This is a genomic window from Rubellimicrobium roseum, assembly GCF_006152145.1.
Classification (GTDB): domain Bacteria; phylum Pseudomonadota; class Alphaproteobacteria; order Rhodobacterales; family Rhodobacteraceae; genus Rubellimicrobium; species Rubellimicrobium roseum.
This window is the reverse complement of the sequence record NZ_VDFV01000008.1, coordinates 54,990-108,926: the sequence shown is the minus strand read 5'-3', so window position 1 is coordinate 108,926 and position 53,937 is coordinate 54,990. Positions and strand designations below refer to the sequence as shown.

Here is a 53,937-nt window from a genome sequence, read left to right as displayed (position 1 = left end):
ACGAGGAACGGTCCGGTCGCCACCGTGGCCGCAAGCATGGCCAGAACGGTGGTCAGCGGGTTCATCGCGTACAATCCCAACGTCGGCGGCCGTGCCGCGTCAGTGTCGGTTATCGCGGCGAACGCCATTGCGGTCCTCGCGGCTGATCGGGATCGGAACCAGATCGGGCCGGGTCCCGGACGGGGAGAGGAGATCGGCCAAGCGGGCAAAAAGGAACGAAAGGAGAGCGGGCACGGAAACCTCCGGCGGCTGAGGGGAAAGACGGTCCATGACGGATTGACGTCGAAACGCGCGGGCAGAGGCCAAGTTCCGCAGGCGAGGGGTCACGGCGTGGTGTCACATGCAACCCCTGCCGCGCCCGGGGCGGAACCCGTTAGGCCGAGGGACGTTTGACGCCGCCGAGGCACGCCCTCGGCACGCCCCCACGACGAGGACAGCATGCGACGCTTTGCCTGCCCCACCTGCCAGGCCGACCTGTTCTTCGGCAACCTGTCCTGCCTTCGCTGCGGGACGGAGGTCGCCTACGATCCCCAGGCCCTCGCGCTTGTGACCGTCCGGGGACGCACGCCCTGCGCCAACCGCGAGTCGATCGACTGCAACTGGCTCGCGGCGGCCGAGGGCGCGCTCTGCGCCTCCTGCGCCATGACCACGGTGATCCCGGACCTGTCGGTGCCGGGCAACCTCCTTCGCTGGCGCCGGATCGAGGAGGCCAAGCGGCGCCTGGCCTACATGCTCCTGCGGCTCGACCTGCCACTGGTGTCGCGGGCGGGGAACCGGCTGACCTTCCGTCTCCTCGCCGACGAGACCCGCTCCGACGGAACGGTGGAGCAGGTGCTGACGGGCCACGACAACGGGCAGGTCACGCTCAACGTGGCCGAGGCGGACGACGACCGGCGCGAGGCCATGCGGTTGGGGATGGGCGAGCGCTACCGCACACTTTTGGGCCACTGCCGCCACGAGGTGGGTCATTTCTACTTCGACGTGCTGGTGGAGGAGGGCGGGCGCCGCGCCGCCTTCGATGCGCTCTTCGGCAACCCGGACCAGGACTACGGGGAGGCCCTGAAGCGTCATTATGCCGAGGGCGCGCCGGAGCGATGGGAGGACACGCATGTATCGGCCTACGCCACCGCGCATCCCTGGGAGGACTTCGCCGAGACCTTCGCGCACTGGCTCCATATGACGGACGGGCTGGAGACGGCGCAGGCCCATGAACTGTCCGGCGGCCCCGATCCCTTTGCGCCGGGCCCTGTCGAGCCGCTCGTCGAGGCTTGGGGTCGGCTGTCGGTGGCCATGAATGCGATGAGCCGGGCGCTGGGCCAGCCCGATCTTTATCCCTTCGTGATCGCGCCGGGCGTGGTGAGGAAGCTGGGCTTCGTCCATGGCCTCCTCGCGGAGCGCCTGCGCGCGGCGGCCTGAGCCGTCAGCCCGCCCGCGCCTGCACCTCGCGCGCTTCCTGCACGGCAAGGTCGTGCTGGAGCCGTTCCGCGCCGCCCGCTTCGATAGCGGCGTTCAGGCAGCCGCCCATCAGCACCACATAGGCCGACAGGTAGAACCACATCAGCAGCGCCACGGCCGCCCCGAGCGAGCCGTAGACCTCGTTGTAATGAGCGAAGTTGCGCAGGTAGACGCCAAAGGCGACCGACATCACCATCCAGAGCACGGTGGCCACGACGGCGCCGGGCGTGATCCATTTCGGCCGATGCCCGCGCCGGTTCGGACCATAGCGGTAGACGATTCCCAGCGTGACCATGATGACGCCGATGGCCACGATCCAGCGCGTGATCTCGGCCGCGATGCTGACCCAAGGGCCGAGCGGCAGGATGGTGATGACGATGGGGGCGATCACCACCAGGGCGATGGCCACGAAGGTGAGCCCGCACAGCGCCAGCGTCACGCCGATATCGGCCATGTAGCGGCGCAGGATGCTCTGCCGGTGGCCGATGTCGTAGGCGGCGTTAAGCCCCCGGATCAGCGCCGACACCCCGGCCCTCGCCGACCAGAGCGCCACCAGAAGCGAGACGAAGGTCGCCGTTCCGATTCCGCCGCTGCTGCCGGCGTTGATGACGCCGGCCAGCCGGTTCATGATGGCGCCATGCACCTCCGGGGGCACGACCTCGGCCGCGATGTCCAGGAGCGCGTTGATCTGCGCGGGATCGGCGATCCAGCTCCAGATCAGCACGATCGCGGCCAAGGCGGGAAAGAGCGACAGCATGGCGAAGAAGCCGACGCCCGCCGCGATCAGGCTGAGGTTCAGCCGGTCCATCACGTCCCAGATGTACCAGAAGGCGGCAAGGGCGCGTCCCACCGGCGTCGCTCCTCCGTCACACAGGGCACGTCGTGGTTCGGGCGACCTGAACCGCGATGGGACTCATGCTGCGCCTTTTCGCGGGGCGGGTCGACCCGTCAAGCGAGCAACTCCCGCTCTCCGTGACGGTTCCGCCAGAGTGAGCCGCAGGACAAGGGGGCCCGCGCAAGGCGCGGACCCCCTCGGTCAGGCTCGACGAAGTCACTGGGCCTCGTAGTTCGGCAGCGCTTCAAGCTCCTCCTGGGTCTGCGACACGTAGACCCGGATCTCCTCGCCGCCGTCCTGGCGGAGGATGTCGACCGAGTTCATGCCCAGCGCCACCGGCTTCTCGCCGATGCCGAGGAAGCCGCCGATATCCACGACGAGATCCTGGACCTGACCATCCGCGCTCAGGACGATGTCGCCCACTTCGCCGATGCGTTCGTCGTTGACGTCATAGACCGCGGCACCCTGGAGCCGATCGGCGGTCAGGTCCTCGGCGGGAGCGACGACGAAGCCTTCGCGCTCGACGGGGGTGCGGGCTTCGGCCGAGGTCTGCTCGGTGTTGGTCACCTCCTCGGTCGTGCCTTCCGCGGTGGCGGTCTGCTCGGGCGTGACCTCGGTGATCGTCGTGGTCCCGCCCTCGACGGTTGTGACGTCACCTTCGGTAGTGGCCATCTGCTCGCCGGTCGCCGTGGTCTCGTCGGTCGTGGCGGTGCCGCCGGCCGCTTCGTCGGTCGCGGCCTGGGCCGTCTGCTCGACCTCCATCTCGGTTTCGGTCATGGCCTCGCCCGTCTGCTCGACGGTCTCGCCGGCCGCCGTGGCGGCGTCACCCGTGGTGTCGGCGATCTGCTCGCCGGCGTTCTCGGCTCCTTCGACGGCCGTGCCGACCGCCGCGCCGGCGGCGGCTCCGGCCGCGGCACCCGCCGCCGCCATGCTGGAAGCGCCTTCGTCGATGGTCTCGCCGGTCTGTTGGGCCAGTTCCTCACTCGTGGCCTGCGCGTTCTGCACCCCCGGATACTCGGGCGCGTTCTCGAACTGCTCGCGCGTGGCGTTCACGACGAGGAAGAAGTCGTCGACCTCCTCGGCCGTTGCGCTGTCGGACACCATGCGGATGTCAGCCATCCGGATCGCGACCTCGCGGGCGCCGATCCCGAGGAAGCCGCCCACGTCGACGATGACCGCCTGGACCTGCCCGTCGCGGGACAGGATCAGGTCGCCGACGTCCCCGACGCTTTCCCAATCCTGCTGCAGGCCGGCATATTCGTCGGCCTCGATCGGCGTCTCTGTGGCATAGATGTTCATCCCCATGAAGCTGGAGGCGCGCATCTCGAGCGCCTCGGGGGCCTCACGGAACACCTGCTGCGTCTGGGCCATGGCCGGATCCTGCATCGTCGCGGGATCCTGGGCGGTTTCGGGGGCCGTGGTCGTCTGGTCCTGGGCGAGAGCGGGGAGGCCCACCACGCCGAAGAGGGCGGTAGACAGCAAGAGCTTTTTCACGAGCGTTCTCCCTAGATTCTGGATTCGTTGATGGTCCGGCTCGCATCGAGCCTGGGCGCGCTTGTCGCGCTCGGCGCCCCAACGCCAGAAGGATCGCTCGGTTCCGGAGGCCGTCCGGCCCGCGCCCGACCGCAGGAGGGCCGGGTTCGTTCCATCGCCAAGCTCCAACGCCGCCCGGCCCCGACGGGCGCGCGCGAAGGCGCGTCGCGGGGCAGGGGACCCGATCGGCCGTCCGGACGGCGCCGCCCTGACGGGCGGGGCCTCCTCGTGACGGAACCGCCGGGGTCCGTGGTGGTTCCGAGGGGGCATGGGCGGCCGGGCCGCTCGGGGGGATCAGGGAGTTGCGGGATGCCCGATGGACAGCCGACCGACATGCGGTGCGAAAGTCCCGTGGCGCCTCATGCGTTCCACCATCCCAAGCTCTGGGGGGCCGAGCCGCTCGACGGTGGCTCCTGGCGCTTCGCGCTCTGGGCGCCCGAGGCGCGGGAGGTCCAACTCGATCTCGGTGGCACGCGAGAGCCCATGGTCCGGGACGCCGACGGGTTCTGGCACCTGACGCGGAGGGAACGGGCCGCCGCCTCCTATGAGTTCGTCGTCGACGGCCATGCGACGCCCGATCCCGTCGCGCGGGCCCAGGCGGGGATGGACCCCCTCGGTCCCTCGCGCCTCGTCGACCCGCGCCGCCACGCCTGGACCTCTGAATGGCGCGGCCGGCCCTGGGACGAAGCCGTGCTCTACGAACTGCACCTCGGCACCTTCACCTCCGAGGGCACGTTCGCCGGGGCGATGCGCCGCCTCCCGGAACTGGCCGGACTCGGCATCACGGCGCTGGAGATCATGCCGGTCGCCCACGGTCCCGGAACCCGTGGCTGGGGTTACGACGGCGCGCTCCTGGCCGCGCCGCATCCGGCCTACGGCACGCCCGATGAGATGAAGCGCTTCGTCGAGGCCGCGCAGGCCCATGGGATCATGGTGATCCTCGACATCGTCCTGAACCATTTCTCGCCCGAAGGATCGGATCTGGAGCGGGTCGCGCCCCGGTTCTTCGACCCGGACAACGCCACGCCTTGGGGCACCGGCATCGCCTTCCACGAACCGGCGGTGCGAAGCTTCTTCACCGACCTCGTCCTGGGCTGGATCACCGAGTACCGCCTCGACGGCTTGCGCTTCGACGCCATCCACGAGATCCGCGACCCCCGCTCGAACCCCGAGCTGCTGGTGGAGATCGCCCGCGCCGTCCGCGCCCGGGATTTCGGCCGGCCTATCCACCTGATTGCCGAGGACCCCCGCAACGACCCCTGGCTGATCCGGGACGGCCTGCTCACCGCCGTCTGGGACGACGACTTCCACCACGCGATCCACACGCTCCTGACCGGCGAGACGGGCGACTATCTCGCCGACTTCGCGAACGATCCGATGGGCCGGCTCGAGCGACTGCTCGGCCACGGCTTCGCCTGGGAGGCCTCCGAGGTCCCGCCGCCCGAGCCGGGCCTGCCCGCATATGGCCTTTCCTGGACCGCCTTCGTCGTCCACAAGCAGAACCACGACCAGACCGGCAACCGCCCCGACGGCGCGCGGCTCCTCACGCTGGTCGAGGACCCGCGCGCGATCGAGATCGTCCACGCGCTCCAGCTTGCGGCACCCTTCGTCCCGATGCTCTGGATGGGCGAGGAGGAAGGCGAGCGCGGGCCCTTCCACTACTTCTGCGACGTGTCCGACGATCTGGCGCGCAAGGTCACGGAAGGACGCGAGAAGCAGTTCGGCCGGATGTTCGGCCGGACGGACTTTCCCGACGCCAACGATCCCGCCACGATGGAGGCCTCGCGGCCCTTCACGGCCAGCGGCAGCGAGCACGCCCGCCACTGGCGCGAGCTGACCCGCCGCCTCCTCGCGCTGCGGCACGAGCGGATAGTGCCGCTGTTCCGGTCCGGTCGCGCCGGCCCGGCGCAGGTCGTGCGGCAGGGCCGGTTCTCGCTCTCGGCCGCTTGGCCGTTCGAGGCGGGCACGCTGACCGCGCATGTCAATCTTGGCGCTCCGCCCGACGACCCGCCCGCGCTTCTCCCGGCCAACGACTTCGCCTTGGGGGACATCGCCCGCGACCCCTATGCCTTCCTCCTGACGGTGAGCCATCCATGACCCTGCCGCGCGCCACCTACCGCCTGCAACTGCGCGAAGGGATGACCTTCGAAAGGGCCATCGACCGGCTGGGCCCGATCCGCGACCTGGGGACCACGCACCTCTACCTGTCTCCCATCTTCACGGCGACGGCCGGCTCGACCCACGGCTATGACGTGACGGACCCGAGCGAGATCGATCCAGCCCTGGGCGGACGCGAAGGCTTCGAGGCGCTGGCCCGCGCCGCCCGCGATCACGGGCTGGGGATCATCATCGACATCGTTCCCAACCACACCGCCTTCAATCTCCGGAACCCTTGGCTGCTCGACGTCCTGCGCCACGGCGAGAGATCGCGCTGGGCGCGGCACTTCGACATCGACTGGGATGCGGGCCGCCTTGTGCTCCCGTTCCTGCCCGAACCCTTCGAGGCGATGCTGGAGTCGGGCCGCATCGCGGCCAAGGAGGGGGAGACCGGCCCGGTCCTCTGCGCCGGCGACCTGGAGATCCCGCTCACCCCGCATCCCCTGACCGAGGAGGAACGGGCCGGCGACCCCGAGGCGCTTCGCGCGCTCCACGCCCGACAGGCCTGGCGGCTCGCGCATTGGGAGCTGGAGCGCGACGGCGTCACGCACCGGCGCTTCTTCAACGTCACCGGCCTCATCGGCATGCGCGTGGAGGACCCCCAGGTCTTCGACGACACCCATGCCCTCGCGCTGGAGCTGCTGCACGAGGGCTGGGTGCAGGGCCTCCGCGTCGACCACGTGGACGGCCTGGCCGATCCCGGCGCCTATCTCCGGCGCCTGCGCGAGGCGGCGGGGCCGTGCCCGATCTGGATCGAGAAGATCCTCGTGGGTGACGAGCGCCTGCCCGACTGGCCCATCGAGGGCACCACCGGCTACGAGGCTTGCGCCGCCATGGCGCGCGTGCTGACTGACCCCGAGGGGTTGGCAAAGATCGATGCCCTGTGGCGGCAGGAGACCGGCGAGACGCGGGACTGGCCCCAGGTCCTGGCCGAGGCCAAGGCGCAAGTAATCCGTCAGGACCTCGCGGCCGAGCTCGCGCAATTGAAGAACCTCGCCATGGCTGCCGCCGGGGCCTCGGGCGAGATCGAGGCCGGCGAAGAGGCCCTGCGCGAGGCGGTCCTGGCGCTGCTCGTGCAGATGCCGCGCTACCGCACCTATCTCGAGACAGACGACCCGGCGCGACGCCAGGAGGACGTGGCGCTCCTGGAGGCCTGCGCCGACCGCGCAGCCCAGGGTCTCGTCAGCGACATGGCGCTGCGCTTCGTGGCTTCGGCCATCCGTGACGGCGGAACCGCCGAGGCCATCCGTCTGCGCACCCGGTTCCAGCAGGTCACGGGCGCGCTGATGGCCAAGTCGCAGGAGGACACCGCCTTCTTCCGCTTCATCCGCTGCCTTGCCCATTGCGAGGTGGGCGGAGAGCCGGGCGATCCGGTCTGGACACCCGACCGCTTCGCCGCGTGGTGCAGGGAGCGCACGGGTCGCGACCTGACACTGACCTCCTCGCACGACACCAAGCGCGCCGAGGACGCGCGGATGCGGCTCGTCGCCATGACGCATCTCCCCGACGCTTTCGCCCGGGTCTGGGACGCGTCCAAGACCGTGGACGGCGCGGAAAAGGTGCCCGCCGGCACCCGGTGGTACATCGTCCAGAGCCTTCTGGCGCTCTGGGAGGACGGGCGCGAGGGATTGGAGGACCGGCTGGCCAACCACCTTGAGAAAGCCATGCGCGAGGCTCGCGAGGTCACCAACTGGACCCACCCGCGCGAGGAGGCCGAGCAGCGACCCGAGGATTATGCCCGGGCGCTGGTCCGTGCCTGGAGTCGGGGCCTGCCCCCTGGCGCGCCCGAGCTGATCGCCCGTGCCGACGAACTGTCGCTCGCGCAGCTTGCGCTCAAGGGCGTGATGCCCGGCATCCCCGACTTCTATCAGGGGGCCGAAGGGCCCCTGCATCATCTCACCGATCCCGACAACCGCCTCGCAGTGGATTGGGATCGCCTGGGCTGCCCCGAGCCCGGCGACTTCGCCCATCGCAAGGACCGCCTGACCCGCGACCTCCTCCGGCTCCGGGCCGAGCGGAATGCTTTCCTGAACAAGGCCAGCACCCGAGCCGAGCCCGGCGAGACTGGCTGGGATCTCATCCGCGAAGGGCCCGAAGGTCGGCTCACCCTGCGCTTCGCCTTCGGCGTGGAGGATGAGGCCGTCCGGCTCGACTGGACTTCGAACGGGGCCGCCCGTGCGGCCGAATGACGGACGGTCCGCAGGGGGAGCAATTGCCCTTGACTGGGGCAAATGTCGAAAAGGTTTCACGTCGGACAGGGAACCGGGCTGAAATCGTGCGGTTGAGGCAGGATAGCCTTCCTGGCCGGAGCCCCCTGCGTGTCCCGAACCGACCTGCCTGACCTGTCGCGGACATGGGCCGTCTTGCTGGCCGGGGGCGAGGCCACGCGCCTGCACGAGCTCTCGGCCATCGAGGCCAAGCCGGCCCTGCCCATCGCAGGCCGGCGGCTCGCGGATTTCGCCGTGGCCAGCGCCGTCGAGGCAGGGCTGCCACGGTTGCTCGGACTGCTCGGCCCACGTCCGGGACTCCTGTCCCGGCATCTCGCGGACCTCTGGGGCGATCGGATTTCGCTCGTCCTGCGCATGCAGGACGCTCCCGATACCCTGACCGCGCTGGCGCGGGCTCGGCCCGACCTGGACGAGGCCGACGTGGACCGGCTGGTCATCCTTCCCGCCGATCAGGTCCAGGCCATCGACCTCCGGGCGCTGCTGGCTTCGCATATGGCGCAGGGGGCACCGGCGACGCTGGCCAGCACGGGTCCCGTGGTCCTGGAGCGGCGGCTCCTGAGCGAGGTGGCGGATGCCGCGCAAGGGGACATCTGGAACGACGTCCTGCCCCGCTTGGCCAACAGGGATCTCCTGGCCCGCTGGAGCCCGCCTCAGGGCACCCACCTGCGCGACATCGACACGCTCGACGACCTGCGGGAGGCTTCTCTCGGCCTGCAGCGCGGCGCCTTGGGCGCGCTGCTCCCCGGCAACGAGGTCATACCCCTTGACGACAGCTGCGACCTCGCCTTCGAGACGGGCGGCATCGCGCTCTCCGTCCCGCGCTTCGGGGCGCGTCAGCCGGGCCGCTGGACCGTGCTCGAGGACACGCTGGTCATGCCCGGCGCGCGGGTCGCTCCGGGCGCCCGCCTCACGCGCGCTATCGTCGCCCCCGGCGCCATCGTCCCGGCGGGCCTCGTGGTGGGCGAGGACCCGTCCGAAGACGCCCGCTGGTTTCGCGTGACCCCTGGCGGCACGACGCTCCTCACCCCGCCCATGCTCGCGGCCCGCGCGGCCGAACGCATGCGCGCCCGCCTTCGACCCCGGCCCCCGGCCGGTCTCGCCCATTCCGGATCCTGATGATGCTCAAGACACCTTCGCCGGCTCTCGCCTTCGACCGCGAGTCCGCCCATGCCGACGCACTGGGCGCGACCTTCGACGGGCAGGGCACTAATTTCGCGCTCTTCTCGGACAACGCCACCGGGGTCGAGCTCTGTCTTTTTGACGACAAGGGCGCGACCGAGACGCACCGCCTCGATCTTCCGGCGATGGAGGGCGGCGTCTGGCACGGCTACCTGCCCGGCATCGGGCCGGGGCAGGTCTACGGATACCGCGTCCACGGGCCCTACGACCCGGCCAACGGGCACCGCTTCAACGCGAGGAAGCTCCTCCTCGACCCCTACGCCCGGCAGCTCCGGGGCCGCATCCGCTGGGACAACGCGCTCCATGGCTACGACCTGGAGAACGGGGACGACGACACGCCCGACCCGCGCGACTCCGCCCCCTTCCTGCCCAAGGCCGTCGTGGTGGACCCCGACTTCGACTGGGAGGCCGACCGCGCGCTGCGCCATCGCTGGCAGGACAGCCTGGTCTACGAGGCCCACGTGAAGGGCCTCACCATGCGCCATCCCGGCGTGCCCGAGGCTGACCGCGGCACTTTCCAGGGCCTCGCCTCGCCCGCCGTGATCGACCACCTCAAGGCGCTGGGCGTCACCGCGATCGAGCTCCTCCCCGTCCACGCTTTTCCCAACGATCGCTTCCTCGAGGAGAAGAGCTTGTCGAATTACTGGGGCTACAACACGCTCTCGTTCTTCGCGCCCCACGCGCCCTATCTGAAATCGGGCGCGATCCGCGAGGTGAAGGAGGCCGTGCGCCGGTTCCACGCCGCCGGGATCGAGGTGATCCTCGACGTGGTCTATAACCACACCTGCGAAGGCAACGAGAAGGGCACGACCCTCAGCTACCGCGGCATCGACAACGCGAGCTACTATCTTCTCTCGCCCGAGAACCCGCGCCACAGCTACGACACGACCGGCACCGGCAACACGCTCAACGTGGCGCATCCGATGGTGCTGCGCATGGTGCTCGACAGCCTGCGCTACTGGGTGCAGGTCATGCACGTGGATGGATTCCGCTTCGACCTCGCCTCCACGCTGGGGCGCGAGTCCACCGGATTCGAGCGCGAGGGCGCCTTCTTCGCCGCGATCCGGCAGGACCCGGTGCTGTCCACCGTCAAGCTCATCGCCGAGCCCTGGGACGTGGGTGAGGGCGGTTATCAGGTCGGCGGCTTCCCCTGGCCCTTCCGCGAGTGGAATGACAAGTTCCGCGACGACGTGCGCGGCTTCTGGCGCAAGGACGCGGGCCTCATTCCTGCGATGTCCGAGCGGCTCCTGGGCAGCCCGGTGCAGTTCCGGCACTCGCATCGCCCGGCGACGTCGTCGGTCAACTTCCTGGCGGCCCACGACGGCTTCACGCTCTGGGACGCGGTCAGCTACAACGACAAGCACAACGAGGCCAACGGCGAGGACAACCGCGACGGCCACAACAACAACATGTCCGACAACATGGGGATCGAGGGCCCGACCGACGACCTCACCGTCGACGCCGCGCGCGAGCGGCGCGCGCGGGCGATGCTGGCCACGCTGCTTCTGAGCCAGGGCGTGCCCATGCTCCTGGCCGGGGACGAACTCGGTCAGACGCAGGGCGGCAACAACAATGCCTATGCCCAGGACAACGAGATCGCCTGGATCGACTGGTCTGCCCCGCGCGAGGCTTTGCGGACGGCGGTGGAGGACATCGTGGCCTTCCGGCGCGAGGCGCGGCTCGCGCGGCTGCGCTTCGCCACGGCGCCCGGCGACCAGCCGGACGATGGCCCCGTGGTGACCTGGGTCCATCCCGCCGGCCGCGAGATGACGCCCGAGGACTGGCAGGACGGGGGCCTTCGCGTCTTCGGCGTGGACATGACCCTGCCCGAGGGGACACGTCTCCTGATCCTGCTCAACGCCGGCGACGAAGCCGAGTTCGCGCTGCCCGAAGGTGCGTGGCGGCTGCGCCTCGACACCGCGCGCGACCGCGTGGCCTGCGACGATCCCGCCGGGCCCATCGTCACGCTGGACTGGCAGAGCGTGCAGGCCTTCCGATACGACGGGCCTGCGTCGTCCCCTCAGCCGGCTCCCTGACGCCCGGCCAGCAGGTCGTCCACGTGGAGAAAGGCCACGCCCGCCCGCCGCGCGGCCTCGCGGTCCACGTCGGCGTCACCCACGAACAGGGTGGCGCCGGGGTCCATGCCTTGGAACTCCATCGCCTCGTGCAGCAGGCCTGGCTCGGGCTTGCGGCAGCCGCAGCCCGCGTCCATCGCATGGATGCAGAAACGCACGGCACCGTCCGGGGGCCGATGCCCGGTGGCCGCCTCCGCCGCATCCAGCAGCAACCGCCTCGCCATATCGGCCGTCAGATGCCCGTAGAAGACCTGGTCCTGGTTCGACGCCATCCCCAGGAGCAGCCCCCCGGCTCCCCAGCGGAGCCCGCAAAGGGCCGCGCGGATGCCGGGCAAGGGCTCCCATTCCTCGGGCCCCCAGGGGCAGACGCGGCCGGGCACCGTGACCCGCCGCAGCGTGTTGTCCGCGTCGAAGATGACAAGGCGGATGTGCGGGGGAAACGGGCTCACGCGCCCCGCTCCAGCGCCGCCCGCAGGAGCCCCGCATAGCGGTCCCTGTCGCGCGCCATTCGGCACCCGTCCTCGCCGCTGCCCAGCGTCTCGGCCGCAAGCGTGGTGTAGCCCAGCCGGTACGCCAGATAGGTGGCTTCGTAGAAGTGCAGCACCTCGCGGGCGCCATCATCCCGTGCGCCCGGACGGATCTCGCTGCACGACTCGTAGTGCTGCAGGAGGGCTTCCCGGGCCTCCGGCTCCATGCCCCATTCCACCATCGCCCCGGCCAGATCCCAGGCAATGTCCTGCGCGCCGGGCCAGAAATGGTCATCATGGTGGTCGAGACCGTCGCACTTGAGCCGCTCCCCCGCCTCGCTCCGCAGCCATTCCTGAGGGAGCATCCGACCGTCCACCGCCACGGCGGGCCGCGCCTCGACCGCTGCGCGCATCCGCTCCAACCATGCCACGTGCCCCAAGGCCTCCCCGCCCAGGCCCTCGCCGACATTGAGCCGGACCATGGCCAGGATGTCGTCGAAGCGCGCCGCTCCCTTCGTCTGCGTCGCGAGGTGGCCGAGATACCTTCCCATCGTGGCCGACCAGTTGCTCCCGGTGTCCTCTGCTGTCCGGGCGTGCAGAGCACTCCCGGCCGGATGCCCCTTGACCCATTCCTGAGCCAGGAACCCGTCCCGCAGGCCCGCCACGGGAGACGCGAACCCGTCCGCCGCCTGGATCTCGGCCCGCGCGAGCGCCCGGTGGCCACGATCCCCCAGCCCCACGAACTTGAGCAGGAGTGGCGTCCCGTCCCCCCGCTCCAGAAGATACTTCCGGCGCTCGTGCTGGGGCTGTACGGCGACGTCCCGGCACGACGGGACCACCTCTCGCCACAGCCCTCCCGAGATGTCCCGCAGGCCGCCTCCGCCCCAGGCCGCCGCAAGCCGGCCCGTGTCGAGGAACGTCTCCTCGAAGGACACGACCCAACGCTTCACCCGTGGCCAGACCGCCCGCGCCCGCTCGGAACGCAGGCCCGACCCGTCGCTGTCCCAGCTCGGGAACAGGTGGATGCGGTCGTCCGGCACCCCGGCCTCCGACGCCGCCTCTGCCACACTGGCGAAGGAGCTGCCGCTGATCCCTGGCCCTTCGTCCACGATCAGGACAGGCCCGCCCTGGCCCAGGCCCGCGCGCAGCTCCGGGGAAAGCCGCAGCTTCCGGTCCCAGGGATGGCCGCGCGGACGGACGGTGAAGCTCGTCACCTCCACGCCCTGCGCCTCCAACTCCGCCGCCACCACGGCCGAGAGCGTCGTGCCGATGCTCCGCAGGCCCACGACCATCGCCCGCTCGGGCTGCTCCGCCCGCAGGAAGCGCCGCGCCGCCTCGGCATAGGTTTCGGGATAGAGCGCGTAAAAGGCGAAGCCCTCGGGCTCGGAGACCTCGACCGGCTCGGGGGAAAGCCGGGCCGCGATTCCCGCCAGGCGTTTGCGGGCCGAGACCAGGCGGTCGGCATCCCCGCGCAGAGCCCGCGCGAGATCCAGCATCGCCGCGCGAAGCTCCGCAAGACCTTCCCCCTGGTGGTCCTCCTCGGGGCAGAGCGCGTCCGCGACCCCTGCCTCCAGCACCCCCGTCTCGACGAGGAGTGCAAGCGTATCGTGCCTCGGCGCTCCGAAGCTCCGAATCAGCCGCTCCAGAAACTCGCGCGGCGCCACGCGGCGCCGGCGGTCGGAATAGACGATCATGGGTGCCCGGCCGCCCCTCCGCAGCCGCCGGGCTCCGCGGACCTCACTGCGAAGGCGCCTCCGCTTCGGCCGGCGCCTCGCCTTCCGCCGGAGCGGCGGCGGCGTCGGACGAGAAGGTCGCCATATAGGCATAGAGGTCGTGCGCCTCCTGCTCGTCCCGCACCTGATACGCCATCTTGCTGCGCCCCGATTCGCCGGTGGCCTCGCGCAGATAGCCGGTCGGGTCCTGGATGTAGGCCGTGAAGTTCGCCTCTTCCCAGACCGCGCCCGTGGCGCCGTAGGTCATCATCAGGTCGCTGTAGGCGAAATCGGGATACGAGCCTGCCACCCGGCCCACGACGCCGTAGAGGTTCGGCCCCACCTTGGCGTTGCGACCCGCCAGCACCTCGCCCGCTTCGTTCTGCACGACGTGGCACGAGATGCACTGCCGGTTGAAGTGCTCCTCGCCCGCAGCCGCATCGCCCGTGCCGTCCTGCGCCCAGGACGCGCCGGGGGCCAGCAGCGCCACGGCTGCGATCATGCCGAATCTCATTCCCGTTCTCCCTCGCCTCGGCCGCTCCCCGCGGTCCGCCATTGTCCAGAGTAGGTTAGCGCATCGCCGGGGCGGGTCCAGATACATTGGCCCGGCCGCGACCAAAGGCGCAATCCGGCCGAGTCCAGGTTTTCATGCAAAAAGCGAACGACAGACTGGAACCCGCTCAGAGGCTCGACGTTCATCTTTCACAACGGCGCCGATACCCGATGCCTGTCCCAAGCGAGGCGCCGTGTTTCTCGACCGCGAAATCCCTGTCGCGGTCCGTTCCCGCCGGAGAGTGCTCCCCTCGCTCTCCGGCGGATGCCGTTGCTGGCATAGGTAGCGCAAACGTATCCGGAACTCGTCCTGGCGGTCCTTGAGAGCCGCTTCGTGTTCAGGCCTGAAGTCAGCCCGCTCAAGAGCGACGGTGGCGGGCCAGCGCCTGCCGATCAGCTCTTGGAGCCGTCGTTCCCCGAAGCGGACCTCTTCTGTTCACCCGCGCGCGTCGGTTTCGCTTCGAATGCCCGATGGGGCTGCCTCTCCCAGGTGCCGCGCACCCAAGGGTGACCTAGGGCCCGACCCGCGACGTCGTGCCGGAATGCTCCGGGAACACCCCGTCGTGACCGCTGGGAAGCTGCCGCGCCGGACTTGTGCAGACCCTCGTCCGATGGCATGTACACGGGCCTTTCTTGCTCAACCTCCCGGAGGCCCCGCGCGCCCTCCGGCGGATGCCGTTCCGGGACGATCTTCCCATGAAACGTGGCCTCCTACGGCTCTTGGCCCGGACCGGGCGCCGTCTCGAATCCGCCTTCGGCCCGTTCGAGCCGGTCCGGGCCGGCCCGCCGGTGATCGAGGTCTACCTTGGTTACGCCACCCCCGACCACTGGATCGCCCGCGGCCGGGTCCTGTCCCGGCTGAAGCGGCCCCAGGCCCGCCACGGTCAGGGCCCCTGGCGCAACCTGCTCCAGATGCTCTCGCTCTTCCTGACCGACGAAGTGGCCGAGGTCACGGTCACGGCGCCCGCCCATGGCGTCTCGGCCATCACCGACGAGGAGGGCTACTTCAACCTCCTGATCCCCCAGTCCGACGCCCGGGGCTGGGCCGAGGTCGCCGTCGAGGCCGAGGGGGCCCATGCGCGCCTCCCCGTGCAGATCCCGAACCCCCGGGCGCGAATGGCCGTGGTCTCGGACATCGACGACACGGTGATCGCCACCGGAGCCTGGAACCTGCCGCGCAATCTCTGGACCACCCTGACCGGCAACATCCAGAGCCGCCACGTCTTCCCCGATGCGGTCGAACTCCTCGCCCGCCTGTCCGAGGCCGGGCGCAACCCGGTCTTCTTCGTCTCCTCCTCACCCTGGAACCTCCACGCCTTCCTCGAGGGTCTCTTCGCCCGCGCGGGCCTCGTGCGGGCGCCGCTCTTCCTGCGAGACCTCGGGATCGGCGAGTTGCAGGAAGGACCGACCTCGCATGGCGAGCACAAGGGCGGCGTCATCGACCGCCTCATGGCCGCCAATCCCGGCCTGCCGTTCTGGCTCGTGGGCGACACCGGCCAGCACGACGCCGCGATCTACGCCGCCGTTGCCGCCCGTCATCCGGGCCGCGTCCGGCGCGTGACGCTGCGCCGCGCCGGCCGCGCGGCCGAGGCCGGCGCGGTGGCCGAGCTGCGCGCCCAGGGCATTCCCGTGGACCTCCTGGACGACTACGGGCCGCTCCTGAGCGAGCTGGCCGAGAAAAAACGTGAACTTCGGGCCACGGCGCCCTAGATTCGGGGCACGTGACCGGAGGATCCCATGACCCGCCACATCGATCCCACCACCCGCCACATCGTCGACCACCCCGCCCCCGAGAACGCCGGCCTGCGCCTAAGGCACTTCCTGCGGCTCGCGCGCGAAGACGGGCGCCACCCCGCCGCGCAGGCGCTCGACCGCCGCCGCCGCGAGGTTCCGGCCGAGGAGACGCTCCAGCCCGTCCTGCGGATGCTGCGCGATCGCGATCACTGACGGGTTGCGCCCGCCGACCGGGCGCGCAAGGCTAGGAGGCCCGTTCCGGAGCCTTCCATGCCGCCTCAGATCTTTCGGCAACCCCTGCGGGGGATCTCCTTCAAGCTGGCCTCGGTTGCCGTCTTCGCGGCCATGGCCGCTCTCATCAAGGCCACGGCGGATCACGTCCCTCCGGGGCAGGCGGTGTTCTTCCGCTCGCTCTTTGCCTGTCCCGTGATCCTGGCCTGGCTCGCCTGGCAGGGAAACCTGCGCGATGGCCTGCGCACGAGCGATCCGCTGGGCCATGTCTGGCGCGGGCTCGTGGGCACCATGGGCATGGGCCTGGGCTTCGCCGGTCTGGGGCTCCTTCCCTTGCCCGAGGTCACCGCCATCGGCTACGCCGCGCCGCTCCTCGTCGTGGTCTTCGGCGCGATGTTCCTGGGCGAGCGGGTGCGCCTCGTGCGATTCCTGGCCGTGGCGCTGGGCCTCGTGGGCGTGCTCGTGGTGCTCTCGCCGCGGCTGACGCTCGGCGCCGATGCTACGGCGCGCGAGACGTTGGGCGCCATGCTGACGCTCGGCGGAGCCGTCTTTGCGGCGCTCGCCCAGGTCTTCATTCGCCGCCTCACCATGACCGAGGGCACGGCGGCCATCGTCTTCTGGTTCTCCGTCACCGCGACCCTCCTGTCGCTGACGACGATTCCCTTTGGCTGGGTGCTGCCCGCCCCGCACGAGGCCCTGCTCCTCATCTTGGCGGGCATCTTCGGCGGCTTCGGCCAGATCTTCCTGACCTCCGCCTACCGCCACGCCGAGGCGGGGCTTGTCGCGCCTTTCGACTACGCCTCGATGCTCCTGGCCATCGGGATCGGCTATCTCGCCTTTGCCGAGGTGCCGCGCGGCACCACGCTCGGTGGCGCCGCGATCATCATCGCCGCCGGCATCCTGATCGTCTGGCGCGAGCAGCAGCTCGGGCTCCGGCGCCCGCCCCCGGAAGGCTGACCCGAGGCGCCCGGCACGCCAGAAGGAACAGGCGCGCCGGAACGCCGGCACCGCCACGAGACCCTTTCCGGGCCCTCATCGGGGACAAGGACCCGTGTGCCGGTGCTCAGGCGCGGACCAGCTTCTCGTAGGCGCTGGCCACGTCGCGGACCATCTGGCCCACCTCGAAGCTGTAGTCGCCGATCTGCCCCACGGGGGTCACCTCGGCCGCCGTCCCCGTGAGCCAGCACTGCTCGAAGCTTTCAAGCTCGGAAGGCTCGATGTGGCGCTCATGGACCTTCACCTGCCGGTCGCGCAGCATCCCGATCACGGTCTGGCGGGTGATGCCGTTCAGGAAGCAGTCGGGCTTGGGCGTGTGCACCTCGCCGTCCTTGACGAAGAAGATGTTGGCGCCCGTCGCCTCGGCCACGTAGCCGCGGTAGTCCATCATCATCGCGTCCGAGCAGCCCTTGGCCTCGGCCGCGTGCTTGGACATGGTGCAGATCATGTAGAGGCCCGCCGCCTTGGCTTCGGACGGGATGGTCTCGGGCGAGGGCCGCTTCCACTTCGCGATGTCGAGCTTGGCGCCCTTCATCTTGGCGTCGCCGTAGTAGTTGCCCCATTCCCAGCCGGCGACGGCCAGCCGAACGGGATTGCGCCGCGCCGAGACGCCCATGTCCTCGCCCGAGCCGCGCCAGGCGACCGCGCGCACATAGGCGTCCGTCCAGCCGTTGGCCTTCAGCATGGCGTCCTTGGCGGCGTCGATCTCCTCGGCCGAGAAGGGGATATCCATGTCGAGAAGCTCGGCCGACCGTCGCAGGCGCAGCGAATGCTCGTGCCCCTTGAAGATCTTGCCCGAATAGCAGCGCTCGCCCTCGAAGACCGACGAGGCGTAGTGGAGGGCGTGCGTCAGGATGTGGACGTTGGCGTCGCGCCACGGCACGAGCTTGCCGTCCATCCAGATCCATCCGTCGCGGTCGTCATAGGCTGCGGCCATGCTCCACTCTCCTTGCCATTCCTGTCGCGATTTGGTCCATATCGGACATAAAGTTGCGCATTCCGCCCGAGGAGCTATCAGCGGGGGCTTGGAATGTCAACATGGCTGACGTATCTTAGGCCGAGCCGAAGGAGATCGCATGGCCGAGCGACCGGGACCGCAGGGGGGGCATGGGCTCCTCTACCTGACGGACGAGCAGCTGCGAAAAGGCATCGAGGCGATGTTCTTCGCCTATCGCGGCTTCACGGCCGCGCCCGACCGCATCCTGGCCGAGCAGGACTACGGCCGGGCGCATCACCGGGCGCTGCACTTCATCGGGCGCAGCCCGGGCACGACCGTCGGCAACCTCCTCGACATCCTGGGCGTCACCAAGCAGTCCCTGAACCGCGTCCTGCGCCGGCTCATGGACGACGGCCTGGTCGAGGCCCGCGTCGGCCGCGAGGACCGGCGCGAGCGGCACCTCCACCTGACCGAGACGGGCCGCACCCTGGAGCGCGCGCTCTCCGAGGCCCAGCGCGACCGGATGCGGGCCGCCTACCGCGCCGCGGGACCTCAGGCCGTCCAGGGCTTCCGGCAGGTGCTGGAAGCCATGATGGACCCCGAGATGCGCCGCCACTTCGAAGGCGGCGATGCCCCGGGCAAGGCCGGGAGCCGCTGACGTGGAGCTGCCGCATCTCCTCATCGTCGACGATGACGAGCGCATCCGCACGCTCCTCGCGCGGTTCCTCCTCAAGCACGGATTCCTCGTCACCACCGCCGCGGGCGCCGCGCAGGCGCGCCGGCTGCTCGCGGGGCTGTCCTTCGATCTCGTGGTGCTCGACGTGATGATGCCGGGCGAGGACGGTCTCTCGCTGTGCCGCGACCTCGTGGGGCGCTGGGGGATGCCCGTCATCCTGCTCACCGCCCGCGGCGAGACCGGGGACCGCATCCGGGGGCTGGAGGCCGGGGCGGACGACTATCTTCCCAAGCCCTTCGACCCCAAGGAACTGCTCCTGCGCATCAACGTCGTCCTCCGCCGCGCCGCGCCCGAGCCCTTGCCCTCGCCGACCGCGCCCCAGCGGCTGCGGCTGGGCGACATGATCTACGACGTGGAGCGGGGCGAGCTTCAGCGCGACGCGGGCGAGCCCCTGCGCCTGACCGCCACCGAGGCGGGCCTCATGCGCATCCTCGCGGCCGAGCCCGGCGCCACCGTCACTCGCCTGCGCCTGATCGAGGAGGCCGGCCCCCGCGGCGTGCCCTCGGCCGCGCAGGAGCGGGCGGTGGACGTGCAGATCACCCGCCTGCGCCGCAAGATCGAGCCCGACCCCCGGCAGCCGCGCTACCTCCAGACCGTGCGCGGCGCGGGCTACCGCCTGGCGACCGACTGACGGGTCAGCCGCCGAAGCACTCGGCCGGCAGCACGTCAGGCAGGTCCGTGTCCTGCCAGTCCCACAGCACGGGTGCGGGAGAAGGGGCCACGATCGCCCGCTCGCCCTCCGGGCTCGTTGCCGTCCCACGCCCCGTCAGCAGGTTCAGGTCGCAGCCGCCCCAGCGCGCCGCCGGGTCCAGCGTGTCGCGCCAGTCATAGGTGATCCCCGCCACGCGCCAGTCGCCGCCCCGGTGGGCCAGGGTCAGCACGAGCCGCCAGCGGTCCCGCCCCACCGCGTCGTTCATCGAGACGACCTGCACCGAGCCCGCCGGGCTCAGGGCCAGTTCCGGCTCGGTGCCCGGCGTGCGGCCCGTCCAGGCGATGCCCGGAACCATGCGCGTGCCGTCGGTCGTCCGCACCTCCAGGTCCACCGTCGTCTCGCCGCCGTCCCGCAGGACGTAGGTCTCGGCCGCGCCGTTCCCGTCGAGGTCGGCCTCGACCTCCCGGACCGGCGGCCCTTCGTCCTGGGCCAGGGCAGGCCCGGCGAGAAGGGCAAGAAGGCAAAAGGCGCGCATGGAACCTCCGGGATCGCTTGTCTCGCCCGAGAAAAGGCCGTTTCCTGCCTCTCATGTCCATGCCGGTTTGCCTGACCCACCCCGACTGCGCCCGCCACGCCCCGCCGCGCGGCCACCCTGAGAGGCCCGAACGTCATGCTGCCGCGCTCGAAGGCTGCGCGGGCCTGCCCCGGGAAGAGGCACGCGAGGCCACGGACGACGAGCTCGCGGTCCTGCACCCCCGCTCCTACCTCGACGCGCTCGTCCGCGGGGAGCCCGCCGAAGGTCAGGTCCCGCTCGACCCCGACACCTATCTCTCGCCCGGCTCCGTCCGGGCGGCGCGTCTGGGCGCCGGGGCGGCGCTCCGGGCCGTTGACCTTGCGATGTCCGGCACCCGCGCCTTCGCCGCCACCCGCCCGCCGGGCCATCATGCGCTGGCCCGCACGCCCATGGGCTTTTGCCTCTTCGGCAACGTGGCGCTCGCCGCCCGCCGCGCCATCGACCTCCATGGGGCCGAGCGTGTCGCCATCGTCGACTTCGACGTCCACCACGGCAACGGCACCCAGGCGCTGGTGGAGGAGGACCCCCGCATCCTCTTCGTTTCCACGCACCAGAGCCCCTTCTGGCCCGGCACCGGCGAGGCTTCGGACGAGGCCCACGGCACCGTCCTGAACCTCCCCCTGCTGGCCGGGACCGGCGGCGCGGCCTACAGGCGGCTCCTGACCGACACGATCCTGCCCCGCCTCGACGCCCACCGCCCCGACCTGCTCCTCATCTCCGCCGGCTTCGACGCCCACGAGGACGACCCCCTGGGCGGCCTGCGCCTGACGACCGGGGATTTCGGCTGGATCACCGCGCGGCTCTGCGAGGCGGCCGACCGGCTCTGCGCGGGCCGCGTGGCATCCGTCCTCGAAGGCGGCTATGACCTCGCGGCGCTGCGCGACTCCGTGGCGGCGCATGTCCGGGCCATGGGAGGGCAGGAATGACCGACAGACCCGTCGAGGAGTTGACCTTCGAGGAAGCGCTGGCCGAGCTCGAAGGCGTGGTGACGCGGCTGGAGCGCGGCGACGTGGCGCTCGATGATTCCATCGCGCTCTATGAACGAGGCGCCAAGCTGCGCAAGCGGTGCCAGGACAAGCTGGCCGAGGCCGAGGAGAAGGTGTCCAAGATCACCGTGGGCGACGGCGGCCAGCCTGCGGGCACGACCCCCTTCGACGCGGGCTGAGGCGCATGACCGCGCTAGGGCCGCTGCCCTCGGGCTTCGAAGCCGCGCTCGCCCGCGCCCGCAGCGCCGTCGAAGCCGAGCTTTGCCGCGCGCTCGCCGCCGAGCCCGGCCCCGTCGCCGAAGCGATGCTCTACGCCTGCGAGGGCGGCAAGGGCCTGCGCGGCTTCCTCGTCTTGGAAGGCGCGCGGCTCCACGGACTGTCCGAAGCGCAGGCCATTCCGGCGGCAGCGGCCATCGAAGCGCTGCACGCCTATTCCCTCATCCATGACGACCTGCCCTGCATGGATGACGACGACCTCCGCCGGGGCCGTCCGACCGTCCACCGCGCCTGGGACGAGGCGACGGCGGTGCTCGCCGGCGACGCGCTCCAGTCCCTGGCCTTCGAACTGGTCTGTCAGGCTGGTGGCTCGCCCGAGGCGCGCCTGACGCTGACGCTCACGCTCGCGCGCGCCGCCGGGGTGGCGGGCATGGTCGGCGGGCAGGCGCTCGACATCGCCGCCGAGACCGCCGTCGAGCCGCTGACGCTGGAGCAGATCACGGCGCTCCAGGCCCGCAAGACCGGCGCGCTCATCACCTGGTCGGCGGCGGCGGGCGCGCGGCTCGCGGGGGCCGACCCCGCGCCGCTGGTGCGCTACGGCGACGCGCTGGGCCTGGCCTTCCAGATCGCCGATGACCTCCTCGACGTGGAAGGCAGCGCGGAGGAGGTGGGAAAGGCCGTGGCCAAGGACGCGGCCCGCGGCAAGGCGACGTTCGTCTCGCTCCTGGGCCTTGCCGGGGCCAAGGCCCGCGCGCAGGCGCTGGTCGAGAACGCCTGCGCCGCGCTCGATGTGTACGGCGCCGAGGCCAGCACGCTGCGCGAGGCCGCACGGTTCGTCACGGCGCGACGGAAGTGAGGAGGGGGCCGCTCCGCAATCTCTCCTCACTGACCGGAACTCATCTGCTTCGGGGGCGACTCAGCCCTTGAACACGTTCTGGCGATGCCAAGCCAGGTAAGCTGGATGAGGCCAGTCCATCTGATCGGCTGGCAAAGCCAGCCTGCTGTCGGGCGTGAGCAGCCTTGCGCGATCCTCATCCCGGATGGCTCCTTGCGCCACGAGGATGGAGTGATCCTCCGCCACGGACACGAGGCCTCGGTCGAACATCCAATGCAGCGTTCCTGAGAGAGCCAAGCCGTTCTGGACGGTATCCGGCCCTTGGCTCGCCACCGGACGGATATGGGCGGCGTTCACCTCGGGACGTCCCCCGCCGTTCCGGAGAGCCAGGCCCGACATCGCACAACGGGCACCATAGGCGACCTTGACCTGCCGTGCGAAGGACTCGTCCCGCAGCGCCCGGCTGGTCAGGATGCGCGCCCAATCCGCCAGGCCCGGCGCCCGCGCGAACGGGACGGCTGGATCGTGCAACCCAATTGGCCAAGGGCCAGGAGGAGCCGGCGCAGCCTGATCCCGAGGCAGCGCATCCGGCGTGGCCCGAGGTGCCAGGCCCAGATCCACGATCCGCGCGAAATCCCTCTCCGGAATGACCCGGATCGCCGCCGTATTCAGTCCGCCCGGCTGAACCCGTCCGTCCGGACCGGCGAGGCGGCTTTCGTAGGGAGCGCCCTGCGGGTCGGCATATGGCACGTGCTGCTCGAAGCCGAGCAGCGTGGACGGATTGAGTATCGCGAAATGATGCGTCGGATCGGTCGGGTCGGGCACGATCCGCTCGACCTTCTGCACGGCGTAGTAGCCGCGCCCGCCGCCACGACGCCCTTCGTAGAAGAGAACCCAGTCCCCCACGGTCTGCGCCGCAACCGAAAGATAGGAGCGGCTCGGGAAGTGGTACCGCTCGCCCGGGGCATCTTGGTAGATCGCGTGACGCGACTGGATGAACACCGCCTTGACCATGCCAAGTGCCTAGCCAGTGCCGAGTCCCCGCGCAACGTGCCCGGCAGGCAGGCTTGTCACGCGGGACCTCGAAACGGAAACGCCCGGCCGTAGGGACCGGGCGTCAGGAGGTCTCGGGAGGTCGTCACTCCGCCAGCACGGCCTTGCCGTCGTGGCCGTCGTGGTTGCCGCCACGCGTCTTCCACAGCGAGAAGACCACGCCCGCGCCCAGGATGGCAAAGGTGATGCCCAGCGACCAGCTCGCGGGGAACTTCTCCCAGCCCATCAGGTCGGCCACGAAGATCTTGGAGCCGATGAAGACCAGCAGCACCGACAGCGCGTACTTGAGGTAGTGGAAGCGGTGGATGATCGCCGCCAGCGCGAAGTAGAGCGCCCGCAGGCCCAGGATGGCGAAGATGTTCGACGTGTAGACGATGAACGGGTCCGAGGTGATGGCGAAGACGGCGGGCACCGAGTCCACGGCGAAGATCACGTCCGCGATCTCGATCAGCACCAGCGCCAGAAAGAGCGGCGTGGCGAAGCGCACGAGCTTGCCGGTCTTGGGGTCGGGCTTCTTCACGAAGAAGTCGTGGCCGTGCAGCTCCTCGGTCACGTTCATCCGGCGCTTCATGAACAGCAGCACCGGGTTCTTGGAGATGTCCATCTCCTTGTCGTCCGTCAGCATCATCTTGACGCCGGTGAAGATCAGGAAGACCGCGAAGATATAGAGGACCCAGGAGTACTGCGCGACCAGCGTGGCACCCAGGCCGATCATGATCGCCCGCAGCGCGATCACGCCCAGGATGCCCCAGAACAGGACCCGGTGCTGGTATTGCCGGGGGATGGCAAAATAGGTGAAGATCATGGCGATGACAAAGACGTTGTCCATCGCCAGCGTCTTCTCGACCACGAAGGCGGTCAGGTAGAGCTTGGCGTCCTCGGCGCCGATCTGCCAGGCGACGAAGCCCGAGAAGAGCACGCCCATGGCGATGTACATCGCCGACAGCTTGAGCGACTCGGCCACGCCGATCTCGTGATCGTCCTTGTGCAGCACGCCCAGGTCGAAGACCAGGAGCGCGATCACGATGCCGATGAACAGCAGCCACATCCATACGGGCTTGCCGAGCCAGAGCAGTAGAAGAAATTCCATAAGCAACCTCGCGTTTGCATCATATGCACGCCGGAAGCCGGGCGAAGAGGGCCAAGACACCGAGCGCGCTCGATGCGGTCCGACATCACGACGCGAGGTCGTCAGAGGGGCCCGGTCCGCAGCCGCGATATCGGACGGGTGACCGTCGTGTTCAAGTCCGGTATGCGAAAAATTGTCACGTCCCTGTGATCTCGGCGTCACTCCCCCGCAGAGAGCAGGCCCCGAAGCCCGGTTCGGTAGTCGGGGTAGAGCAGCCGTACGCCCAGCTCCGCCTTGATCCGGTCGTTCCGCACGCGCTTGCTTTCGGCATAGAAGCTGCGCGCCATGGGCGTCATCTCGGCGGTGGCGAAGTCCTCGGCCGGCGGCACGGGCAGGCCCAGAAGCTCGGCCGCGTGCGCGATCACGTCCTCGGGCGGGGCCGGGTCGTCGTCGCAGACGTTGTAGACCGCGCCGGGGTTCGGCCGCTCGATTGAGGCCAGGACAACCTGCGCGATGTCCTCGACATGGATGCGCGAGAACATCTGCCCCGGCTTGATGATTCGCCGCGCCGTGCCGTTCCGCACCTTCTCGAAGGGCCCGCGCCCCGGCCCGTAGATCCCCGCGAGCCGGAAGATGTGCAGCGGCAGTCCCGGGATCGCGCCCCAGGCTGCCTCCGCCTCGACCCGCAGCCGTCCGCGCCGCGTAGCGGGGGTGAGGGGGCTCGCCTCGTCCACCCGGCCGCCCCCGTGGTCGCCATAGACCCCCGTGGTCGAAAGATACCCGGCCCACGCGAACTGCCCGGCCCGTGCCGCGATCTCGGGGCCCAGCGCCCGCAGCACCGCGTCGCCCCCCTCGTCAGGGGCCACCGAGGTCAGCAGGTGCGTGGTCTCGTCGAGGAGCGGCACCACGTCGGTGCCCGGCCAGACCACCCCCTCGACGCCTTCGGCGACGATCTCGGCCCGCCGCTCCTCGCTGCGCACCGTGCCGATCACCCGCCAGCCACGCGGGAGGAGGAGACGCGCCAGCGCGCGGGCGGAGTAGCCATGGCCGAAGGAAAGAAGCGTGGGCATGGCGCGCAGGATGAAGCCGAGGGCGCGCCGCCGCAAGGGTGGCGCAGGCGTATCCGGGACAGGGTGAGGGGGCGGGCCGGACGAGGAAAGGGGCCGGCGGACCGTCGCCCCGCCCAGCGCGGCGCCCGGCTCAATGGCTGGGCGGGCTCAGCCGCGCGCCAGCTCGGCGGTGGTCAGAGGGTCCGGCTCGCCCCCGTGAAAGGCGTCGAGCAGCGCCTGGAACTCGGGCGGCGCATCCGGCACGGCCGCGAAGAGCGTCGCGCAGGAGCGCAGCTTCATCGCGTCGACGCCCCCCAGAACCTCGGCCGCGTCGCGGCCCCGATGGGCCAGCATCGCCCGCGCCGCGTCCACCAGCCGCGGCCCCAGCACCGGGTGGGCGAGGTAGGCCCGCGCCTCCTCCAGATCGGCCAAGCCATAGGCCTTGGCCGTGCCCGTACGGCCCAGCGCCCGGAGCTGCGGAAAGACCCACCACATCCAGTGGCTCTCCTTCCGCCCGCGCCGGAGTTCCGCGAGCGCGCCGGCATAGGTCGCGTCCTGCGGGACGAGGAATCGGTCGAGGTCGGGCATGTCGGGTCCTTTCCGGGGTGTTGCGCGAATCGGCCCCCCACCGTTCGGTGGTGCTACGTTTCGTTTACCGTTCTCGGGCAGAACAGGAGGAACAGGCAAGGAAAGGACCATCATGGGCAGGGCACAAGGCAGGCGGGCGTCGCGCGGGGCTTGCGCCCCGGCGGAGGCCGGGGCCAAATGGGCCATGCAGGACCATGAGCTCAAGACCTGGGCCGATTGCGCCCCCCGCCTCGTCGCCGTTGCCGCCGGCCGCGCCCCGGCCGATCTCGTCATCCGGGGCGGCACCCTCGTCAACGTGCAAAGCCGCGAGCTGCTGCCCGGCTGGCAGGTCGCGGTCGCGGCGGGCCGCTTCGCCTATGTGGGTCCCGACGCCTCCCACTGCATCGGCGAGGGGACCGAGGTGGTCGAGTCCGGGGGCCGCTTCCTGATCCCCGGCCTCTGCGACGGCCACATGCACATCGAATCCGGGATGCTCACGCCCGCCGAGTTCGCCGCCGCCGTGATCCCCCACGGCACGACCACCATGTTCACCGACCCGCACGAGATCGCCAACGTCCTGGGCCTCGCAGGCGTGCGCATGATGCACGACGAGGCGCTGATGCAGCCCGTCAGCATCTTCACCCAGATGCCCTCCTGCGCGCCCTCGGCCCCCGGCCTGGAGACGACGGGCTTCGAGATCACCGAGGGCGACGTCGAGGCGGCGATGTCCTGGCCCGGCATCATCGGCCTGGGCGAGATGATGAACTACCCCGGCGTGGTGAACGGCGACGGGCAGATGCTGGCCGAGATGGCTGCCACCATGCGCGCGGGCAAGACGGTGGGCGGCCACTATGCCAGCCCCGACCGCGGCATCCCCTTCCACGCCTATGTGGCCGGAGGGGCCGCCGACGACCACGAAGGCACCGCCGAATCGGACGCCATCGCCCGCGTCCGGCAGGGGATGCGGTCCATGCTGCGCCTCGGCTCGGCTTGGTACGACGTCGAATCCCAGATCACCGCGATCACGGAAAAGGGCCTCGACCCGCGCAACTTCATCCTCTGCACGGACGACTGCCACTCCGGCACGCTAGTGAACGACGGCCACATGGACCGCGTCGTGCGCCACGCCATCGCCTGCGGCTGCGACCCGCTGATCGCCCTTCAGATGGCCACGATCAACACCGCCACCCATTTCGGGCTGGAGCGGGAACTGGGGAGCATCGCCCCCGGCCGCCGCGCCGACGTGATCCTCACCTCGGACCTGCGCGATTTGCCCATCGAGGCGGTCTATGCCCGGGGGCGGCTCGTGGCCGAAGGGGGCCGCCTGCTGGCGGAGTGCCCGCACTACGACTGGCCCGAAGCGGCGCGCCGGACCGTCCGTCTCGGCAAGCGACTCGGGGCCTCCGACTTCGCCGTGCCCGCCCCCGACACGCGGGACCGGGTGCGCGTCAAGGTCATCGGCGTCGTCGAGAACCAAGCCCCGACCAGGGCGCTTTCCGCCGACCTGCCCGTGCGGGAGGGCCTCGTGGAGCCCGAGGGCGCCGTGGCCCATATCGCGCTCGTGGAGCGGCACCGGGCCACGGGCGGCGTGACCAACGCCTTCGTCTCGGGCTTCGGCTACGGGCCGGGCATGGCGGTGGCCTCCACGGTCGCGCATGACAGCCACCACATGATCGTCGTGGGCACCGACCGGGCCATGATGGCGGCGGCGGCCAACCGGCTCGCGGAGGCGGGCGGCGGCGTCACGGTCTGGAAGGACGGGGTCGAGATCGCCCTCGTGCCCCTGCCCATCGCGGGCCTCATGTCCGACGCCCCCGCGCGCGAGGTCGCGGCCCAAGCCCAACGCCTCGTCGAGGCCATGACCGCCTGCGGCTGCCGCCTGAACAACGCCTACATGCAGCATTCGCTCCTGGCGCTGGTCGTGATCCCCGAGCTGCGCCTGAGCGACAAGGGTCTCGTGGACGTCCGCCGCTTCGAGATCACCAGCCTCTTCGAGGGAAACGCATGAACGCCCGCAATCCCGACATCGGCCCCTTCGACACGCCGGACGCGCCCGCCCCGGAGGCCTTCGACGACGCCCGCGCCGCCGTGGCCCGGCTGGTCGAGCTTTACGAGACGGCGACCGACTTCCTGAGCGACCGCTTCGCCGGGGCGCTGCGCCACGGCCGCCCCGAGCGGCCGGTGCGCGCCTACTACCCCGAGATCCGCCTGTCGACCACGAGCTTCGCCCAGTCCGATTCGCGGCTCTCCTTCGGGCACGTCGCCGCGCCGGGCACCTACTCGACCACGGTGACGCGGCCGCGGCTCTTCGCCAACTACCTGGAGCAGCAGGTGGCGTTGCTCATCCGCAACCACGGGGTGCGGGTGGTGGTCGGCCCCTCGCGCACGCCGATCCCGGTGCATTTCGCGGTCACGAACGACGCGCGGCTCTCGGTCCCGCAGGAAGGCGCGATGGACTTCCCGCTGCGCGACGTCTTCGACGTGCCCGACCTCGCCACGATGAACGACGACATCGTCAACGGCGACGGCTTCCTCTACGCCGACGGCTCGATCCCGCTCGCCCCCTTCACGGCGCAGCGCGTGGACTACTCGCTCGCGCGGCTGTCGCACTACACCGCGACCGATCCGGTCCATTTCCAGAACCACGTCCTATTCACCAACTACCAGTTCTACGTCGAGGAGTTCGAGGCCTACGCCCGCCAGCAGCTCGGCCGGCCCGAGAGCGGCTACACGGCCTTCGTAGCCCCCGGCAACGCCGAGATCACCGCGCCCGAAGGCCATCTGGCTATCCCATCCAAGCTGCCGCAGATGCCGACCTACCACCTGAAGCGCGCGGACGGGCAGGGGATCACGCTGGTGAACATCGGCGTGGGCCCGTCGAATGCCAAGACGGCGACCGACCACATCGCGGTGCTGCGCCCGCATGCCTGGCTCATGGTCGGCCACTGCGCGGGGCTGCGCAACAGCCAGCGCTTGGGCGACTTCGTGCTCGCCCACGCCTACCTGCGCGAGGATCACGTCCTCGACGACGACCTGCCCATCTGGGTGCCCATCCCGGCCTTGGCCGAGATCCAAGTTGCGCTGGAGAAGGCGGTGGAGGAGGTGACGGGGCTCGACGGCTACGAGCTCAAGCGCGTCATGCGCACCGGGACGGTGGCCACCATCGACAACCGCAACTGGGAGCTGCGCGACCAGTCCGGCCCCGTGGCGCGCCTGTCGCAGAGCCGGGCCGTCGCGCTCGACATGGAATCGGCCACTATTGCGGCCAATGGCTTCCGCTTCCGGGTGCCCTACGGGACGCTCCTCTGCGTCTCCGACAAGCCGCTCCACGGAGAGCTGAAGCTGCCCGGCATGGCGTCCGACTTCTACCGGACTCAGGTCGCGCGGCACCTTCTGATCGGCATCCGCGCCATGGAGCGGCTGCGCGAGGAGCCGCTCGAACGCATCCACAGCCGCAAGCTCCGTAGCTTCATGGAGACGGCTTTCCTGTAAATCGGTTCGTTTCCTCAAGAAACGACGCTTTTTGCTGGACAAGTCCAAGGAATGGCTGTGCAGCATGGGATTGATCCACCCCACAGGGCTGCCAAACAGGAGAGTTAACGATGGCCAACCAGATGACCAAGGCGCAGCTCGTCGCCGCCCTGGCCGATGAAACGAACACGGACAAGAAGGCTGCGAGCGCGCTGCTCGATGCGCTGACCGGCATCATCACCAAGACCGTCTCGGAAGGTGGCGCCGTGACGCTGCCCGGCGTGGGCAAGATCTACTGCCGCGAGCGGCCCGAGCGCATGGTCCGCAACCCGTCCACGGGCGAGCAGATCAAGAAGGAGTCGGACAAGGTCGTGAAGGTCACGATCGCCAAGGCCCTCAAGGACAGCATCAACGCCTGAGCGCGTGGGGGCGCTGCCGGATCGGCGGCGCCCCACCTCGGCCCGGAGCCAAGGTCAGGCGGCCCGCGTCCGGTCGTCTATCTCCAGCGCCTTGAGCCGCGCCGGGTGCGCCGCGCACCGTGCGACCCAGCCGCGGACGCGGTCGCAGCCCGGGTCCAGATTCCCGAACCACAGAAAGGGTGAGGACACGAGCAGGTCCGCTGCCGTGTAGCGGTCGCCCACCAGCCAGTTGCTGCTGACGAGAGCGGCGGACAACCGGTCCCGGATCTCGGTCGGCCCCCGGAAGGTCGCGGTCAGGTAGGGATGCGAGAGCCCCGCCGCCTCATGAATCAGCGCGGGTTCCATGACTCCGGCATACCAGGCCAGCCAAGACAGGTAAGCTCCCCGCAGGGGATGCCCGACCGGCACGCCAAGCCCGGCATGGGGGAAGAGGTCAGTGAGATAGAGCAGGATCGCGGCGCTCTCCCGGATGGGAACCTCGTCATGAACGAGGAGGGGCACCTTGCCCTCGGGATGAGGGTTGGCTGGATCACGGCGCCCGGTGCCGTCGAGACGCGGCACCGTCACCTCGCGGATCTCGATCCAGTCGAAGATGTCCATGGCCGCGATCAGGGTCAGCACCCGCGTCGAGCGGGTCATCGGGGCGTGGTAGAAGGTCAGCATCGGGCGTCTCCCGTGGTTGTGGTCCGGTGTGCCTCTGTTATGCTCCAGGGGTGCTGACAGAAGCTGTCAGGAGGACCATGTCCCGCAGCGACCGCCTGTTCCGTCTCCTCCATGCGCTCCGCAGCCTGTCCGCGCCCGTGACGGCTGCGCGGCTCGCCGAGGCGACCGAGGTCTCGCCCCGACAGGTCTACCGTGACATCGTCGCGCTTCGGGCCGCCGGAGCGAGGATCGAGGGCGCCGCGGGTTACGGCTACGTGCTGGAGGAAGACCCGGCGCTGCCCCCGCAGAGCTTCACGCGACTGGAGATCGAGGCGCTGCTCCTGGGCTTGGGCGAGGTGCGCCAGTCCGGCGACGCGGATCTGGCGCAGGCGGCCGAGTCGGTCGCGGCCAAGGTCATCGCCCGCCTACCTGAACGGCAGGCTCGCGAGGCCGCTCATGCAGTGCTGCGCGTCTACCGCCACCGTCCACGCGTGGTCCCGCAGGCGGTGCTCTCGGTCCTGCGCGAGGCCGCGTGGGAGGAGCGGGCTGTCGACCTTGCCTATCGGGACGAGGACGGACGGATCACCCGGCGCCGGGTCTGGCCCCTGGCCGTGGCCTTTCTCGACGAGGTCCTGCTGATGGTGGCCTGGTGCTGCCTGCGCGAAGACTTCCGCCGGTTCCGGCTGGACCGGATCGAAGAGGCGCGCGCCACGGAGGATAGCTTCCGCCCCCGCCGGGCGGCCCTCCTGCGCGACTACGTGGCCAGCCTGCGCTAGCCGATGCGGCCCCGGACTCCGCCCGTCTGGCCGCGGTCGAGGAGCAGGTGGTCCGCCAGCACCAAGGCCATCATCGCCTCGCCCACCGGGACCGCGCGGATGCCCACGCAAGGGTCGTGGCGGCCCTTGGTGACGACCTCGGCCGGCGTGCCGTCCAGGCGGATCGAACGCCGCGGCGACAGGATCGAAGACGTGGGCTTCACGGCGAAGCGCACTGTGATCGGCTGCCCGGTCGAGATGCCCCCGAGAATCCCACCCGCGTGGTTGGAGCCATAACCGACCCGGCCATTCTCCCAGAAGATCTCGTCGGCGTTGTCACGTCCCGTCAGAGCCGCTGCGGCCATGCCCTCTCCGATCTCCACGCCCTTCACCGCGTTGATGGACATCATCGCCGAGGCGAGGTCCGAGTCGAGCTTGCCGTAGATCGGCGCGCCGAGGCCCGGCGGCACGCCCTCGGCCACCACCTCGATCATCGCCCCCACCGAATTGTGGTCGTCCTTGCGCAGCCACGCGAGATAGTCTTCCCACTCGGCGGCGGCGACCGGATCGGGGCACCAGAAGTCGTTGCGCGTGATCTCGGCCCAGTCGAAGCGCGAGCCGTCGATCCTCTTCTCGCCCATCTGGACCATGTAGCCGGTGATTCGGACGGTCGGCGCCAGGGCCGCCAGCACCTGCCGCGCCACCCCGCCGGCCGCCACCCGCGCCGCCGTCTCGCGCGCCGAGGAGCGGCCGCCGCCCCGGTAGTCGCGCACCCCGTACTTCAGATGGTAGGTCAGGTCGGCGTGGCCGGGCCGGAAGGTCTGGGCGATGTCGCCGTAGTCCTTGGAGCGCTGGTCGGTGTTCTCGATCAGGAGGCTGATCGAGGTGCCGGTGGTCACGCCCTCGAATACGCCCGACAGGATGCGCACGGCGTCGGGCTCCTGCCGCTGGGTCGTGTTGCGGTTCTGGCCGGGCCGCCGCTTGTCGAGCCAGGGCTGGATCAGCGCCTCGGACAGCGGCACGCCGGGAGGGCAGCCGTCCACCACGGCTCCCAGCGCGGGCCCATGGGATTCGCCCCAGGTCGTGAAGCGGAACAGGTGGCCGAAACTGTTGAGGCTCATGCGGCGGGACTCCGTGGGTCCCGGAGCCCTTACCCCAAGGCTCGGGAACCCGGAAGCCCGCCTTGGGCTCCGTCCGCGACTGGGGACTGGCGGCACAGGAAGGGGGTTCCCCGTCGCGCGCGGCCACGCTACCACACCGGCGCACTGGCCTGGGGAGGGGACGATGGCGCCGATCCTGAGCATCCGCGATATCCGCAAGAGCTACGACAACGGCTTCGAGGCGCTGAAGGGCGTGTCGCTCGACATCGCGGAGGGCGAGATCCTCGCGCTCCTGGGGCCGAACGGCGCTGGCAAGACCACGCTGATCTCGGCCATCTGCGGGATCGCGCGGATCACCGGAGGCACCGCCACCGTCGCGGGCCACGACATCGCACGCGACTGGCGCGCGGCGCGGACCCTGATCGGCCTCGTGCCGCAGGAGATTAACCTCGAACCCTTCGAGAAGGTGTGGAACACCGTCCGCTTCTCGCGCGGGCTCTTCGGGCTGCCCCGGAACGATGCCCATGTCGAGAAGGTGCTGCGGCAGCTCTCGCTTTGGGACAAGAAGGACAGCAAGGTCACCGAGCTGTCGGGCGGCATGAAGCGCCGGGTGCTGATCGCCAAGGCCCTGAGCCACGAGCCGCGCGTGCTGTTCCTCGACGAGCCTTCGGCGGGCGTCGACGTGGAGCTCCGCCGCGACATGTGGCGGGTCGTGGGAGAGCTGCGGCGCGAGGGCGTCACCATCATCCTGACCACCCACTACATCGAGGAAGCCGAGGCCATCGCCGACCGCGTGGCGGTGATCTCCAAGGGCCGCATCCTCCTCGTGGAGGACAAGGACAGTCTGATGCGGCGGATGGGGCAGAAGGTGCTGAAGATCGATCTTCAGCAGCCGCTGGCGGCCATTCCCTCGGGGCTCGCGGCCTTCGGGCTTGCGCTGGAGGACGGCGGGCGCCGTCTGATCTACACCTACGACACCAAGGCCGAGCGGACCGGCATCGCCACGCTTCTGGCCGCGCTCTCGGAGGCCGGGATTGCCGTCGCCGACCTCGACACCGAGGCGTCCTCGCTCGAGGACATCTTCGTGGGCCTCGTGAACGATGACCAACGGGAGGCCGCCGAATGAACATCCACGCCGTCCGATCCATCTACATGCAGGAGATGGGGCGCTTCTTCCGCACGGTCACGCAGTCGCTTATCGCCCCCGTGATCTCGACCTCGCTCTACTTCGTCGTCTTCGGCGCCGCCATCGGCGGGCGCATCCAGGAGGTGGAAGGCGTCTCCTACGGGGCCTTCATCGTGCCGGGGCTCATCATGCTCACGGTCATCACGCAGGGCATCTCGAACGCCTCCTTCGGCATCTATTTCCCCAAGTTCATCGGCACGATCTTCGAGGTGCTGTCGGCCCCCGTGAGCTTCTTCGAGGCGGTGCTGGGCTATGTGGGCGCGGCGGCGTCCAAGGCCTTCATCATCGGCCTCATCATCCTGGCCACGAGCTGGCTGTTCGTCGACATCCAGATCGCGCATCCCCTGGCCATGCTGGCCTTCCTGGTGCTGACCTGCCTGAGCTTCTCGCTCCTGGGCTTCATCATCGGCATCTGGGCGGGCAACTTCGAGCAGCTCCAGATCATCCCGCTTCTCGTCATCACGCCGCTCGTGTTCCTGGGGGGCAGCTTCTACAGCGTCTCCATGCTGCCGGGCATCTGGCAGACGGTCGCGCTGTTCAACCCGGTGGTCTACCTGATCTCGGGCTTCCGCTGGTCCTTCTTCGGGCTGGCGGACGTGCCGGTGGGGGTGTCGCTCCTGGCCATCGCGGCCTTCACGGCGATCTGCCTGGGAATTGTCTGGTGGATCTTCCGCAGCGGCTGGCGGCTGCGGCGCTGAGCCTTGCGGGGGAGCGGGCCGGGACATAGGTGCGCAGCATGGTGAACCTTCCCGATCTTCTCCGTTTCCGCTCGCGGCATCCCACCGTGGCGGTGATCCGCCTGCAGGGCCCGATCGGCACGGGCGGCGCGCGGTCGCTGACCGACCAGGCCCTGGCCCCAGCGATCGAGGCGGCCTTCCGCGGCAGGCCTGCGGCCGTGGCTCTCCAGATCAACTCGCCCGGGGGCTCGCCTGTCCAGTCCTCGCTGATCGCGGCGCGCATCCGACGACTCTCGGTCGAGAAGCGGGTGCCGGTGCTGGCCTTCGTCGAGGACGTGGCGGCCTCAGGCGGCTACTGGCTCGCCACGGCGGCGGACGAGATCTACTGCGATCCGGGCTCCCTGGTGGGCTCCATCGGCGTCATCTCGGCGGGGTTCGGCTTCCAGGACCTGATCGCCCGGGTGGGGGTCGAGCGGCGGGTGCACACGGCGGGGCGGTCGAAGTCGCTCCTCGACCCCTTCCGGCCCGAACGGCCCGAGGACGTGGAGCGCCTGAACGGCTGGCTTTCGCAGCTTCATGACGTATTCATCGCCCATGTGCGGTCCCGGCGGGGGACGAAGCTCGCGGACAACCCCGACCTGTTCACGGGTGAGGTCTGGATCGGGCAGAATGCCGTGACGCAGGGCCTCGCGGACGGGATCGGGCATCTGGCCCCCACGCTCCGGGCCCGCTTCGGCGAGAAGGTGCGCTTCCGGCGCTACGGGATGCGCCGGCCCTTCCTGTCGCGCTTCGGCCTCGCCTTGGCCGAGGACGCCGTCGCGGTGCTGGAGGAGCGGGCCGCCTTTGCCCGCTTCGGGCTCTGAGATGCTGGTCAAGGCCGTCATCCTGTTCCTTTGCGCCATGGCGGTGATCGCCTGGGTCGGCGGGCTGCTGGGCCGCCTGCGCCTGCCGGGCCCGAAGCGCGAGGCCTTCTGCCCGTCCTGCGGGCGACCCCGGATCGGGAAGGGGTCCTGCCCCTGCGGGCGGGCGTGAGGGCGCTCGTTACCGGAGGCGCGGCGCGGCTGGGGCGCGCCATGGCGCTGCGGCTGGCCGAGCGGGGGCACGACGTGGCCGTCCACTACAACACGTCCGAGGCCGAGGCGCAGGGTGTGGTCCGCGAGATCGAGGCCCTGGGCCGGCGCGCCGTGGCGCTGGGGGCGGATCTTCTCGACGAGGAGCAAGTGACGGCCTTGTTGCCGGAGGCGACCGAGGCGCTGGGCGGGCCGGTGACGGTGCTGGTCAACAACGCCTCGATCTTCGAGTACGACAACCTGTCCACCGCCACGCGCGAAAGCTGGGACCGGCACATCGGCTCGAACCTGCGCGCGCCCTTCCTGCTGATCCAGGCCTTCGCGGCGCAGGTCCCGGACCCGGTGCCGGATGCACGGGGCGAACCGGTGGCGCAGGCGCTGGTGGTCAACATGGTCGACCAGCGGGTGCGCAAGCTGACCCCGGAGTTCATGACCTACACCTTGGCCAAGGCGGGGCTCTGGACCCTGACGCAGACGGCGGCCCAGGCGCTGGCGCCACGGGTGCGCGTCAACGCCATCGGGCCGGGGCCCACGATCCGGGGCCACCGCCAGACCGAGGACCACTTCGCCCGCCAGCGCGCCGGAACCGTCCTGCAGCGTGGGTCGGACCCCGAGGATATCGTGGCGGCGCTGGGTTATCTGCTCGACGCCAAGGCAGTCACGGGCGAGATGATCTGCGTGGACGGCGGGCAGCACCTGGGGTGGAAAACTCCCGACATCATTGGGCGCGGCTGAAGGTTATCCCCGGTTGTCCACAGGTTCTCCACCGGGGCCTGTGGGGGACTCGGGGGAGGCGGCGGCGGGTGGTTGCCGTTCGGAATTATGTATCAAGGTGAATGGGTTATCCTGAGGATAAGCGGCCCCGGCGCCCGGGCTTGTCCCCAGGGTCCCGATTTTTCCATCCGTCGTTCGTCCCCGGACTTATCCACAGGCCCGGGTTGTTCCTTCCCCAGCCGGCGCGCTAGATTGCCCTGCCCAGCACGCGATATCCCCATGCCCGACGACCTCCTTCCTCCGACGCCCGAAAGCCCCGAACCCGAGCTGCGCGGGCACGAGCGCATCGCGGCCTACCTGCGCCAGCTCGACAGCTCTCCGGGCGTCTACCGGATGCTCGACGAGCAGAACCGCGTTCTCTACGTCGGCAAGGCGAAGAACCTGAAGGCGCGGGTGTCGAACTACGCGCGGCCGTCGGGGCATTCGCACCGCATCGCCCGGATGATCCGCGAGACCGCGTCGATGATGTTCCTGACGACGCGGACCGAGACCGAGGCGCTGCTGCTGGAGCAGAACCTCATCAAGCAGCTCAAGCCGCGCTACAACGTGCTGCTGCGCGACGACAAGTCGTTCCCGAACATCATCGTCAGCGCGCACAAGTTCCCGCAGATCCGCAAGCACCGAGGCGCGCGGACCGACAAGGGCGACTACTTCGGGCCCTTCGCCAGCGCCGGGGCGGTGAACCGGACGCTGAACCAGCTCCAGAAGGCGTTCCTGCTGCGGAGCTGCACGGATGCGGTGTTCTCCAGCCGGACGCGGCCTTGCCTGCTGCACCAGATCAAGCGGTGCAGCGGGCCCTGCGTTGGGCTCATCTCCGAGGACGACTACGCGGACCAGGTCTTCGATGCCGCGCGGTTCCTGTCGGGCAAGACGACCAAGGTGCAGGAGACGCTCGCGCGTCAGATGAACGAGGCCGCCGAGGCGATGGAGTTCGAGCGCGCGGCCGCCCTGCGGGACCGGATCAAGGCGCTGACGCAGGTGCAGACCGCGCAGGGGATCAACCCGCGGACGGTCAACGAGGCCGACATCGTCGCGCTCCACATGGAGGGGGGGCAGGCCTGCGTGCAGGTCTTCTTCATCCGCGCCCACCAGAACTGGGGCAACCACGACTTCTATCCCCGGCTCGCTGGCGACGACGACGCGGGCGAGGTCATGCAGGCCTTCCTGGGGCAGTTCTACTCGGACCGCGACCCGCCGCCGCTGGTGCTGGTGTCGAACGGCGTGGACGAGCCCGAGGTGCTGATGGCGGCCCTGTCCGAGAAGGCGAAGCGGCGGGTCGACATCGCCGTGCCGCAGCGGGGCGAGAAGGCCGAGCTGGTCGAGGGCGCCCTGCGCAACGCCCGCGAATCGCTGGCGCGCCGGATGAGCGAGTCGGCCGCCCAGGCGAAGCTGCTGGACGGCCTGGCCGAGAAGTTCGAGCTGCCCAGCCCCCCGCGCCGGATCGAGGTGTACGACAATTCGCACATCATGGGCACGAACGCGGTCGGGGCCTTCATCGTCTCGGGGCCGAACGGCTTCGAGAAGGGACAGTACCGCAAGTTCAACATCGAGACCGCCAAGCCCGGCGACGACTTCGGCATGATGAAGGAGGTGCTGACCCGGCGCTTCACGCGGCTCCTCAAGGAGGACCCCGACCGCGAGAGCCCGGCCTGGCCGGACCTGCTGCTGATCGACGGCGGGCAGGGGCAGGTGTCGGCGGCCTACGAGATCATGGCCGAGCATGGCGTCCACGACATCCCGATGCTGGGCGTCGCCAAGGGCATTGACCGCGACATGGGCAAGGAGGAGTTCTGGCGGCCCCTGTCGTCGCGCCCCTTCGCGCTGCCCCACAACGATCCCGTGCTCTACTTCGTCCAGCGCCTGCGGGACGAGGCGCACCGATTCGCGATCGGCACGCACCGGGCCAAGCGCGCGAAGAGCCTGCTGGCGAACCCTCTCGACGAGATTCCCGGCGTGGGGGCGACGCGCAAGCGGGCGCTGCTCCAGCATTTCGGCAGCGCCAAGGCCGTGTCCCGCGCGGCGCTCGTGGATCTCAAGGCGGTGCCGGGGGTGTCGGACCAGCTCGCAGAGGCGATCTACGGGTATTTCCACGAGAAGGGCTGAGGAACGGTCCCCGCCGGAAGGGCGGGGACGAAGCAGCCGGGGGTGGTTTCGAGCGACGTCGGCCCCCGGCGCCCGCGAGGGGCCGGGAGGAACAGGAGCGGCGGCGCGAGGCGCCCCCGGCATCCTCGTCCGGCCCCGGACCTGAGGGTTGCGGGAAACGCTCCTGCGGCCTTGCGCCCCGATCTCCGCCCCATGCCTTCCCCCGCCCGGGCCGAGCGGCTACATGAGGGGCATGATCGTCTGGACCATCCCGAACATCCTGACCGTCCTGCGGCTCTGTGCGGCGCCGGGGGTCCCGATCATGTTCCTCTACTTCTCGCGGCCCTGGGCGGATTTCCTGGCGCTGACGCTTTTCGTGGGCGCGGCGGTCACCGACTGGTTCGACGGGCACCTCGCGCGGCTCTGGAAGCAGGAAAGCCGCTTCGGCGCCATGCTCGACCCCATCGCAGACAAGGCCATGGTGGTGATCGCGATCTTCGTCATCACCGGCTATTCGGGGATGAACCCCTGGCTGATCCTGCCCGCCACCGTGATCGTCTTCCGCGAGATCTTCGTGGGGGGGCTGCGGGAGTACCTTGGGTCCAATCCGGGGACGCTGAAGGTCACGCGGCTTGCGAAGTGGAAGACCACGGCGCAGATGGTGGCCATCGGCGTGCTGTTCCTGGGGCTGGGGCTCGCTACGCTCGACGTGCCGCTGCCGCCGCGGGTGGGGCGCGTGGGCCTGCCGCCGGGAACGACCTGGGCCGGGCTCGCGACTTGGCTGGGCCTCCTGCTGATCTGGGTCGCGGCGGCCCTGACGGCGATCACCGGCTGGGACTATTTCCGCAAGTCGCTGCCCTACCTCAAGGACGCGCGATGATCGAGGTGCTCTACTTCGCCTGGCTGCGCGAGCGCGCCGGGACCGCCCGCGAGAAGGTCGAGACGCAGGCCCCCACCGTGGCGGCGCTGGTCGAGGAGCTGCGGGGGCGCAGCGAGGGCCATGCCCTGGCGCTGTCGGACCTGCGGGCGGTGCGGGTGGCGGTGGACCAGAAGCTCGCCGCGTTCGACGCGCCGCTGGTGGGCGCGCGGGAGGTGGCCTTCTTCCCGCCGATGACGGGGGGCTGAGCGGTGGAGGTCCGCATCGCGCTCGATCCGTTCGATCCGGGGGCGGAACTGTCGGGCTTCTCGGCGGCGGGCGCGGGGGCGGTGGTGAGCTTCACCGGCGTCGTGCGGGGCGACGGCGGCCTGTCGGCCCTGGAGATCGAGCACTATCCGGGCATGACCGAATCCGCCATTGCGGCGATGGTCGAGGAAGCTCGGGCGCGCTTCGGCCTGACGGCGGCGCGTGTGATCCACCGCCACGGGCGCCTGGATGTCGGCGAGCCCATCATGATGGTGCTGGCGGCGGCCCCGCACCGGCGGGCGGCCTTCGAGGCGGCCGAGTTCCTGATGGACTACCTCAAGTCCCGCGCGCCCTTCTGGAAGAAAGAACTGGGACCGGGGGGCGAGACCTGGGTCGCGGCCAGGGACGAGGACGAGGCGGCGCTGGGCCGCTGGGGCGGGGCGACCTGAGTCGCAATGCTGCCATGCAGCGCTTGCGCTTCCCCGGCGGGTGTCCCAAGGTTATCACAGCCACGAGAGGCGGGGGGCCGCCCCGCCCGGGACCAGGGAGGTTTGGCCCATGACCAATGTCGTCATCGCCTCGGCCGCGCGCACGGCCGTGGGATCGTTCTCCGGCGCCTTTGCCGGCACACCCGCCCATGACCTCGGCGCCGCCGTCCTGCGGGCCGTGGTGGAGCGCGCGGGCGTCGAGCCGGGCGAGGTGAGCGAGACGATCCTGGGGCAGGTGCTGACGGCGGCGCAGGGCCAGAACCCGGCGCGGCAGGCGCACATCAAGGCGGGGCTGCCGCAGGAGAGCGCGGCCTGGAGCCTCAACCAGGTTTGCGGGTCGGGCCTGCGCGCCGTCGCGCTGGGCGCGCAGCACATCATGCTGGGCGACGCGAGCATCATCTGCGCGGGCGGGCAGGAGAACATGACCCTGTCGCCCCATGCCGCGCCGATGCGGGCGGGCACCAAGATGGGCGACCTGGCCCTGATCGACACGATGATCAAGGACGGGCTCTGGGACGCCTTCAACGGCTACCACATGGGCCAGACGGCCGAGAACGTCGCCCAGCAATGGCAGATCTCGCGCGAGCAGCAGGACGAGTTCGCGGTGGCCAGCCAGAACAAGGCCGAGGCCGCGCAGAAGGCCGGGAAGTTCAAGGACGAGATCGTTCCCTTCACCATCAAGACCCGCAAGGGCGACACGGTGGTGGACAGCGACGAGTACATCCGCCACGGCGCGACGCTGGAGTCGGTGGCGAAGCTGCGTCCCGCCTTCACCAAGGACGGATCTGTGACGGCCGGGAACGCCTCGGGGCTCAACGACGGGGCGGCGGCGGTGCTGCTCATGTCCGAGGAGGAGGCGCAGCGCCGGGGCATCGAGCCGCTGGCGCGGATCGCCGCCTACGCGACCGCGGGCCTCGATCCGTCCATCATGGGCGTGGGGCCGATCTACGCCTCGCGCAAGGCGCTGGAAAAGGCGGGCTGGAAGGTGGGCGACCTCGACCTCGTGGAGGCCAACGAGGCCTTCGCCGCCCAGGCCTGCGCGGTCAACAAGGACATGGGCTGGGACCCGTCCATCGTGAACGTCAACGGCGGGGCCATCGCCATCGGGCACCCCATCGGGGCCTCGGGCGCGCGGGTGCTCAACACGCTCCTTTACGAGATGAAGCGGCGGGACGCGAAGAAGGGTCTCGCCACGCTCTGCATCGGCGGCGGCATGGGCGTCGCGCTCTGCGTCGAGCGGTAAACGGTTTCGCGGCCCTTCGGGGCGGCGAGGGGGCGGCCCGGCGCTGGGAGGAGAGCCGGGCCGCCCGCCCCAAGGACAAACTGACGGGAGGAGTTCCACCATGGCGAGAGTCGCCCTTGTCACCGGAGGCTCGCGCGGGATCGGCGCGGCGATCTCCAAGGCGCTGATGGCCGAAGGCTACCGGGTCGCCGCGAGCTACGCCGGCAACGACGCCGCGGCGCAGGCGTTCACGGAAGGCACCGGCATCAAGACCTTCAAGTGGAACGTCGGCGACTACGAGGCCTGCAAGGCGGGCGTGGCGCAGGTCGAGGCGGAGCTGGGTCCTGTCGAGGTGCTGGTGAACAACGCGGGTATCACCCGCGACGCGCCCTTCCACCGCATGACCCCGCAGCAATGGCACGAGGTCATCGACACCAACCTGACCGGCCTGTTCAATATGACGCACAACGTCTGGAACGGGATGCGGGACCGCAAGTTCGGGCGTGTCATCTCCATCAGCTCGATCAACGGGCAGAAGGGGCAGTTCGCCCAGGCCAACTACGCCGCCGCCAAAGCGGGCGACATCGGCTTCACCAAGGCGCTGGCGCAGGAAGGCGCGCGGGCGGGGATCACGGTCAACGTCATCGCGCCGGGCTACATCAACACGGAGATGATGGCGGGCATCAAACCCGAGGTCATGAAGGACGTGATCCTGCCCGCGATCCCGGTGGGCCGCCTGGGCGAGCCCGAGGAGATCGCGCGTTGCGTGGTGTTCCTCGCGTCCGACGCGGCGGGCTTCATCACCGGGGCGACGCTGTCGGCGAATGGCGGGCAGTACATGGCCTGACCGGGCTGGGTCAGCCAAGGAAGAGGGGCGGGCGCGGGTCGAAAGGCCCGCGCCCGTTCCGTCTGGCCGGAGCGTATCCCCAAGGGGGACAGCCTCCGGGTCTGCCCGGCGGACGCCACTCCGGCGCGGGCAGGGGGCGCGTGCACGACGCGCGGCGGCTGGGTCTTTGCGGTCCCGCCCCCGGCGTCACCCGACGTGAGGGGGAGTCCTCCCAGGGGGACGGGGGCCCGCGCCGTCCCTTCAAAGAGCCTCGGTCCGTGAAGCCTCTCTCCCGCAGGAGCCCCGGACAGGAACGGCCATCGGCGGACGCGCGGCCCGGAGCGGCTGGCCATCCGTGGCCGCCCCGGGGGGAAGCGCGCCCGCCTTGTCCGCCGGGTCCGTCCGGGCCCGCCCCCCTTTCCATGGCGCCGTGCCGGGGCGGGCCGGAGGGCGGGGTCATGGGGGGGCGCTCCGGGTCCTTGGGGGCGAGCGTGGCAGGGGCAGGTTAACGACTCCCTACACCACCGAACGGTCCTCCCCCGGTTCGCGCAACACCCGGGGGAGAGCCTTGGGAAATCCCCGGAACGGGCGCCGTTTTGCCATTGTCGCGCTGGGGAAAGGCGCGGGGCGGCACGGGCCGCCCGACCTGAGGAAAGGACCCATTCATGCGCTTCGCCCGCCTGGCCCTCGTGGCCCTGGCCACCCTCGCGGCCCTGCCTGCCCTGGCCGAGGATCTGGCCTACGAGGTCGTCAACGATTCGAGCGCCACGCTGACCGAGTTCTACACTTCGCCCGCCAGCGACCCGAACTGGAGCGAGAACATGGTCACGGCCGGCCACGAGCTGGCGCCCGGCGAGAGCGGCACGGTGACGATCGCGGATGGCAGCGCCGAATGCACCTACGACCTGCGGGCCGTCTTCGACGACGGCTCGGAGCTGGTGGACGCGGTCAACGTCTGCGAACTGGCGACCTACACCGTCACCGACTGAGCGGCGGGGCGGCGGCGTCCCCCGCCATCGGCGGCCAGGGGCGCAGCGATTCGGCCACGACCCATTCGGCCGCCCAGGGCGGCAGCGGCGGCGAGGGGGCGTCGTGGCCCAGGGCGGCCAGCACGCGCGCGGTTGGCACGATGCCCTGTGCGTTGCTCACGGCGGCGCGGATGAGGACATGGCTGGCGCATTCGCCGTCGGCGCGCCAGAGCGCCTGTTCGCTGTAAAGGAAGCGCTCGTCCCAGCCGAGCGCGCGGGTCCGCATCGTCAGGCGCTCCATCGCGTGGACGCGGCGGCGCCAGCGCACCGAGGCGCCGACGATGGCGACCTGCCAGCGCTCCTGCCGCAGGACGGGGTGGAGGCCGATGCGGCGGAACCAGGGGATGCGGCCCAGGTCGTAGAGCGTGAGCGTGCGGCCGTTGTTCAGCTCGAGGAAGATGTCGAGGTCCCAGGGCCAGCAGACATGGCGGCTTTCGTGCATCCCGAGGAGAGGGAGCGGCGGGTCGGCGCGGTGGCGCCAGAGCTGGAAGGCAAGGCGGAACAGCGGATACATGGGCGGGGCCTCCGGGCGCGACCTCGCCCGAGGCCCGCGCGCGCGTCAACTCTGACGGGGGGTCACGGCGCCGCAGGGCGCGGGCCGGGGATTGCGCGGGCGGGGTGGGCCCCTTAGGTCAGGGCGGAACGAAGCGGGGACGGGCGCCGAGATGCTTTCACTATTCCAGATCCTCATGATGATCCTGCAGATCGCGCAGTTCCTGATCTTTGCGCATTTCATCATGAGCTGGCTGCTGGCCTTCAACGTGCTGAACGCGCGCCAGCAGTTCGTCCAGCAGGTCTGGGGCGGCCTGAGCCGGATGCTGGAGCCGATCTACGGGCCGATCCGGCGGTTGCTGCCGCCGATGGGCGGGCTGGACCTCGCGCCGCTGGTGGCGCTGATCGCGATCTACGCGCTGGAGATCATCCTGCGCAACAACGTCGCCCTGTTCGTCTGAGGCCATGAGCACCGACGCCGGCCACGTCCTCCTGCGGGAGGTCTGGGGATTCGATTCCTTCCGCCCCGGGCAGGAGGAGATCGTGCGCGCCGTGGCCGGGGGGCGCGACGTGCTGGCGGTGATGCCCACGGGCGGGGGCAAGTCGCTGTGCTACCAGTTGCCGGCGCTGCTGCGCGACGGACTGACGGTGGTGATCTCGCCTCTGATCGCGCTGATGCGGGATCAGGTCCGCGCCCTGGCGGCGGCGGGCGTGGAGGCGGGGGCCTATACCTCGGCCAACACCGAGGAGGAAAACGACAGCTTGCGCGAGGGATTGCGGGAGGGGCGCGTCCGGCTCCTGTATCTCGCGCCCGAGCGGCTGGCGCAGCCGGGGACGGCCGCCGCGCTGAAGCGGTGGGGCGCGACGGCCATCGCCGTGGACGAGGCGCATTGCGTGGCCCAATGGGGGCACGACTTCCGGCCCGACTACCTGCGGATCGGGGCGCTGCGGGAGGCGCTGGGCGTGCCGCTTGCGGCCTTCACGGCGACGGCGGACGAGGAGACGCGCGAAGAGATCGTCGCGCGTCTGTTCGGCGGGCGGGAGCCGCAGGTCTTCCTGCGCGGCTTCGACCGGCCGAACATCCATCTGGGCTTCGCGCTCAAGGACCAGCCCCGTCGCCAGGTCATCGACTACGCCAAGGCGCGGAAAGGACGGGCGGGGATCGTCTATTGCGGGACGCGCAACAAGACCGAGGTGCTGGCGCAGGCGCTGCGCGAGGCGGGGCTGTCAGCGATCCCCTATCACGCGGGGCTGGAGCCGGACGCGCGCAGGCTGGCCGAGGAGCGGTTCCAGCGCGAGGACGGGCTGATCGTCGTCGCGACGGTCGCCTTCGGCATGGGCGTGGACAAGCCCGACATCCGCTGGGTCCTGCACGCGGACCTGCCCAAGAGCGTCGAATCGTACTACCAGGAGATCGGGCGGGCGGGGCGCGACGGGCTGCCGGCCGAGGCCCTGACGCTCTACGGTCCCGAGGACATCCGGCTGCGGCGGGCCCAGATTGACGAGGGCGGCGCGCCCGAGGACCGGAAGCTGGCCGACCATGGGCGGCTCAACGCGCTCTTGGGGATCGCGGAGGCGACGGGGTGCCGGCGGGTGGCGCTGCTGGGCTACTTCGACGAGGCAGCGGAGCCCTGCGGCGCCTGCGACACCTGCGACCGGCCGGTGGACGTGTTCGACGCGACCCTGCCCGCGCGGATGGTGCTGTCGGCGGCGATCCGCACGGGGGAATGGTTCGGCAAGGGGCATCTGGTCGACATCGTGCTGGGGCGGGCGACCGACAAGGTCGTGGCGCGCGGGCACGACAGGCTGCCCACCTTCGGCGTGGGCAAGGACTGGGACGAGCGGCAGTGGGACGCCATCGTCCGGCAGATGCTGGGGCAGGACCTGCTGCGGCCGGACCCGAGCCGCCATGGGGCGCTACGGCTGACGGCGCTGGCCGGGCCGGTGCTGAAGGGCGAGCAGGCCGTGACCATGCGGCGCGACGTCCTGCGGGCCAAGGGACGGGGGGCGACCCGCGACGAGCCGCGCGCCCTGGTGGCCGAGGAGGACGAGGGGCTGCTCGCGGCGCTCAAGGCGCATCGCCGGGCGCTGGCGCAGGAGGCCAAGGTGCCGGCCTATGTCGTCTTCACCGACAAAACGCTGATGGAGATGGCCGAGAAGCGCCCGCGCACGCTGGACGAGATGGCGGGGGTTTCGGGCGTGGGGGCGAAGAAGCTGGACACCTACGGGCGGAGCTTCCTCCAAGTGATCCTGGGCGAGGCGCCGCAGGCCATGCACCCGCAGCGGCAGAAGCTCGCAGGGCGCGAGGAGGGGACGGTCTTCGACCGGCTCCAGGCGGCGCAGGCGGAGCTGGTGCGGGGGCCGGAGGGGCGGGACAAGCCGCTGTCGCTGAACGCGAGCGCGCTGGCCCGGATCGCGGCGCAGGCACCGCGCGACCTGGCCGGGATCGAGCGGATCGTCGGGGCGCGGGCGGCGGAACGGTTCGGGGCGGCCTTCCTGGAGATCCTTCGGGACGGGTGAGGGCAGGGTTGGACTCTTATTGCTGCCTGCAATATATCGCTTGTCAGCAATAGGGCAGGGAGAAGACCATCATGACCAGCCAACCGACGCTCGTGGCGTTCCTTCTCGACCGCACGGGGTCGATGGAGAGCGTGAAGGCGCAGACGATCGAGGGCTTCAACGCCTACCTCGCGGGGCTGCAGGCCGAAGACGCCGACATCGCCTTCTCGCTCATCCAGTTCGATTCCATGTCCATCGACGTGCTCTGCGCCAACGCGCCCGTGAAGGAGGTGCGGCCCTTGACGGAGGCGACCTACCAGCCCCGCGCCTCGACGCCGCTGATCGACGCGGCGGTCAAGACGATCCGGGCCGTGGAGGTCGCGGTCGCGGGCAAGGCCGTGGCCCCGAAGGTCATCGTCACGTTCCAGACGGACGGAGAGGAGAACTGCTCGTCCGAGCACGACTGGCTGGAGCTGAACCTCCTCATCAAGGAAAAGGCGGCGCTGGGCTGGCAGTTCAACTTCCTCGGCGCGGGGATCGACGCCTACCAGCAGGGCCAGCGGATGGGGCTGAAGGACGAGGCGGTGGTGAGCTACGCCAAGGAGGACCGAGTGGCGACCCGGGCGATGTTCGCGCAGCGGGCCGCGCGGGCGCGGGCCTTTGCCGTGGGCGAGGCCGCCGACATGGCCATCCCGCTGGAGGAGAAGCGCGCGGCGGGCGACCGCTACGCGGAGGCGCCGCGCACGCCGCCCCAGGCCCCCGCCTTGGGCCGCCGCCCGCCCCGGCGGGCCATCGTGGACAAGATCGACCTCGGATGACCGAGCCGCCGCGCAAGCCGCGCGCTCCGCGCCAGGACGCCCCCGTGAGCCTGCCCGCCACCGAGACGGCGCAGGCGCTGGGCGAGATCCTGGCCGGGCGCGACCTGTCGCAGGCCAGGGCGGCCAAGCTCGCGGGGACCTCGCAGCCCTTCCTGAATCAGGTGGCGACGGGGCGGCGCAAGCCCTCGGCCGAGTGGGTCGACCTGATCGCCGCCGCGCTGGCGCTGTCGCCCGAGGAGAGCGAGCGGCTTCACCGGGCGGCGGCGAAGGACCACGGATTCAGGATCGACCTGACGGAACGGAGGCCGAAGGGCTAGAACGGGCCGGGTTCCGCGCCTCAGGCCGCGAAGACGCGGGTGGGGCGCAGGTGGCCGCCCTCGTAGACGCCCACGGCGATGGCCCGGCCGTCGCGGCTGGCCCAGGCCTCGTCGCCCCAGTCGAGGCCGTCGGCCGGGAAGACGGGGGCGGGGCCGCCGTTGCGCAGGAGCGCGACGCTGGCTTCGGGAATCCGGCATTCGGGCAGGCCCACGAGCGCGGTCTCCAAAGGCAGGAGGCGGGCGTCGAGCGACGCTCCTTGCCCGTTGGCTTCGATCTCGGCCCAGGTCACGGCGCCGTGGAGCGCGAAGGGGCCGGACCAGATGCGGCGGAGCTGTGTGACGTGGCCGAGGCAGCTTAGGGACCGCCCGAGGTCGCGGGCGATGGACCGGACATAGCCGCCCTTGCCGCAGACCATCTGGAGCACGGCGTGGTCGGGGTCGGGGCGGGCGGTGAGCGCGAGCCGGTCGACGTAAAGGGGGCGGGCGGAGAGCTCCACCGTCTCGCCGTCGCGGGCGAGGTCGTAGGCGCGCTCGCCGTCGACCTTGACGGCGGAGAAGGCGGGCGGGACCTGCAGGATGTCGCCCCGGAACTCGGGCAGGGCCGCCTCGATCTCCGCGTCGGTGGGGCGCAGGTCGCTGGTGCGGGTGACCGCGCCTTCGGCGTCGTCGGTCGTGGTCTCCTGGCCCCAGCGGACGGTGAACTCGTAGGCCTTGAGCGCCTCGGTCACGTAGGGAAGAACCTTGGTCGCCTCGCCCAGCGCGACGGCGAGGAGGCCCGTGGCGGCGGGGTCGAGCGTGCCCGCGTGGCCCGCCTTCTGCGCCTGCATGGCCCAGCGGACCTTGTTGACGACGGAGGTCGAGGTGATCCCCGCCGGCTTGTCCACGATCAGGAAGCCCGAGATGGCCCGGCCCTTGCGCGTGCGTCCCATGATGGTCCCCCCTTCTGGAAAGGCCCGCGCCCTAGACGGCGCGAGGGCGGGGGTCAAGGGGAGGCGTCGGCGGCCAGGAGTCCCACGATGGGGCCCATGCGGACGCCCCAGTCGTCGCGACCCAGAGAGGGGGCGTAAAGGCGCGAGATGCTGCCGTCGAAGTAGAGCGCGTTGGGCAACGAAAGGCCGTCACGGAAGAGGCGGCCGAACTCGTGGAAGGTGACGGGGCGGCGCGAGATGGCGAAGACGGCGCGCGACCCGTCCGCCGAGGTGCCGACGCCGTTGCGGATGTAGCGCGAGTCGGAGTCGGGCAGGAAGCGGGGGTGCAGCTCGCCGTCGATGACCAGCATGGGGCCGGACTGGGTGGCGGAATGGCAGTCGCGGTTCCCGGCCTCGTAGGCGAGGGTCTCGACGACGAAGGCACCCTCGTCCGACAGGCAGAGGAGGCCGTTCGGGACGAGGCCGAAGTTGCCGGGACCGGGCCGCGTGACCAGGGGGGCCAACTCCTCGCCCTCCTCGCGGTAGAGGCCCACGGGGCGGCGGTCCTCGTGGTACATGCCCCCGTTCATGGCGAAGGCGAGGGGGCCGCGCTCGGCCTCGACGGCGGCGAAGGAGCCGTAGGGCTGCCCCGTGGCGTCGTTGAGGAAGAGCGACAGGCGTTCCGCGCGCGCGTCCACCTCGCAGAGCGCGTAGGGTGTGCCCTCGAACTCCACGTCGCGGCAGTCGAGCGCCTGGGCCGGCGCGGCGAGCGCGAAAAGGCCGAGCAGGGCCGCGCGGATCACTCGGGCGCGTCCTCGGGCGATTCGAGGTCGCGGCGCACGCGCTCGTCCGAGAACATCCGGCGGGTGGCGTCGATGCGGTCGAAGGTCTCGTCGATCTCGAACTTGAGGTCGGGGACGTGCTTGAGCGTCATCTCGCGGGCGATCATGTGCCGGATCTCGGGCTTGTTGCGGCGCAGCGCGGCCAGGATGCCTTCGCGGTTGCCGCCGCCCAGGGGGAGGACGTAGGCCGTGGCGCGCTTGAGGTCGGGGGTCACCCGCACCTCGCCCACGGTGATGGAGACGCCCGACAACTCCGGGTCGTGCAGGTCGCCCTGCTGGAGGATCTCGGACAGGGTGCGGCGGATGAGTTCCCCCACGCGCAGCATGCGCTGGGAAGGACCGGAATGGGAAGGGCTGCGGCTCATGGGCGCCATGTAGGCGCAAGGGGGCGGAATGCCAAGCGCGCTGGCCCTTGCGCCGGGCGGGCGCTAGAGGAGGCGGGACGCCGAGGGAGGGATCGCGGAATGCACGAGTTGCCGGGGCTGGTGGTGACGGGCGCCTCGGGGCGCATGGGGCAGACGCTGGTGCGGCTGGTCGCAGGGTCGGACAAGGCGCGGCTCGTGGGCGCGGTGGAGCGGCCCGGCAATCCCTGGGTGGGCCGCGACGTGGGCGAGGCCATGGGCGGCGCGGCTCTGGGCGTGGTGGTGACCGACGATCCGCTGGAGGCCTTCGCCAAGGCGCAGGGGGTGATCGACTTCACGTCGCCGGCGGCGACCGTGGAGTTCGCGGGCCTCGCGGCGCAGGCGCGGGCGGTCCATGTCGTGGGCACGACCGGGCTGGAGGCGGAGCATCTCCAGCGCCTTTCGGCGGCGGCCCGGCACGCGCCGATCATCCGGGCCGGGAACATGAGCCTGGGGCTGAACCTGCTGACCGCGCTGACGCGGAAGGTCGCGGAGGCGCTGGGCGAGGACTGGGACGTGGAGATCGTCGAGGCGCATCACCGGATGAAGGTGGACGCGCCTTCGGGCACCGCGCTGATGCTGGGGGAAGCCGCCGCCGCTGGTCGGGGGGTCGCGCTGGAGGAGGTCTCGGACCGGGGGCGGGACGGGATCACGGGCGCGCGGACCAGGGGACATATCGGCTTCGCGAGCCTTCGGGGCGGCGACATCGTGGGCGAGCACGACGTGATCTTCGCGGGCGAGGGCGAGCGGGTGATCCTGCGGCACGTCGCGACGGATCGCGCGATCTTCGCGCGGGGGGCGCTGCGCGCGGCGCTCTGGGGGCAGGACAGGGCGCCGGGGGAATACTCGATGATGGATGTTCTCGGGCTGTAGGGCGGTGAGCCCCGCCTGCCGGACCGATCAAAAGTCTATCGCGCGGCCCTTGAGTTCGTAGTCGCCGAAGCGCACCGGCTCGGGGCCGTCGCGGCCACCCTTCTCGGGGGGGAGGTCGAGAGGCTGCGCGGCCTTGCGGCGGGCCTCGGCCTCGGCGAGGGCGCGCTGCGCCGCGGGGGGCAGGGATGGGGCGTCAGACATGGCAGACTCCTGGAGCCCCCGCCTTGCGGGGGCCGGTCGCCGGTCATATAGGGCGCGCGGTCGCGGCGGGGCAAGGTGAGCCATGGCACGGAAGCACACAGGCGCGGCACGCAAACCGGCCACGGCGGCGGGCGAGGGCGAGGACCGCGCGGGGCTGGGGCCGCGGCGGGCGGCCTGGAGGCTGCTGAACGCGGTCACCGGCGAAGGAATGCTGCTGTCGGATGCCCGCGCGGCGGCGATGATGGCCTCTCTCGCGCCCGAGGGCCGGGCGCGGGCGCAGCGGCTGGCCACCGAGACGCTGCGGCACCTGACCCGGCTCGACGGCTGGCTGGGGCCACGGCTGCGCAAGGGACCGCCGCTGGCGGTCCGGAACGCGCTGCGGCTGGGCGCGCTGGAGATCGGGCAGGGCGAGGCGGGGCATGGCGTGGTGAACGCCGTGGTCGCTCTGGTGGCCGAGGGCAAGCGGACCGAGGCCTATCGGAGCCTCGTCAACGCCGTGCTGCGGGGGCTGGTGGAAGAGGGGCCGGAGGGCTGGGAGCGGCTGGGACCCGCGCATCTGCCCGACTGGCTGCGCCAGCCGCTGATCGAGGCGTGGGGCGGGGCGGCGGTGCGGGGCATCGAGGCCGCGCATCTGGCGGGGGCGGCCCTGGACCTGTCGGCCAAGGGCGACCCGGCGGCGCTGGCCGAGACGCTGGGCGGGCGGCTCCTGCCCACGGGGACGGTGCGGCTGGACGCGGGCGTGCAGGTCACGGCGCTGCCGGGCTGGCACGAGGGCGAGTTCTGGGTGCAGGACGCCGCCGCCGCGCTGCCGGCCCGCGTGCTGGCCGCACAGCCGGGCGAGCGGGTGCTGGACCTTTGCGCAGCGCCGGGCGGCAAGACGCTCCAGATGGCGGCGATGGGGGCCGAGGTCACAGCGCTGGACCTGTCGGCGCCCCGGCTGGAGCGGCTGCGCGACAATATCGCGCGCACCGGGCTGAAGGCGCGGGTCCTGCAGGGGGATGCGCTGGAGTTCGACGAGACGGGCTGGGACGCGATCCTGCTCGACGCACCCTGCTCGGCCACTGGGACGATCCGGCGGCACCCCGACCTGCCGGTGGCGCGGGACGGGGCCGAGATCTCGGGGCTGATCGAGCTGCAGGCCAGGATGATCGACCATGCGCTGACGTTGCTGCGCCCCGGCGGGCGGCTCGTCTTCGCGACCTGCTCGCTCTTGCCCGACGAGGGCGAGGCGCAGGCCGAGGCGGCGCTGGAGCGGCATCCGGGTCTGGCGCTGGAGCCCGCGGAGGCGCCGGGGATCGACCCGGCCTGGCGGATGGAGCTGGGCCTGCGGACCCGGCCCGACCTGTGGACCGAGGAGGGCGGGCTCGATGGCTTCTTTGTCGCGCGATTGCGGGCCCGAGCGTGACAAGGGCGTGACTCCCCGGGGGTTTCGCGCGGGGCTCGGGTGACAAGCGCGCGGGACGCGGCCTAGTGTCCGTCGGCGCGGCGGCGGAGGTCCGGGGTGGGGCAGGACAGGTCAGGGGGCGGACGACGGGGGTCGCTGGGCGACCGCCTGCGGGCCCGGCTGGCCGCCCGCGCCCGTCCGCAGGGGCCCGTCCTCTGGCCCGAGCCGCGCGTGGCCGGCGAGCTGGCGCGCGCCCGCCAGATCCTGAAGGGTCGCTGGCGGATCGGCGAGCGGCTGGTCGAGGCGCCGGGGCAGTCGGTCTGGGAGATCGCCCCGGAGACGCCCGAGGCCTTGGCGCTGCACGGGATGGGCTGGCTGGACGACCTCGCGGCGGAAGGCAGCGCGAAGGCGCGGCTCCTGGCGCAGGAATGGGTGGGCGACTGGATCGCGCGCCATGGCGGCGGCACCGGGCCGGGCTGGGTGCCGGAGCTGGCGGCGGATCGGCTGCTGCGGCTTCTGGGGCACGCCCGGTTCCTGCTGCACCCGCCGGGCGTGGGCGAGGAGCGGCTGGGACCGGCGGTGGCGGCCACGGCGCGGTTCCTGGAGGCGCGCTGGCGCCACGCGCCGCAGGGGCGGGGGCAGGTGGCGGCGCTGGCGGCGCTGATCCAAGCGGGGCTCGCGCTGCCGGAGCGAAGGGCGGTGGCGGTGCGCGCGGCGCAGGCCCTGGGCGAGGAGGCGCGGCGGCTTGTGGACGCGCAGGGGGGCGTGGCCTCGCGCGATCCCGAGGAGCTTCTGGACCTCATGGACCTTCTCGTGGGGGCGAACCGGGCGCTGGTCGCCGGGGACCTGCCGCCCGACCCGGCCGTGGCGGCGGCCGTGGGGCGCGCGGCGCCGGTGCTGCGGGCGCTGCGCCACGCGGACGGAGGCCTCGCGCGGTTCCACGGCGGCTGCCGGGGGACGGAAGGGCGCGTGGACCAGGTGCTGGCGGCGGCGGGGCGGCCCCCGGTGGTGGTGCGGGGCGGCGTGCCGCTGCACATGGGCTACCTGCGGCTCGCGGCGGGGCGGACCACGGTGATCGCCGACGCCGCCGCGCCCCCCACGGGGCCTGCCTCGGTGGCGGCGCATGCCTCGACGCTGGCCTTCGAGCTGACGTCGGGGCGGCGGCCGCTGGTGGTGAGCATCGGGCCGGGGCGCAGCTTCGGCGGGCGCTGGCGTCGCGCGGCGCGGGCCACGCCCAGCCATTCGACGCTGTCGCTCGACACGGTGTCCTCGTCGCGCTTAGGGCCGGCGGTGGCGGGCGAAGCGGGGGAGCGGCTCGTGGAGGTGCCGGGGCGCGTGCTGGCCGAGTCCGCGCCGGGCAGCGACGGGTTGCGCGTGGAGATGGCGCACGACGGCTGGCGGCCGAGCCACGGGCTGACGCACGCGCGGCTCCTGCAGCTCCTGCCCGACGGGCGGGCGCTCGCGGGAGAGGACATGCTGACCACGCTGACGGCCGCCGATGGGGCGGCCTTCGACCGGGCGATGAACGCGTCCAGCCACGTGGGCCTGCCCTTCGCGCTGCGCTTCCATCTTCATCCGGACGTCGAGGCCGAGATGGCGGCCGATGGCAGCGTGGCGATCCTGCTGCCCAGCGGCGAGGAATGGGTCTTTGCCCAGGAGGGCGGCGAGGGGCTCCTGGGGCTGGAGCCCTCGGTCTATCTGGAGGAGGGCCGACTGCGGCCGCGCCCCACGCTCCAGATCGTGATCGAGGGGCGGGCGCTCCGGCCCACGACGCGGCTGCGCTGGACTCTGGCCAAGGCCTACGGCACACCCGAGGGCCTGCGCGACCTGAACCCCCGGGCCGACTGGGACGAGGAGGACGAATGAGCTTGCACGATTCCGAGGACCTGAGACCCGTCCGCCGCGCCCTCCTGTCCGTGTCGGACAAGGCGGGGCTTCTGGATCTGGCGCGGAGGCTGGCAGCGCTGGGCGTGGCGCTGGTCTCGACGGGCGCCTCGGCGGGGATGCTGCGCGAGGCGGGGCTGGCGGTGACGGAGGTGGCCGAGGTCACGGGCAGCCCGGAGATGCTGGGCGGGCGGGTGAAGACCCTGCACCCGCGCATCCACGGCGGCATCCTGGGCAAGCGGGGCGACGCGGGGCACGTGGCCGAGATGGCGACGCACGGGATCGCGCCCATCGACCTCGTGGCGGTGAACCTTTACCCTTTCGAGGCGACGGTAGCGCGCGGGGCGTCCTTCGCCGAGACGGTCGAGCAGATCGACGTGGGCGGGCCTGCGATGATCCGCGCGGCGGCCAAGAACCACGCCGACGTGGCGGTGCTGACGGACCCCGCCGACTATCCGGCGCTGCTGGCGGAGCTGGAGGCCACCGGCGGGACCACGGGCGCCTTCCGGCGGGGGCTGGCGCGGAAGGCCTTCGCGCGGACGGCCGAGTACGACGCCGCGATCTCGGGCTGGCTCGCGCGGGACGAGGAGGCGCCGGCGTTCCGGGCCCTGACGGGGCGGATCGCGC

56 protein-coding genes (2 of these 56 running past the window's edge) are annotated in these 53,937 nt (G+C 71.0%); 37 read left to right on the top strand and 19 right to left on the bottom strand.

Annotated elements, in window-relative coordinates; translation table 11 throughout:
- Window positions 1-128, bottom strand: partial view of a hypothetical protein gene (locus tag FHG71_RS08665; RefSeq protein ID WP_139081230.1) — the start only. Its footprint begins 226 nt before the window's first position; only the first 128 of its 354 coding nucleotides appear in the window; the start codon lies at window positions 126-128; its stop codon lies off the left edge, out of view.
- 310 nt (window positions 129-438) lie between these two features.
- Here FHG71_RS08665 and FHG71_RS08660 point away from each other — a divergent pair, with 310 nt between their 5' ends.
- A complete protein-coding gene (locus FHG71_RS08660) occupies window positions 439-1,416 on the top strand; it encodes a zinc-binding metallopeptidase family protein (RefSeq protein WP_139081229.1) in 978 nt (325 codons plus the stop codon).
- Window positions 1,417-1,420: 4 nt separating this feature from the next.
- On the opposite strand, the gene FHG71_RS08655 is transcribed toward FHG71_RS08660, so the two are convergent.
- The gene (locus tag FHG71_RS08655; RefSeq protein ID WP_246045387.1) at window positions 1,421-2,305 is read right to left on the bottom strand and encodes a YihY/virulence factor BrkB family protein; all 885 of its coding nucleotides are present in this window, start codon (window positions 2,303-2,305) and stop codon (window positions 1,421-1,423) included.
- A gap of 201 nt (window positions 2,306-2,506) precedes the next feature.
- Window positions 2,507-3,784: a PRC-barrel domain-containing protein gene (locus tag FHG71_RS08650; RefSeq protein ID WP_139081228.1), complete on the bottom strand. Its 1,278-nt coding sequence runs from the start codon at window positions 3,782-3,784 to the stop codon at window positions 2,507-2,509.
- A 348-nt stretch (window positions 3,785-4,132) separates the two neighbouring features.
- On the opposite strand from FHG71_RS08650, the gene FHG71_RS08645 reads away from it, so the two are divergent.
- The 4 genes from FHG71_RS08645 (at window position 4,133) to glgX (ending at window position 11,423) form a co-directional block, all read left to right on the top strand.
- Window positions 4,133-5,920 (top strand): alpha-amylase family glycosyl hydrolase, encoded by a 1,788-nt coding sequence (locus tag FHG71_RS08645; protein WP_246045386.1) that lies wholly within the window; start codon window positions 4,133-4,135, stop codon window positions 5,918-5,920.
- Entirely contained in the window at window positions 5,917-8,169 is a 2,253-nt protein-coding gene (treY, locus tag FHG71_RS08640; RefSeq protein ID WP_139081227.1) for a malto-oligosyltrehalose synthase, read from the top strand. Before FHG71_RS08645 ends, treY begins: the two co-directional genes overlap by 4 nt.
- Before the next feature lie 129 nt (window positions 8,170-8,298).
- A complete protein-coding gene (locus tag FHG71_RS08635; protein WP_176559341.1) occupies window positions 8,299-9,324 on the top strand; it encodes a sugar phosphate nucleotidyltransferase in 1,026 nt (341 codons plus the stop codon).
- A 2-nt stretch (window positions 9,325-9,326) separates the two neighbouring features.
- Window positions 9,327-11,423, top strand: coding sequence for a glycogen debranching protein GlgX (glgX, locus tag FHG71_RS08630; RefSeq protein ID WP_139081225.1), 2,097 nt, complete (start codon window positions 9,327-9,329; stop codon window positions 11,421-11,423).
- On the opposite strand, the gene FHG71_RS08625 is transcribed toward glgX, so the two are convergent.
- The 3 genes from FHG71_RS08625 to FHG71_RS08615 are packed head-to-tail and all read right to left on the bottom strand — an operon-like array spanning window position 11,408 to window position 14,155.
- Entirely contained in the window at window positions 11,408-11,911 is a 504-nt protein-coding gene (locus FHG71_RS08625; protein ID WP_176559340.1) for an HAD-IIIA family hydrolase, read from the bottom strand. The two genes, glgX and FHG71_RS08625, sit on opposite strands and share 16 nt — an antisense overlap.
- Complete coding sequence (locus FHG71_RS08620) at window positions 11,908-13,623, bottom strand: hypothetical protein (protein WP_139081223.1); 1,716 nt, start codon at window positions 13,621-13,623, stop codon at window positions 11,908-11,910. The genes FHG71_RS08625 and FHG71_RS08620 overlap by 4 nt, the downstream gene beginning before the upstream one ends.
- 43 nt (window positions 13,624-13,666) lie before the next feature.
- Window positions 13,667-14,155, bottom strand: a complete 489-nt coding sequence (locus tag FHG71_RS08615) for a c-type cytochrome (protein ID WP_139081222.1) — start codon at window positions 14,153-14,155, stop codon at window positions 13,667-13,669.
- A 734-nt stretch (window positions 14,156-14,889) separates the two neighbouring features.
- On the opposite strand from FHG71_RS08615, the gene FHG71_RS08610 reads away from it, so the two are divergent.
- The 3 genes from FHG71_RS08610 to FHG71_RS08600 are packed head-to-tail and all read left to right on the top strand — an operon-like array spanning window position 14,890 to window position 17,115.
- A complete protein-coding gene (locus tag FHG71_RS08610; protein WP_176559339.1) occupies window positions 14,890-15,903 on the top strand; it encodes a phosphatase domain-containing protein in 1,014 nt (337 codons plus the stop codon).
- Window positions 15,904-15,930: 27 nt separating this feature from the next.
- On the top strand, window positions 15,931-16,140 hold the full coding sequence (locus FHG71_RS08605; protein ID WP_139081220.1) for a hypothetical protein: 210 nt from the start codon (window positions 15,931-15,933) through the stop codon (window positions 16,138-16,140).
- A gap of 57 nt (window positions 16,141-16,197) precedes the next feature.
- Entirely contained in the window at window positions 16,198-17,115 is a 918-nt protein-coding gene (locus FHG71_RS08600) for a DMT family transporter (protein WP_139081219.1), read from the top strand.
- Between the two features lie 106 nt (window positions 17,116-17,221).
- Here the strand turns inward: FHG71_RS08600 and FHG71_RS08595 are convergent, their stop codons facing one another.
- A complete protein-coding gene (locus tag FHG71_RS08595; RefSeq protein WP_139081218.1) occupies window positions 17,222-18,091 on the bottom strand; it encodes a branched-chain amino acid aminotransferase in 870 nt (289 codons plus the stop codon).
- Between the two features lie 139 nt (window positions 18,092-18,230).
- Between FHG71_RS08595 and FHG71_RS08590 the strand changes: the two genes are divergently transcribed.
- Together FHG71_RS08590 and FHG71_RS08585 are read left to right on the top strand one after the other, a co-directional pair.
- On the top strand, window positions 18,231-18,749 hold the full coding sequence (locus FHG71_RS08590; RefSeq protein ID WP_139081217.1) for a MarR family winged helix-turn-helix transcriptional regulator: 519 nt from the start codon (window positions 18,231-18,233) through the stop codon (window positions 18,747-18,749).
- A complete protein-coding gene (locus FHG71_RS08585; RefSeq protein ID WP_139081216.1) occupies window positions 18,721-19,458 on the top strand; it encodes a response regulator in 738 nt (245 codons plus the stop codon). The genes FHG71_RS08590 and FHG71_RS08585 overlap by 29 nt, the downstream gene beginning before the upstream one ends.
- Before the next feature lie 4 nt (window positions 19,459-19,462).
- On the opposite strand, the gene FHG71_RS08580 is transcribed toward FHG71_RS08585, so the two are convergent.
- Entirely contained in the window at window positions 19,463-20,014 is a 552-nt protein-coding gene (locus FHG71_RS08580; RefSeq protein WP_139081215.1) for a hypothetical protein, read from the bottom strand.
- Between the two features lie 53 nt (window positions 20,015-20,067).
- Here FHG71_RS08580 and FHG71_RS08575 point away from each other — a divergent pair, with 53 nt between their 5' ends.
- The 3 genes from FHG71_RS08575 to FHG71_RS08565 are packed head-to-tail and all read left to right on the top strand — an operon-like array spanning window position 20,068 to window position 22,111.
- Window positions 20,068-20,979: a histone deacetylase family protein gene (locus FHG71_RS08575; RefSeq protein WP_139081214.1), complete on the top strand. Its 912-nt coding sequence runs from the start codon at window positions 20,068-20,070 to the stop codon at window positions 20,977-20,979.
- Window positions 20,976-21,218: an exodeoxyribonuclease VII small subunit gene (locus tag FHG71_RS08570; RefSeq protein ID WP_139081213.1), complete on the top strand. Its 243-nt coding sequence runs from the start codon at window positions 20,976-20,978 to the stop codon at window positions 21,216-21,218. The genes FHG71_RS08575 and FHG71_RS08570 overlap by 4 nt, the downstream gene beginning before the upstream one ends.
- A gap of 5 nt (window positions 21,219-21,223) precedes the next feature.
- Window positions 21,224-22,111: a polyprenyl synthetase family protein gene (locus FHG71_RS08565; protein ID WP_139081212.1), complete on the top strand. Its 888-nt coding sequence runs from the start codon at window positions 21,224-21,226 to the stop codon at window positions 22,109-22,111.
- Between the two features lie 60 nt (window positions 22,112-22,171).
- On the opposite strand, the gene FHG71_RS08560 is transcribed toward FHG71_RS08565, so the two are convergent.
- From FHG71_RS08560 to FHG71_RS08545, 4 genes are all read right to left on the bottom strand, one after another.
- Window positions 22,172-23,104, bottom strand: coding sequence for an HNH endonuclease (locus tag FHG71_RS08560; RefSeq protein ID WP_139081211.1), 933 nt, complete (start codon window positions 23,102-23,104; stop codon window positions 22,172-22,174).
- A gap of 124 nt (window positions 23,105-23,228) precedes the next feature.
- Entirely contained in the window at window positions 23,229-24,233 is a 1,005-nt protein-coding gene (locus FHG71_RS08555) for a TerC family protein (RefSeq protein WP_139081210.1), read from the bottom strand.
- A 197-nt stretch (window positions 24,234-24,430) separates the two neighbouring features.
- Window positions 24,431-25,282 carry an SDR family oxidoreductase gene (locus FHG71_RS08550; RefSeq protein WP_139081258.1) on the bottom strand — a complete coding sequence of 284 codons (852 nt, stop codon included), beginning with the start codon at window positions 25,280-25,282 and terminating at the stop codon, window positions 24,431-24,433.
- 147 nt (window positions 25,283-25,429) lie between these two features.
- On the bottom strand, window positions 25,430-25,849 hold the full coding sequence (locus tag FHG71_RS08545) for a DUF1810 domain-containing protein (protein WP_139081209.1): 420 nt from the start codon (window positions 25,847-25,849) through the stop codon (window positions 25,430-25,432).
- 184 nt (window positions 25,850-26,033) lie between these two features.
- Between FHG71_RS08545 and FHG71_RS08540 the strand changes: the two genes are divergently transcribed.
- The 3 genes from FHG71_RS08540 to FHG71_RS08530 all read left to right on the top strand — a co-directional run bounded on the left by FHG71_RS08540 (window position 26,034) and on the right by FHG71_RS08530 (window position 29,718).
- Window positions 26,034-27,836 (top strand): adenine deaminase, encoded by a 1,803-nt coding sequence (locus FHG71_RS08540; protein WP_139081208.1) that lies wholly within the window; start codon window positions 26,034-26,036, stop codon window positions 27,834-27,836.
- Window positions 27,833-29,320, top strand: coding sequence for an AMP nucleosidase (locus tag FHG71_RS08535; protein WP_139081207.1), 1,488 nt, complete (start codon window positions 27,833-27,835; stop codon window positions 29,318-29,320). Before FHG71_RS08540 ends, FHG71_RS08535 begins: the two co-directional genes overlap by 4 nt.
- Before the next feature lie 110 nt (window positions 29,321-29,430).
- Window positions 29,431-29,718, top strand: a complete 288-nt coding sequence (locus FHG71_RS08530) for an HU family DNA-binding protein (protein WP_139081206.1) — start codon at window positions 29,431-29,433, stop codon at window positions 29,716-29,718.
- Window positions 29,719-29,772: 54 nt separating this feature from the next.
- On the opposite strand, the gene FHG71_RS08525 is transcribed toward FHG71_RS08530, so the two are convergent.
- On the bottom strand, window positions 29,773-30,381 hold the full coding sequence (locus FHG71_RS08525; protein WP_139081205.1) for a glutathione S-transferase family protein: 609 nt from the start codon (window positions 30,379-30,381) through the stop codon (window positions 29,773-29,775).
- 77 nt (window positions 30,382-30,458) lie between these two features.
- Between FHG71_RS08525 and FHG71_RS08520 the strand changes: the two genes are divergently transcribed.
- Entirely contained in the window at window positions 30,459-31,136 is a 678-nt protein-coding gene (locus FHG71_RS08520) for a helix-turn-helix transcriptional regulator (protein ID WP_139081204.1), read from the top strand.
- Here the strand turns inward: FHG71_RS08520 and aroC are convergent.
- A complete protein-coding gene (gene aroC / locus FHG71_RS08515; protein WP_139081203.1) occupies window positions 31,133-32,236 on the bottom strand; it encodes a chorismate synthase in 1,104 nt (367 codons plus the stop codon). The two genes, FHG71_RS08520 and aroC, sit on opposite strands and share 4 nt — an antisense overlap.
- Before the next feature lie 163 nt (window positions 32,237-32,399).
- Here aroC and FHG71_RS08510 point away from each other — a divergent pair, with 163 nt between their 5' ends.
- From FHG71_RS08510 to FHG71_RS08455, 12 genes are all read left to right on the top strand, one after another.
- A complete protein-coding gene (locus tag FHG71_RS08510) occupies window positions 32,400-33,341 on the top strand; it encodes an ABC transporter ATP-binding protein (RefSeq protein WP_139081202.1) in 942 nt (313 codons plus the stop codon).
- A complete protein-coding gene (locus tag FHG71_RS08505; protein WP_139081201.1) occupies window positions 33,338-34,099 on the top strand; it encodes an ABC transporter permease in 762 nt (253 codons plus the stop codon). The genes FHG71_RS08510 and FHG71_RS08505 overlap by 4 nt, the downstream gene beginning before the upstream one ends.
- Before the next feature lie 38 nt (window positions 34,100-34,137).
- On the top strand, window positions 34,138-34,941 hold the full coding sequence (locus FHG71_RS08500; RefSeq protein ID WP_139081200.1) for a S49 family peptidase: 804 nt from the start codon (window positions 34,138-34,140) through the stop codon (window positions 34,939-34,941).
- A 1-nt stretch (window position 34,942) separates the two neighbouring features.
- A complete protein-coding gene (locus tag FHG71_RS08495; protein WP_176559338.1) occupies window positions 34,943-35,110 on the top strand; it encodes a hypothetical protein in 168 nt (55 codons plus the stop codon).
- On the top strand, window positions 35,107-35,883 hold the full coding sequence (locus FHG71_RS08490; RefSeq protein WP_281281959.1) for an SDR family oxidoreductase: 777 nt from the start codon (window positions 35,107-35,109) through the stop codon (window positions 35,881-35,883). Before FHG71_RS08495 ends, FHG71_RS08490 begins: the two co-directional genes overlap by 4 nt.
- Window positions 35,884-36,141: 258 nt before the next feature.
- Window positions 36,142-38,025 (top strand): excinuclease ABC subunit UvrC, encoded by a 1,884-nt coding sequence (gene uvrC / locus FHG71_RS08485; protein WP_139081198.1) that lies wholly within the window; start codon window positions 36,142-36,144, stop codon window positions 38,023-38,025.
- A gap of 235 nt (window positions 38,026-38,260) precedes the next feature.
- Complete coding sequence (gene pgsA / locus FHG71_RS08480) at window positions 38,261-38,884, top strand: CDP-diacylglycerol--glycerol-3-phosphate 3-phosphatidyltransferase (protein WP_139081256.1); 624 nt, start codon at window positions 38,261-38,263, stop codon at window positions 38,882-38,884.
- Entirely contained in the window at window positions 38,881-39,129 is a 249-nt protein-coding gene (gene moaD, locus FHG71_RS08475; RefSeq protein WP_139081197.1) for a molybdopterin converting factor subunit 1, read from the top strand. The genes pgsA and moaD overlap by 4 nt, the downstream gene beginning before the upstream one ends.
- A 3-nt stretch (window positions 39,130-39,132) precedes the next feature.
- The gene (locus FHG71_RS08470; protein WP_139081196.1) at window positions 39,133-39,576 is read left to right on the top strand and encodes a molybdenum cofactor biosynthesis protein MoaE; all 444 of its coding nucleotides are present in this window, start codon (window positions 39,133-39,135) and stop codon (window positions 39,574-39,576) included.
- A gap of 109 nt (window positions 39,577-39,685) precedes the next feature.
- Window positions 39,686-40,858 (top strand): acetyl-CoA C-acetyltransferase, encoded by a 1,173-nt coding sequence (locus FHG71_RS08465; RefSeq protein ID WP_139081195.1) that lies wholly within the window; start codon window positions 39,686-39,688, stop codon window positions 40,856-40,858.
- A gap of 100 nt (window positions 40,859-40,958) precedes the next feature.
- Window positions 40,959-41,684, top strand: a complete 726-nt coding sequence (gene phbB, locus FHG71_RS08460; protein WP_139081194.1) for an acetoacetyl-CoA reductase — start codon at window positions 40,959-40,961, stop codon at window positions 41,682-41,684.
- 644 nt (window positions 41,685-42,328) lie between these two features.
- Window positions 42,329-42,652, top strand: a complete 324-nt coding sequence (locus FHG71_RS08455) for a hypothetical protein (RefSeq protein ID WP_139081193.1) — start codon at window positions 42,329-42,331, stop codon at window positions 42,650-42,652.
- On the opposite strand, the gene FHG71_RS08450 is transcribed toward FHG71_RS08455, so the two are convergent.
- A complete protein-coding gene (locus tag FHG71_RS08450; RefSeq protein WP_139081192.1) occupies window positions 42,642-43,205 on the bottom strand; it encodes an acyl-CoA thioesterase in 564 nt (187 codons plus the stop codon). The two genes, FHG71_RS08455 and FHG71_RS08450, sit on opposite strands and share 11 nt — an antisense overlap.
- A gap of 151 nt (window positions 43,206-43,356) precedes the next feature.
- Here FHG71_RS08450 and FHG71_RS08445 point away from each other — a divergent pair, with 151 nt between their 5' ends.
- From FHG71_RS08445 to FHG71_RS08430, 4 genes are all read left to right on the top strand, one after another.
- Window positions 43,357-43,644 carry a YggT family protein gene (locus FHG71_RS08445; protein WP_139081191.1) on the top strand — a complete coding sequence of 96 codons (288 nt, stop codon included), beginning with the start codon at window positions 43,357-43,359 and terminating at the stop codon, window positions 43,642-43,644.
- 4 nt (window positions 43,645-43,648) lie between these two features.
- Window positions 43,649-45,703, top strand: coding sequence for a DNA helicase RecQ (recQ, locus tag FHG71_RS08440; protein WP_139081190.1), 2,055 nt, complete (start codon window positions 43,649-43,651; stop codon window positions 45,701-45,703).
- 71 nt (window positions 45,704-45,774) lie between these two features.
- A complete protein-coding gene (locus FHG71_RS08435; protein ID WP_139081189.1) occupies window positions 45,775-46,500 on the top strand; it encodes a vWA domain-containing protein in 726 nt (241 codons plus the stop codon).
- Window positions 46,501-46,544: 44 nt separating this feature from the next.
- A complete protein-coding gene (locus tag FHG71_RS08430) occupies window positions 46,545-46,817 on the top strand; it encodes a helix-turn-helix domain-containing protein (protein WP_218014061.1) in 273 nt (90 codons plus the stop codon).
- Between the two features lie 20 nt (window positions 46,818-46,837).
- On the opposite strand, the gene truB is transcribed toward FHG71_RS08430, so the two are convergent.
- The 3 genes from truB to rbfA are packed head-to-tail and all read right to left on the bottom strand — an operon-like array spanning window position 46,838 to window position 48,932.
- Complete coding sequence (gene truB / locus FHG71_RS08425; RefSeq protein WP_139081187.1) at window positions 46,838-47,746, bottom strand: tRNA pseudouridine(55) synthase TruB; 909 nt, start codon at window positions 47,744-47,746, stop codon at window positions 46,838-46,840.
- A gap of 53 nt (window positions 47,747-47,799) precedes the next feature.
- Window positions 47,800-48,528: a phosphodiester glycosidase family protein gene (locus FHG71_RS08420; RefSeq protein WP_425467340.1), complete on the bottom strand. Its 729-nt coding sequence runs from the start codon at window positions 48,526-48,528 to the stop codon at window positions 47,800-47,802.
- The gene (gene rbfA, locus FHG71_RS08415) at window positions 48,525-48,932 is read right to left on the bottom strand and encodes a 30S ribosome-binding factor RbfA (protein ID WP_139081186.1); all 408 of its coding nucleotides are present in this window, start codon (window positions 48,930-48,932) and stop codon (window positions 48,525-48,527) included. The genes FHG71_RS08420 and rbfA overlap by 4 nt, the downstream gene beginning before the upstream one ends.
- 99 nt (window positions 48,933-49,031) lie before the next feature.
- Here rbfA and dapB point away from each other — a divergent pair, with 99 nt between their 5' ends.
- Window positions 49,032-49,841, top strand: coding sequence for a 4-hydroxy-tetrahydrodipicolinate reductase (gene dapB / locus FHG71_RS08410; protein WP_139081185.1), 810 nt, complete (start codon window positions 49,032-49,034; stop codon window positions 49,839-49,841).
- A 27-nt stretch (window positions 49,842-49,868) separates the two neighbouring features.
- Here the strand turns inward: dapB and FHG71_RS08405 are convergent, their stop codons facing one another.
- Window positions 49,869-50,042, bottom strand: a complete 174-nt coding sequence (locus FHG71_RS08405; RefSeq protein ID WP_139081184.1) for a DUF1674 domain-containing protein — start codon at window positions 50,040-50,042, stop codon at window positions 49,869-49,871.
- An 82-nt stretch (window positions 50,043-50,124) separates the two neighbouring features.
- On the opposite strand from FHG71_RS08405, the gene FHG71_RS08400 reads away from it, so the two are divergent.
- From FHG71_RS08400 to purH, 3 genes are all read left to right on the top strand, one after another.
- Complete coding sequence (locus FHG71_RS08400) at window positions 50,125-51,447, top strand: RsmB/NOP family class I SAM-dependent RNA methyltransferase (RefSeq protein ID WP_139081183.1); 1,323 nt, start codon at window positions 50,125-50,127, stop codon at window positions 51,445-51,447.
- 96 nt (window positions 51,448-51,543) lie between these two features.
- Window positions 51,544-53,292, top strand: coding sequence for a heparinase II/III family protein (locus FHG71_RS08395; RefSeq protein ID WP_139081182.1), 1,749 nt, complete (start codon window positions 51,544-51,546; stop codon window positions 53,290-53,292).
- On the top strand, window positions 53,289-53,937 hold the 5' portion of the coding sequence (gene purH / locus FHG71_RS08390) for a bifunctional phosphoribosylaminoimidazolecarboxamide formyltransferase/IMP cyclohydrolase (RefSeq protein ID WP_139081181.1). It continues 926 nt past the right edge of the window; 649 of the gene's 1,575 nt are visible here — the first part of the coding sequence; it begins with the start codon at window positions 53,289-53,291; its stop codon lies beyond the right edge, outside the window. The genes FHG71_RS08395 and purH overlap by 4 nt, the downstream gene beginning before the upstream one ends.

What these genes read in the sequence shown, in the direction of transcription:
- FHG71_RS08660 (WP_139081229.1), top strand. Translation starts at nt 439, where the DNA reads ATGCGACGCTTTGCCTGCCCCACCTGCCAGGCCGACCTGTTCTTCGGC.
- FHG71_RS08645 (WP_246045386.1), top strand. Translation starts at nt 4,133, where the DNA reads ATGCCCGATGGACAGCCGACCGACATGCGGTGCGAAAGTCCCGTGGCG.
- treY (WP_139081227.1), top strand. Translation starts at nt 5,917, where the DNA reads ATGACCCTGCCGCGCGCCACCTACCGCCTGCAACTGCGCGAAGGGATG.
- glgX (WP_139081225.1), top strand. Translation starts at nt 9,327, where the DNA reads ATGCTCAAGACACCTTCGCCGGCTCTCGCCTTCGACCGCGAGTCCGCC.
- FHG71_RS08620 (WP_139081223.1), bottom strand. Translation starts at nt 13,623, where the DNA reads ATGATCGTCTATTCCGACCGCCGGCGCCGCGTGGCGCCGCGCGAGTTT.
- FHG71_RS08615 (WP_139081222.1), bottom strand. Translation starts at nt 14,155, where the DNA reads ATGAGATTCGGCATGATCGCAGCCGTGGCGCTGCTGGCCCCCGGCGCG.
- FHG71_RS08610 (WP_176559339.1), top strand. Translation starts at nt 14,890, where the DNA reads ATGAAACGTGGCCTCCTACGGCTCTTGGCCCGGACCGGGCGCCGTCTC.
- FHG71_RS08605 (WP_139081220.1), top strand. Translation starts at nt 15,931, where the DNA reads ATGACCCGCCACATCGATCCCACCACCCGCCACATCGTCGACCACCCC.
- FHG71_RS08600 (WP_139081219.1), top strand. Translation starts at nt 16,198, where the DNA reads ATGCCGCCTCAGATCTTTCGGCAACCCCTGCGGGGGATCTCCTTCAAG.
- FHG71_RS08595 (WP_139081218.1), bottom strand. Translation starts at nt 18,091, where the DNA reads ATGGCCGCAGCCTATGACGACCGCGACGGATGGATCTGGATGGACGGC.
- FHG71_RS08590 (WP_139081217.1), top strand. Translation starts at nt 18,231, where the DNA reads ATGGCCGAGCGACCGGGACCGCAGGGGGGGCATGGGCTCCTCTACCTG.
- FHG71_RS08585 (WP_139081216.1), top strand. Translation starts at nt 18,721, where the DNA reads ATGCCCCGGGCAAGGCCGGGAGCCGCTGACGTGGAGCTGCCGCATCTC.
- FHG71_RS08580 (WP_139081215.1), bottom strand. Translation starts at nt 20,014, where the DNA reads ATGCGCGCCTTTTGCCTTCTTGCCCTTCTCGCCGGGCCTGCCCTGGCC.
- FHG71_RS08575 (WP_139081214.1), top strand. Translation starts at nt 20,068, where the DNA reads ATGTCCATGCCGGTTTGCCTGACCCACCCCGACTGCGCCCGCCACGCC.
- FHG71_RS08570 (WP_139081213.1), top strand. Translation starts at nt 20,976, where the DNA reads ATGACCGACAGACCCGTCGAGGAGTTGACCTTCGAGGAAGCGCTGGCC.
- FHG71_RS08565 (WP_139081212.1), top strand. Translation starts at nt 21,224, where the DNA reads ATGACCGCGCTAGGGCCGCTGCCCTCGGGCTTCGAAGCCGCGCTCGCC.
- FHG71_RS08560 (WP_139081211.1), bottom strand. Translation starts at nt 23,104, where the DNA reads ATGGTCAAGGCGGTGTTCATCCAGTCGCGTCACGCGATCTACCAAGAT.
- FHG71_RS08555 (WP_139081210.1), bottom strand. Translation starts at nt 24,233, where the DNA reads ATGGAATTTCTTCTACTGCTCTGGCTCGGCAAGCCCGTATGGATGTGG.
- FHG71_RS08550 (WP_139081258.1), bottom strand. Translation starts at nt 25,282, where the DNA reads ATGCCCACGCTTCTTTCCTTCGGCCATGGCTACTCCGCCCGCGCGCTG.
- FHG71_RS08545 (WP_139081209.1), bottom strand. Translation starts at nt 25,849, where the DNA reads ATGCCCGACCTCGACCGATTCCTCGTCCCGCAGGACGCGACCTATGCC.
- FHG71_RS08540 (WP_139081208.1), top strand. Translation starts at nt 26,034, where the DNA reads ATGCAGGACCATGAGCTCAAGACCTGGGCCGATTGCGCCCCCCGCCTC.
- FHG71_RS08535 (WP_139081207.1), top strand. Translation starts at nt 27,833, where the DNA reads ATGAACGCCCGCAATCCCGACATCGGCCCCTTCGACACGCCGGACGCG.
- FHG71_RS08530 (WP_139081206.1), top strand. Translation starts at nt 29,431, where the DNA reads ATGGCCAACCAGATGACCAAGGCGCAGCTCGTCGCCGCCCTGGCCGAT.
- FHG71_RS08525 (WP_139081205.1), bottom strand. Translation starts at nt 30,381, where the DNA reads ATGCTGACCTTCTACCACGCCCCGATGACCCGCTCGACGCGGGTGCTG.
- FHG71_RS08520 (WP_139081204.1), top strand. Translation starts at nt 30,459, where the DNA reads ATGTCCCGCAGCGACCGCCTGTTCCGTCTCCTCCATGCGCTCCGCAGC.
- aroC (WP_139081203.1), bottom strand. Translation starts at nt 32,236, where the DNA reads ATGAGCCTCAACAGTTTCGGCCACCTGTTCCGCTTCACGACCTGGGGC.
- FHG71_RS08510 (WP_139081202.1), top strand. Translation starts at nt 32,400, where the DNA reads ATGGCGCCGATCCTGAGCATCCGCGATATCCGCAAGAGCTACGACAAC.
- FHG71_RS08505 (WP_139081201.1), top strand. Translation starts at nt 33,338, where the DNA reads ATGAACATCCACGCCGTCCGATCCATCTACATGCAGGAGATGGGGCGC.
- FHG71_RS08500 (WP_139081200.1), top strand. Translation starts at nt 34,138, where the DNA reads ATGGTGAACCTTCCCGATCTTCTCCGTTTCCGCTCGCGGCATCCCACC.
- FHG71_RS08495 (WP_176559338.1), top strand. Translation starts at nt 34,943, where the DNA reads ATGCTGGTCAAGGCCGTCATCCTGTTCCTTTGCGCCATGGCGGTGATC.
- uvrC (WP_139081198.1), top strand. Translation starts at nt 36,142, where the DNA reads ATGCCCGACGACCTCCTTCCTCCGACGCCCGAAAGCCCCGAACCCGAG.
- moaD (WP_139081197.1), top strand. Translation starts at nt 38,881, where the DNA reads ATGATCGAGGTGCTCTACTTCGCCTGGCTGCGCGAGCGCGCCGGGACC.
- FHG71_RS08465 (WP_139081195.1), top strand. Translation starts at nt 39,686, where the DNA reads ATGACCAATGTCGTCATCGCCTCGGCCGCGCGCACGGCCGTGGGATCG.
- phbB (WP_139081194.1), top strand. Translation starts at nt 40,959, where the DNA reads ATGGCGAGAGTCGCCCTTGTCACCGGAGGCTCGCGCGGGATCGGCGCG.
- FHG71_RS08455 (WP_139081193.1), top strand. Translation starts at nt 42,329, where the DNA reads ATGCGCTTCGCCCGCCTGGCCCTCGTGGCCCTGGCCACCCTCGCGGCC.
- FHG71_RS08450 (WP_139081192.1), bottom strand. Translation starts at nt 43,205, where the DNA reads ATGTATCCGCTGTTCCGCCTTGCCTTCCAGCTCTGGCGCCACCGCGCC.
- FHG71_RS08445 (WP_139081191.1), top strand. Translation starts at nt 43,357, where the DNA reads ATGCTTTCACTATTCCAGATCCTCATGATGATCCTGCAGATCGCGCAG.
- recQ (WP_139081190.1), top strand. Translation starts at nt 43,649, where the DNA reads ATGAGCACCGACGCCGGCCACGTCCTCCTGCGGGAGGTCTGGGGATTC.
- FHG71_RS08435 (WP_139081189.1), top strand. Translation starts at nt 45,775, where the DNA reads ATGACCAGCCAACCGACGCTCGTGGCGTTCCTTCTCGACCGCACGGGG.
- truB (WP_139081187.1), bottom strand. Translation starts at nt 47,746, where the DNA reads ATGGGACGCACGCGCAAGGGCCGGGCCATCTCGGGCTTCCTGATCGTG.
- rbfA (WP_139081186.1), bottom strand. Translation starts at nt 48,932, where the DNA reads ATGAGCCGCAGCCCTTCCCATTCCGGTCCTTCCCAGCGCATGCTGCGC.
- dapB (WP_139081185.1), top strand. Translation starts at nt 49,032, where the DNA reads ATGCACGAGTTGCCGGGGCTGGTGGTGACGGGCGCCTCGGGGCGCATG.
- FHG71_RS08405 (WP_139081184.1), bottom strand. Translation starts at nt 50,042, where the DNA reads ATGTCTGACGCCCCATCCCTGCCCCCCGCGGCGCAGCGCGCCCTCGCC.
- FHG71_RS08400 (WP_139081183.1), top strand. Translation starts at nt 50,125, where the DNA reads ATGGCACGGAAGCACACAGGCGCGGCACGCAAACCGGCCACGGCGGCG.